This window comes from Scytonema sp. UIC 10036 (assembly GCF_009725235.1).
The window spans coordinates 1-57,671 of sequence record NZ_WJFC01000061.1; the positions used below are offsets into that span (position 1 = coordinate 1).

Consider the following 57,671-nt stretch of genomic DNA (forward strand, 5'->3'; position numbering starts at 1 on the left):
GTAATAATTCTAAGTATCATATTTCTATTTTCTTATCAACTTTATATGAATTGGTTTATCAAAATCAGACAAAGGGAGAATTTGTTGGATGAAAATTCAATCGTGAGCGTGAAGCGCAAGCTGTACCCAACTTATCGCCTTTGGCGCAAGCCGTACCTGGCTTATTACACCGCTATGTAAAACTCACTTTTATTAGTTATGAGTAATAAGGGGCTTGATGGAAATAAATATAACAAATAAAGTTTTTGAAATCCGAAATCTTGACAATGAATTATAGGATGTTCTGAGGGTTTTAAAACGCCTAAATCAGTTATTCATTACCTCAACTAATTAATTAGCAATATCTTCACTGATTGAGCAAAAGACAAAGTATAAATTTTCTGTAGAAGGTATGATGTAAAAAGTAGGTTGAGCAATACCTACTACCAAAAGGTATATGTGGTGAGCTTTAGCCCTAGCTATATGTAGTTTATAAATCAAATAGAATTGCTATAGAATTCAAAGATTAATACAAAAATATGATTAGTAGAGAACAACGTGCTGTTATAGCTCAAGAAACAATGGAAATTATCAAAAAGGGATTTTATGAAAATCGCTTGGGTGAAAATATTAACATTCGAGAAGCTTGTTTGGCTGCAAAAACTGCCTCAATCCATTACTCAGAAAGAATGTTTAAGAATGTATTTGCCCAAAGAGACAATATCTTAAATACAAAAAAGCTCTTTAATCAAACCAGTTTTACAGTCAGTAATGAAACAACTCTTCATGCTGCCAGTAGGTTAGTTAATGATGAAGGGATAGAAAAAGTATTGTGCTTAAATTTTGCTTCAGCCAAAAATCCGGGGGGTGGATTTCTCAATGGTAGTCAAGCGCAGGAGGAAAGCTTAGCTAGGGCTACCGGGCTTTATCCTTGTATTGCTCAAATGACTCAGATGTACGATACTAACAGAAATTTGGGTTCATCTCTCTATACAGATGACATGATTTATTCACCAGGAGTACCAGTTATTAGAGATGATAATGACGAGTTATTAAATCAACTCTTTCTCGTATCAATTCTAACTGTACCAGCAGTCAATGCAGGAGCAGTTAGACAAAAAGGAAAACGCTCTGAGATAAATTCTATTGAAAGCACAATGCTTGCGCGGACAGAAAAATTGTTGTCAGTTGCTGCAATTCATGATTATAAGGTGCTTGTATTGGGAGCATGGGGATGTGGTGTCTTTAAAAATAACCCTCAAGATGTTGCTGAATATTTTTATCATCATTTGGTAGAAAACACCCACCTTAATGGCTTCTTTGAAAAAGTTGTTTTCGCGGTGTTAGATAAATCAAAAGATGAATCTATTATTACACCATTTCGCACAACTTTTGAAACACGCTCTAGTCAAAAACAGATCGAGCTACTATAATGTAATGTATGTAATAAATCTAATTCTCCAAGGATTTGCCTTTGTTGCCTGTCATTGAGTAAAAGCCTGGTTTTAGGCTGATAGACTTCCATCAACCTAGTTCGCTATGGGTTCGTACTGCACTTCTTGTACGAGCATAGTTTGCATTTCATTCTTAATGACATATCAACAAAGGAATTTTCAATGGAATTTAAGCCACTTTTCACAGGTCAGTTGGTTCGCCTTGCTGCACCCAAACCTGATGACAACGTACATTTTGCGAAATGGTCTGAAAACGATGAGTACTTGCGATTTGCAGATAACGATCCAGCAAGACCAATAACTCCTGAAGACTGGACGCAGTTTGAAGCAAGTATTCTTAACTCACCCAATAGCTTTCACTTCCGCCTGCGAACTTTGGCTGATGATACTTTAATTGGAGGTGTTGGTTTATTTCAGGTACAGTGGACGCACGGAGTTGGTTCATTGGGTATTGCTATTGGTGATTCAACCTACTGGGGGAAAGGTTACGGTACTGATGCTCTCAAGCTTATTCTTGGGTATGCTTTCCGTGAGTTAAACCTTTACCGAGTTAGCTCGAGTACAATTAGCTATAACGTCCGTTCTGTTAAAGCTCACGAAAAGGTGGGGTTTTGCCAAGAAGGTAGACAGCGCAACGCGATTCAGCGTGAGGCTCAACGTTTTGATGTGATTCATTTTGGTATTTTGCGCCCGGAATGGGAGGCTCTACAAAGTCAATAAATTAACTTGAAAAACCCAGTTTTTTCAAAAAACTGGGTTTTTCACAACCGCTCGTGCGGCTAGTAGTGTGAGGCTCTGCCGAGCTATACAGGAGGCAGAGCCTCCGGGTAAGGCATTCCCAGCCTGAGGCTGGGAACGAGGTGACTGCCCATCGCACTAGTTACTGCTTAGCACCATACTCGAATACGACGCTGCGAGTAAAATCAATGCGCTGTTCAAAATCCAAACCTTGGATATTGTTTGTGAAATCTTGGGTGTTGGAGGGTAGTTTATAATCTGAAGGTACTTGAATCACAGTACCGTCTTCCATAGCTCTTCCCAATCTGAGCCACAAATCTAACTTAGCGCTAGAGCTTAAAGCTGTGTAAGAACGGCTGATATCGCTGTTAGCTCCTGCAACGATATCTCTCTGTGCTTGAAGTTGCTGTTCTTTAGGCAGCGCACGGATGGTATCGTAGAAAGCAGCAGCGGTATCTTGTGCAGAAGTCTGGTTTGCTGGTGTTAATTTATCTTTGATATCCAAGTAGCCAAACCATAGGAGAGCTAGCTGAGTATCTGCGTCAAAGCTGCGAAACTGCTCTACAAGCTGCTTGGTTTTTGGATCGGCGGTGAAAGTCATAGTAATCTCCAATTGCTCTACTAAATGAGTTCGTCTCAGTGTTTTTCAGGTGATTTAGTATCGCCTTCTTTACAATATTTAATGAATTCACCACCTGAGATTAACCCTGCTTGCGACAGAAATGGTATTTGTAGCGATCGCAGCCCAAGACAGATGTAGAGAATACTTTATCTGAGTAAGTCGTCACACATAAATTTTTCAGCCATTTTTGGGAATTATAAGTATGTCCTTAGCAGAATCTATGTTCGGGGTGCATCTGCTTTTTTCTAGTCATCAGCGATCGAGTTGCCAATTTTACTTTTTGGCACACAGGAGGCGGAGCCTCTAAAAAGGCATTCCCAGCCTCAGGCTGGGAACGACGTGAGGGAGCCAATCCACTATTACACCTAATCTCGTTATGCAGCAATACCTACAAGCTGAATATCAAAGACTAGGTCTTTTCCAGCTAATGGATGATTGGCGTCTAATGTTACGTCTTCGTTTGAGAGATCGGTAACGATCGCAGGAATAAATTGTCCGGGGGCTTGCTGAATTTGCAACTGCTGACCTACTTCGAGGTCGAAGTCTGGAGGTAACTGATTGCGATCGACCTTGACGACTAATTCTGGTTGATGCGGACCGTAAGCTTGATCGGAAGAAATTTCTGCAGTTCTTGTTTCGCCTACACTCATGCCAACAACTGCTTCTTCAAATCCAGGAATGATTTCTCCATCACCGATTGTGAACTGTAAAGGGTCACTATTGCTAGAAGTATCAAAGATTGTACCATCAGATAATTTGCCCTCGTAGTGAACCACTACAGTATCACCATATTTTGCTTGTGTCATTATAATTCTCCTGACATTTTTATTATATAGCAAGCGTTGAGCGAATCGGTCAGATACCATCTTAGCGACCGATTGTTCATTTGGCACAATCAAAAATACAGTGACCAGCGATCGGTGATAGGTCACTGGTTTTTAATGACTTGAACGATCGCATCCACTAATATTTCTGGGTCAATTGGTTTGGGGATATGCAATTGAAATCCTGCAGCCAATGCCTTCTGGCGATCGATCTCCCCTGCGTAAGCCGTCAGTGCGATCGCCGGAACTTGTCCTCCTTGTTCTGGTGGCAATGCTCTTACCTGACGTAATAAAGTATATCCGTCCATTCGAGGCATTCCAACATCAGCAATTAGGATATTGGGATAAGTTTGATAGAGCAACTGCAGTGCTTCTTCAGCAGAAGACACAGAAGTTACAACAGCACCAGCTTGTTCCAGAATAAAAGTAATCAACTCCAAATTGTCTGCATCATCATCCACAACAAGCACCTGGATACCTTGCAGAGCCAGTACGTCTTGCATAAACGCTCCCCACTGATTTCATTGAAATTGGAGGCGGCATAACAAGGAAGCATCACAGTAAAAGTTGCTCCCTGTAGCTCTCCTAAGCTTTCTGCTTTGATGGTTCTCCCAAGCATTTCAACAATGTGGCATACGACCGCCAGTTCTAGCCCCATACCCCCAAAGGTTCTTGTTGTGATACTATCATCACCTTGGCTGAAGTAATCGAAGACGTATGGCAAAAATTCAGGCTTGATACTAATGCCTGTGTCTTGAATTTCTATTTAAGATTGAGACCTAACAGACTTAAGTCAAATATTGACTCAAAATCTTTTAGGGTAAGTGTACTGCCTAACAGTGAATCAGTAAATAGGTTTCCTATTTGATTTTTGAGATATACGCGAGATAAGTCAAAACCCTACCTCATGCTTGTAATCTTGTATAAAAAGTATCATCTAGTACGGCGTAGCGGAAATAAGCACATCATGATTCTTTGAGCTCAAAGCTTCAGGAATCAGCGTTTGCACATAGCTGCCTTTTGCCTTCTGTCTTTATGGACTAGTTTTATTCCGAAGAAATCCGATGCCAGCTTTTCTTTCAATGTAATCTGCTAAGTTGATAAAATCATCACGCGGATAAGATTTGCCTCCAATTAAGTCAAATGCCAATCGGCTAGAAGGGCTATCCGGATGTTCAAGAATATGTATTCCCCAGTAGTAGAGTTGGTCGCTAGCGCGGATACAAGCATCTTCTGGATCTATACAGTGAAACTTATCATCCGTTTGGCTAATTTCTTTATAAGAATTAAAATAAACGTCTTTTAAAAGATTAAGTTGCTTCGATGTTGGTTTTCTAAAGTTATTAACAACTACAAATAAATGCCCTTTTTTGTTAATTTGACGTATTTCTACAACAGTATCCCGAATAACTTTACCATGCTTATTTAAGCCAAGTGGATTTAAGGTAGTTGGAATAATGCAATAGTGAAACTTTTCCACTAACTCCTTGGGATTTCGTTCCAATGCAGGAGAGCAATCACAAATAACTATTCTGCTATCACGGGCAGCATCTTCATGCCAATCTCTGGCATCAAAGACTTCGATTGTATTCCCAAACCCTCTTGGATTCGGAACAAAAACTCCATCACCCACTAATTTTTGCAAATTTTGTTCTGGATCTAAATCAACAAGCGCAACATTAAACCCTTGTAGAGCAAAGGCTCCTGCTAAATGCCCTGCTATAGTGGTCTTACCAACCCCACCCTTACAAGTAAAGATACCAAAGTAAACTTTACTCGGTTGACCATCGCCTTCTTCCTCATCATCTTCCTTCTCTGGTACAATTCCATCAATGCCAACAATTCTAGTTTCCCGAGCAACGCCACAACGGATTTTACTATCCTTGCCCCAGGATCTAATTAATGCCATTGCAGGACTGCTGTAACCTTTTGTGGTGATAAACAAACCAAAATTAAACTTTTTGCCTTCGTTAGAATCCAGGAATTCCGAAAATTTTAATAGCTGTGGTGCTGCTACATGATTTCTCAACCATTTTACTTGTACAGCAACAACTAAATTTCCTTTCTTGACAATTAAATCATAAACTGTTTGGTTTTTTTTGGCAGGTTCCACGACCCAACCTGCCCTATGGAGAAGTTTTGCAACATGCTGTTCAAAATTCGTAGTACTTGGGTGTAAGCTAGCTCCATAGGTAATTCATGTAACTGAAAGGGGTTAGGGTAGGGGGTAGGAGTAGGGGAGTGAGGGAGTGAAGAGCAGAAGGTGTTAACTAATACTCAATGCCTTTTGCCCGATCGCCAATGCCCCATACCCAATGCCCCATGCCCAATGCTGTTATTGTCTGCGTCGTCGATTGAGAATTTCCCAAGTTCCTCCTCCAACAATACCATCAGCTTCTATACCGTAGCGTTTTTGTACAGAGATAACTGCTGCCTCTGTTGCAGGACCAAAGTCACCATCAATAGCACTTTCTTCAAGGTAACCAAGTCTTTGCAGTCGTCGTTGCAACCGAGCGACTTCAGAACCGCGCATACCCGGACGTAAAATTGGCATTCCGTCTGAAGTGTACTGAAAAGAAGCAATTTGCTGAGTTCTTCTAGATGAGCCAGAACCAGTAGTTTGTTGAGTTCGAGTTGTTTGTCGAGCCGACGAGCGCGCACGGGCGGATTGTTGGCTTCGAGTTGCTTGTCGAGACGTGTTCGATGTGTTAGATCGAGTTGATGGTGTCTGTTTTTGAGTGGGTTTGTTGGAACTACTCGTAGCGACTCGTGTTCCTGCTGGTCTTGGTTCGGGTTTTAAATTCCTAGCTGTATTGGTAGTGGTTGTCGCTCTTGGTTCGGGTTTTAAATTCTCAGTGCGATTCGTGGTGGGTATTGCTCTTGGCTCGCTACTGGGAACAACAACTTCACCGTTATTATCTCTTGAAGCTTGGGCCGGAACTGGGAAGTTATCGGAATTAGAAGACACAGGAGCAAAGGCTCTCGCATCACTGGGAAAAAGTCTTTGCCAAGTGTTGGTATCAACAACACCATTTGGACTTAAGCCTGCAGCTTCCTGAAATCGAGAAACAGCGATCGCAGTACTTTCGTTATAAACCCCATCTACCGTACCCGCATAAAAGCCCAAAAGTTTTAAAGCTGCTTGCAATTCTGAAACAGGGTCTCCTTGGCTACCAACTTTGAGGTTGGGACGGTTCACTCCCACTCTTGGTGATGCTTGAGCAATTGTTTGTGTTTGGGAAGCAAATGATACTGTCGGAGAAAAACCAAAGAGTAGGGGTGCAGAAAGACCCAGAAGTATTTCTATCCCCCATCCAGGTTTTGACCTTTGCTTTTGCTGGGTTCTACAACCATTCACGAGAAGACTGGGGAATCCTAAGTCGGTTAAGATACTTATCTTGATGCCGTTTTTCATGAACATTGCCCCTGGGATATCTCATTGGTTACACACGTATAATGCAACTGATTAAGTCATTTTATACCATTTTAGATTTTTAGATTGGGAATCTACAAAGCCCTACGCAATTGCACGATAAACCGCTTCTTCTTGACCGACAAGAGATACAAAAGGTTCCCGTAAATATCGACGAGCCGTTTCCATCGCATCTAGAGCACAGACAGACGCAATTGCTTGCTGAAATTCCCAGTCGAAATCCACTCCCAGCCCTAAAATTTCATACCATCCGTAAATTTGAGCAATTTGGGCGTTAGTTTGTTTACCCAACGCGTACTGTCCCAGTATCTTGTTCTTAGCTGACTGAAGTGATTCTTCCTCTAACCGATCTGTAGAAAGTAAATCAACTTCTTTTCGCAAACCAGTTAGGGCTATTGTCGTGTTTTCTGGTGCCGTTCCCATGTACGCTACAAATGATGCAGGAAAAATCCTGGTAGGGTAAAACGCTGACACCTCGTAAGCTAAACCTCGCTTTTCTCGCAATTCAACAAACAAGCGACTGGAAAGACCATTTCCCAAGTAAGTACACAGCAATTTCAAGACTGCATAGTCCATAGAACTAACCGATGGTCCCAAGTAACCCAACATCACAATCGATTGTTGTGTTTGCTGGGGTGTAATTGTAATCTGGGGCGTCACTTCAAGTTGTGGTAAATGAAGCACTGGTAGTGGCTGGTGAGTGGGAACCAGCCAATCCCCAAAAACTTTTTCTACAAGAGCCACTGCGTCACTTGCATTGATATGCCCAGCAATGCTAATTACGATGTTATCTGGACGAAAATGAGTTTGATAGTACTGTTCTAAATCCCTACGAGTCAAGCGGCTCATAGTTGTTTCATCTCCCAATGCCGATCTCGCATAAGGATGCTCTGCGTACATCACACTTCTCAACCGATCGAAAGCAATTGTAAATGGCTGCTCTTGTTGCGAACGAATATCCTGTAAAGCAATACGCCGTTCTAGTTCCACTTCCATTTCTGGAAATGTCGGTTGGCGAAGAATTTGTCCTGCTAATGCCAAAATCTCTGCAAAATCTGATGTAACTGTTTTTAAAGATACCAGAAAGTAATCAGCAGTAGTATCTGCACTCAAGTTTGCTCCTACAGATTCTACTTTTTCTGCGATTTCCAAACTGGAGAGTCCATCACATCCTTTAGTCAGAACAGAAGCAAGCAGATGCGTCAATCCTGCTTGCTCTTTTGTTTCGTAGCAACTACCAGCACGAATAAAAATCCGTGCTGCTACAATATCTGCAACTGGATTTTCTGCTACCAAAACCACAATGCCATTACGTAACACAGTGCGATGGATAGACGTTTTTTGCAGCGAAGTTGTCATTTAGTATTTGTCCTTTGTCATTTGTCGTTTGTCATTTATCGTTTGTCATTTGTCATTTGTCATTTGTCGTTTGTCGTTTGTCATTTGTCTTTACTAATGACCAATGACTAATGACCAATGACTAATAACCAATGACCAATGACTAATGACCAATGACTAACAAGGTTTCAGCACAGTAACTGCGTAATGGTTAGGAGAAAGATATTCTCGTGCTAATTTTTGCAGTTCTTGGGTGCTATAGGATTTTATCTGTTGGGGATACCTCACAGCTAATTCAGCTTGGGCGATGGTGTTATAATAACCATAAAGCCCAGCTAGTTGATTGGGGGCTTCTGTAGAAAAAGCATAGTCGTTACACAACAACCTCTGACCTCGGATGAGTTCTTGCTCGCTCATTCCGCTTGTTTGAAGATCGTTTAAGTGCAAGCGAATTAAGGATTCCACTCTTTCTAAATTTTCTGGCTCCAACCAAGCCGTAATAGTGAATAAACTGGCATCCCTTTGTAAAGAAAATTGACTGCAAATACCTTGTACCAACTGCTGCTCTTCCCGCAAGTCGCGAACAAGTCGTGAAGTTCTACCTTCTGCTAAGAGTACTGAGAGTAAATCTAAACCATAGGAGGTTCGGAGCCGCTCGACTCCAGGTCCCGTCCACCCCATTAATAATCGTGCTTGCTCTAATCGTGGCAGATGCAATTCTTCACGGCGAATTCCAGCTATGATTGGTTCTACAACTTCTTTTGGGCTTTCGGGACACTCACAACAGCGATCGGCAAAATCAGAAAAAGTATCGTTAACTATTTCTATGGCTTGTTCGGTAGCTATTCCTCCCACAATAACCACCGTCATATTTTCTGGTTGGTAGTGATTGCGGTGAAAACAGCGCACAATCTCTGGTGAGGTTTGCATTAATTCTTCCTTGCCGCCCAATACTGAACGTCCGTAAGGATGTTTTTGGTATATGCTTGAAATGAGAGACTGGAACCCTATCCAATCGGGATCGTCGTAAGATTGACGGATTTCTTCAAAAACAACATCCCGTTCGCGAACAAATTCATCCTCTGGTATTGCTGCATTCAGCAGCAACTCTCCTAAATAAGGTAATGTCTCTTTGAGGTACGTAGACGCTGTGGTGAGGGAGTAATGAGCGTAATCATGACTTGTTGCTGCATTAGTCACCCCACCTTGGTTTTCAATTTTCTGGTCGAATACTCCTGGGGGTAGCGTAGCGGTTCCCTTAAAAATCATGTGTTCCAAAAAGTGAGCCATACCAAATAATGGTTCTGGCTCAACGTTAGCACCAGCACGTACCCAAATATCTGCCACTACTACAGGGGTAGTAGGAATTTCTTGATGAATCAAAGTTAAACCATTTTCTAGTTTCAAGACTGAAGCTGAAAACACGGTGTCTATAATTTTTAACAATTTCTTACAGCTTTAACCTTAATTTAACCCAGTTCTTGCGATTTTAACAAAGTTGTTGGTGGTTAGTCGTTGGTTGTTGGTTGTTGGTTGTTGGTCGGTAATTTATTTTACTAGCAACTAGCCATTATGTACGGGCGCAAGGCATTTCGCCCCCAATACTACGTAGGTTTTGCATAAAAATACGAAATTACGTAGGTTGGGGAACCAGCCCTGAACCGTGTGCGTGGCGCGAATGCGCCATAGGAGGGTTTCCCTCCGCACCTTTACTGGCGTTTGAGGAACGAAACCCAACATTTATCAGCATTTGTTGGGTAACGCTCGTGCTCTACCCAACCTACAATTTCCTTATCCGAGCAGTATTGATTTCGCCCCTACTAACCACCAACCACTAACCACTAACACTTATATAATTAAAAGCTCCTAAGTCTCATGTGACTTTAGGAGCTTGTAATTTTGTGTCACCGCAACGCCGTTTTACCTAAGTTTATGACCTGGATAAACCAGGTGGGCATCGAGTCCGTTCGTTTAAAGTTTCCGGGTACTTCGCCCGGTCTACTGCCACGACGATTTCTTGATTCCCTTATTTTTTAAGGCATAGATCAAAAAACTTTATGGCATTCACCAACGTCGCAGTGCAACAAAACCATTATAGCTTTTAAAAAAATATTGTGTATTCTTCTGTGGAAAATTTCTGAGCCTTCTTAGTTGGAATACCAAATGGATTCTATATTACGGGCGATCGCCATTGTACGATCGCAATTTGGCGAATCTAGCAAAACGGTGACGTGTCCGAGTTTGCGTCCCGGACGAGATTCTTTCTTACCATACCAGTGAACGTATGCTTGAGGAATTTGCTCTATTTGCTGCCTTTTGTCTGTATAGTCGCTCTGAGAATTTTCATATCCCAAGAGATTAACCATAACAGCACTCGGACAAATCATTGCCGTATTGCCTAGAGGTAAACCACAAACTGCTCTTAAATGCTGCTCGAACTGAGAGGTTTTACAAGCATCCAGAGAAAAATGCCCGGAATTATGGGTACGAGGAGCTAATTCATTAACTAGTACTTTGTCATCCCTCGTAAGAAATAATTCAATTCCAAAAATTCCTACTACTTGCAAGCTGTTAAGTAAAGTACGGGTAATATTTTCTATTTTCAAAGCAACGTGTTCTGGAATTTCAGCAGGTGCAATGACTCGACGACAAACCTGTTCTTCTTGTTGGGTTTCCACAACAGGATAAGTCACAACCTCTCCATTGATAGAACGTGCGGCGATGACTGCTAGTTCTCGTTCAAAAGGAACGTATTCTTCCAATAAAAAACCCGAAATCTTTTTTGAATCTGAATCTAGTTTGTGGTCTAGATGAGATTGTTCTTTGACAATGAAAGTTCCCTGACCATCATACCCGTGACGGCGAGCTTTCAAAACAACTGGAAAACCTAGCCCTGAAGCGGAGATTACCTCTGCACCTTTCTCCCCTTGGGAAATATCGACAAACTTTGGAACGGGTAAACCTAAGTCGCGTAGATAGCAGCGTTGGTGGTATTTATCCAAAAGAGGGCTTAACGCCTCCAATCTGGGGCGAAAACAAACTCCTTGCTGAGCTAGCTTTGATAAAGCATCTAGATTCACAAACTCATTTTCAAAAGTAATGACATCACACCTTTGAGCGAGTTTTGCTGTAGCGTTAGCATCATCAACTGGAGCAAAAATAATCTCTTGAGCTATGGACACTGCAGGATCGTTTGTGCCAGGAGTCTGAATGACTAAATCCACTCCTAACACTTTTGCGGCACTTCCCATCATCCATGCCAATTGCCCGCCACCGATTATACCAACACGTTTTACCGCCATCCTACAAAATTACTGATGTTACATCATGACTATTCAGCCACTATCAAGTTTACATTACCTATTCCATGAAATGGATGCATTGCTCCAAAGGTCTGCAATGGTCAAAGTCTGAACGCTCGCCTGTTTCATACCTATTTGTAGCATTAAGAGATGTTGATATGCGCTCCATGAATCCCCATTGCCAAATCGCTCCCTCATCAGTGCTGGTAAGCATGACGAGTTTCTTGTACCGCACCCGATCTAGTGTAACGACATCACTTCAGGCAAGTTCGTGAGATTCATAGTATCAAGGTGAATCAAAATGTGAGTGCTTACTTATTATTGCGATCGCTCAGATATTCAAGCAAAGTACGGGGATAGAGGATAATGACGAAATTCTTGACGGGATTGGGTTTGCACTAACTTTCAAGATAATCTGACAATTTTTACAAACAGATTACAACTCTTGTCACATTTAGATGTAAAATATAAGATATCAGCGATTCACCCCAAAGCCGAATTAAGCCATAGTATAATGCACAATCTGCTGCATTTACATTAGGGGGAGCTTTGCGTTGTTACTTCAAAAAAAAGAAAATCGAAGCACTTTACACAGAAGAAAAAGATGCTCACAAGTACCCAGGTGTGGTTGATGACTTTTTTGAAGTCATGGCAATTATTGATGCTGCAGTAGATGAGCGAGAATTATATGCTCTAAAAGGGTTGAGATTTGAGAAACTCAAAGGAAAACGAGGAAAACAAGGACAACGTTCCTTACGTTTAAATGACCAGTGGCGTCTAATCGTAACACTGGATGAGGATGAACAGGGAAAATACCTCACGATAATTGATACCACTAAACCAGAGCAGTAGGAGAGACAGCAATATGAGCCAGAAGCTAACACCAGCGAGAGTCCCAACACCAGGAAAAATTTTATCTAGAGAATTAGAAGCGCGTGGCTGGACACAGAAAGATTTAGCAGAAATTATGAGCCGTCCAGTTCAAACCATCAACGAAATTATCCGGGGAAGTAAGCAAATTACACCAGAAACAGCCATCGAACTCTCTCAGGCTTTGGGGACTTCTCCTGAGTTCTGGACAAACCTTGAGGCAAAATATCGCCTTCATTTAGCGGGAAAAGAAAAAAAGGAGCAAGATATAGCTCGTAAAAGTCGATTGTATACAATAGCCCCTATCTCCGAACTCGTCAAAAATAAATGGATTCAGGCAACAGATTCTATAGATGAATTAGAACAAGAAGTCTGCAATTATCTTGGCATCTCATCCTTAGATGAAATACCTCAATTAGCCGTTAACTTTCGCTGTTCCGAATATAGAGAACCAGAAGAAATCTCTCAGATAGCTTGGGTAAAACGAGTTGAGTATCTAGCTAAACAACAAACAATTGCTAGTTTTGACCGCAAGCAACTAGAAGCTACTATTCCTGAAATTCTTGCTTGTACTGAACAAGTAGAAAGTATTGTAAAAATTCCTAAATTACTAGCAGATTTAGGGGTACATTTTGTAATTGTGCCTCATCTAAAAAAAACTTATCTTGATGGTGCGGCTCATTACTTGAATGATAAACCAATTATTGCCTTGACATTGAGATATGACCGTATTGACTCATTTTGGTTTACTCTTATGCATGAATTAGCTCATATTGTTTTAGAGCATCAAGGGATTTATTTAGATAATTTAGATAGTTTGGAAAACAATGACAAAGAGAAAGAAGCCGATAAAGAAGCTGCTAATTGGTTGATAGAACCTCAAGCTTTTCAGGTTTTTGTTTCCAGGTTTAAAAAATACTTCTCCCGTCAAGCGATTGAAGAATTTGCTTGTACTCATCGTAGAAATCCAGGGATTATTCTTGGTCGTTTGCATCATGACAAATTAGTTGACCATAAAAACTTAAGAGCGTTACTTGTGAAAGTTAGCCCTTTTTTGGAAAATTGGATTGATAATTAGGTTGACCTAGCTGGTTAACGCAATCATATTTTTAATTCAAGCAAAGCTTTCTCAATCCAAAAACCAAAATTTTAAATCCAAGATGGTATTAGCTACTGCGATCGCTTGCTCCATTTATTTTTTACAAACCTTTACATGGAAAATAGCTAAGTAAGTCAGCACAATAAAAGTTAACTAGTGAAGATCGTCTTTAGTCATTCGTCATTCGTCATTGGTAAGGATTTTAGCTCTATTTACATTTTGTAATATAGTTCGGTTTATTTATGCCTAGCTACTTATGGGTAGCAATGTCAATTAATGGGGAATTTTGGGTAGACTTTATCGAGCGGTATTGGGATCTTGACAAAATTGAGATCCCCCCTGATTTTTCAAAGGAAGATCGCAGTACTTTTGATAAATGTCATGAATTAATGACATAAAACTAGCTATCTGATACCAAAAATGCTCCCCAATCGCCTAAATGTCATAGAAATTTGACATAACGATCCCCAAATAGGTAATAAATCCGTAGAAAAGGTAAAAGAGTATTACCTACCCCCTTGATCCCAACTGGGGGTTATTGGTTAATATTCATTTAACAAAGGTTCCTCTACTCCCAAAGAAAAATGTGTCAGTTTTGGCACAGTAGGGAATAGAAGAGGAGTCTTTAGACCCTGGTCGAGAAACTCACGACTAAGGTCGGGGGCTAGGTAAAATTCTGAATCTGGCAAGCTTATCTTTTTGCAAGAGCGTCTTTGGAAAGTATAGAAATATACTGTAGCGTATCTATGCATTTTAAGTTTGTAGGCTTAGGCTATTAATTCAGGTTTAGACCAGCGTTAGAGTGGGAAGTCACGCCCTAGAGTTTTGGCATATCGCATTTAATTCTATAAAAAAGAAGAAGCAATAGTCTCAACACTAGGGAAAAGAAGCATAAATCTTCTCCGTCGTGCTTTCCTGTCCACATACCGAATGTGGATTATCTAGGAAGAATTTTTGACCTGCAATTTAAAAAAACACTAAGTAAAGTTAGAAAACTCGGCAAAACCAGGAGTCAGGAATTAAAAATTTCGTCTGGGTTTTGATGGCACGATATAGCCGCAGTATTAACCAGGGGATATTAAGAACCTTTCAAAACTGGAGGCCAAAATCATGGCAAAAGAACGCCCACCGCTAGAAGAGATGACGTTGCGGCAGCTACGCAGAGTAGCCAGCGAGTATGCCATCTCTCGATATAGCAGAATGCGGAAATCGCAATTGCTGGCAGCTATTCAAGAAGTCCAGCGCAGTAAAGTTTCTCTCAGCCAATCTCGTTCACTGGAGGCACAGGAAACCGTGGAAGCAGCTAAATTTGAGTTAGGTCAGGTAGATCGTACTGGTGGAACTCTTTCTGATGTTGATGAAGGACTCGCAGATCTGCCTTTAGGTTATGGAGAAAGTCGTATTGTCCTCATGCCTCGCGATCCGCAGTGGGCTTACACTTACTGGGATGTTCCTAACGATCATAAGGAAGAATTGCGTCGCCAAGGCGGACAACAATTAGCTCTCCGAATCTACGATGTTACCGATATCAGCTTGGATTATCAAAGCCCTCACAGCATCCAAGAATATCCTTGTGATGAACTGGCAAGGGAATGGTATCTTCCCGTTCCAGTTAGCGATCGCGACTACGTGATTGACATCGGTTATCGTTGTGCTGATGGTCGTTGGTTAGTCCTAGCTCGTTCTGCACCTGTCCACGTTCCTCCTGTCTATCCTTCTGACTGGATTGAAGATGTCTTCATCAGTGTCAATTTTGAGGAAGATTTGCGCGGCAAAACCTTCTACGAACTCGTTCCTCCTGCCAAGAAAGTTGCTGCGGCTGGTACCACCACCAATGGCAACGCAATTTACGACCAAATCTTTGGCTTGGCAGAGTCCGCCGAAGCTTTACGGGTTGCAGGTTCTGTGTTTGGTTCCATGCAGCACGTTCCCGGATCTATGGTTCCACAGCAAGCCATCAGTTCCTACGTCTTCCCATCTGGCGTCGGTATGTGGGCAGTTCCCACTGTGTCTGGCTTGACAGAATCCGGTATCGGTATGTTTGCATCTGGTGCTGGCTTCTCTGGCGATGTACCCATGCGCCCACGCAAATTCTGGTTAATTGCTGATGCTGAGTTGATTGTTTACGGTGCAACCGAACCCGATGCTACTGTAACCATTGGCGGTCGTCCAATTAAACTGAATCCAGATGGTACCTTCCGCTTCCAGATGTCCTTCCAAGATGGTTTGATTGACTATCCAATCATGGCTGTCGCTGCTGATGGCGAGCAAACACGCTCAATTCACATGAAGTTTAATCGTGAAACTCCATCTCGCAATACCAATACTAAGGAAGAAGCTGTTTTAGAATGGCTCTCTTAATTTTGGATTTTGGATTTTGGATTTTGGATTGACCAAAATCTTTTGAAAAATTTACTCTCCGCTACAAATGTGCTGTGGCGGAGTTTTTATAATTTACCCCCACCTCACCACCTCGTTCCCAGGCTCCGCCTGGGAATGCCTTCAGATGAGGCTCCGCCTCCTTTTAACATCCTAATAAGTTTTACTGTGAAATACTTTAATTATATTAATGCGATCTGCAAGGTGTTCTAGCAAGCTACAGGATAAATCACTCCTACTATACTTGACAGATAAGCTCAAGACCTCTAATCTGATAATTTTAATTTATTACAGTAAGTATATGCCGGAAGTCATTAAACAAATGAAAGAACGCCGCAAAGTTGAATTTGAGAAAAATAATATCAAGTATCAGCTTTGGAGATTAGATGATTTTGAGTACAGAACGCTCAGACAAAGTAGCCTTCCTATTAAAGAAGATTACGACTTTTACTGGAACATTCATTATTCAGAACGCTATTGCGAGGATCGATTTAATTTAGCAAAATTATTTATAACACTAACATGGTTGTTTGGAGATAGTAGTGATTTCATTGATGATTGGAAAGGTTCGTTCTTTTTTCCTATTTTACTAGTCTTGGAAAAAAAACAAGGGAAATTTTTTTATGTACTATCAATCTATGACCATCGCGGTTCAATTACCTTCATGTTCTATAAAGTATTAGAGACTGATGTAGATAGCTATGATAAAAATGTACTACACGAGCCATTGGAATTAGAGTTCTCCCGAAAAGAAATTAATTATTTTCTCAACTATTTTTATGGTTTTATGGAAGGGTACTTTGAAAGTTTAAAAAAAATTCATGTGCCTCAGCCTTTTTTAAAGAAAATTGATTCAAATTTAATTCTATATGGTTATAAAGATAATGAATATTTTGAGGAGCACTACGAATCTGAAGAAACTTATAAAACAGCGATTCAAAGCTTTGAATTAGAAGGAGTGAGCGAGCTAAAACCTCAAAAGAAAGATAATGATGTAAAGAGTTTTTTACAAACTATCACGGGTGAAGCAGTCGAAAAGACAATTCTTTCAGGGGATTTTTGAAAAGTCATGATTGATGTATCAAATATTTTTTACCCCACCCTAACCCTCTTCGATGGATTGGGGAGGGAACCGGATTTTTCTTATTTCCCCCCTTTATAAGGGGGGATTAAGGGGGGTAATAATGTGTGAAAATTACAGCCGAGCGCTTTTCAAACAACCTCTCACTGTATTTAGAAAAAGCAGAATTGATTTTAACAACACTGTGAGTTGAAATAGTGTTTATTTTATGATGTCATATACCAAAAAACTCCAAAAAATCTTGATATTTTCCGTACTGATTATTATTTTGTACGGCTGTAAAATTTTAAATCAATCTTCCTCAAGAGCAGCAACAACCTGTATCGGTCAGGATAAAAGTTTTAGTATAAGTTTTTTCAAAACGAATAATCAAGGCAAGAAATATGAGAAAGGAATAAATCATGTTATTATTTTTAATCCTCAAGCCAAAGAGCTAGATTTTAAAGTCAATGTCGGTCTATCTAATAAACTATATGCAAGAGATAGTAAAGGCAATATAAGTCGAGACTACGTACCAAAAGTTTTTCGTGAAATCATTGCTGATGAAAACTCAAAGTTAAATGGACAAAAACCAATTGCAGCAATTAATGCTGACTACATAGATACTGATGATAAACCTCAAGGTTTAAATATTTCTCGTGGAGTTGAGTATTCAGGAGCGTTTAAAAACAAACGTTCTTCCTTTGGAATTTCAGGAGGGAACCCAAGTCAACGTCAGGCTACGATCGCCGTAGGAAGGAGAACGAATAATATTCTGAATTACAACTTGGTAGGAGGTAATGGTAGATTTTATCGGAACGGTAAATTTAAAGATATCTGTAAAGATTTGGGAGAACTGGCTTGCAAACAAGCTACAAATCGCTCTATGGTAGCTGTTAGCGATCGCGGTTATGTAATTTTGTTAGTGAATGATGCAAAAGCCAATTCAGACATTGAGTTATCCCAGAGCAATCAAGAACTTCTACCAGATATGTTTGACGATGTGCTAGGGGGAATTGCTCAAAATAATTGCTTGGGGAAAATTCAAGAAGGAATGTTATTTGACGGTGGTATGTCTCCAGGTTTATACTACAACAACAAAATATATGTGGAGAACTTAGGCCCAATTGGCTCAGTATTTTTGATATACAGAAATTCTCAGAAGTAGAAGCTTTATGTGGTAGGCTTTAGATCTATTTATGTAGATGATCGGCTAAAATAAGTAAAAAAAGGGTTTATGAAATGACAGAGCAACGAATATCAGATTTGACAGCTGACGAGCTAAAAGCCTTGGTAACTTCAACCATTAACGAACGGCTAAGTGCCATGAAAACTAGCTTGTTACAGGAAATATCCGATCTAATGGAGAGCAAGGTGAAAAGCTTAGCAGCTATCAATGGGCAAAGTAACTCATATATACTGCCTAAACTTACTGAGGTTCAAAGACAACAGAAATTAAAAGATTTGCAAGAAATGTTTCGCAGGTGGGACGAAGAGTATGATGAAGAGGAACAAAGAGAAACTTTTGAATATCTACAACAGGTTTTAGATGAAGACCGCCTTTCCAATCGACCCCTGTTCCCACAAACATGATAGTTGTATTAGATTCCGGGCCGCTAGGAATTTTAACAAACCCTAAAGCTTCTTCTCTCAACTTGGAGTGTCAGAGTTGGTTATTGTCTTTACAGTCAAAGGGTTATGAAATTATTGTACCAGAGATAGCTGACTATGAAGTTCGTCGGGAGTTAATACGAGTTAATAAGCTGTCTGGTATCAAGAGGCTGAATGATTTGAAAATGCAACTTAAATATTTGTCGATAGATACAGCAACGATGCTTCAAGCAGCTGAGTTTTGGGCTGAAGCAAGACGCCGGGGAATTCCTACAGCAGATCCAAAGGCATTAGACGGTGATGTCATTTTGGCAGCACAAGCTAAACTCATAGAAGCAATTGACGATCTAGTAATCATTGCTACAACAAATGTCAAACACTTATCTCAATTTGTAAGTGCTCGTATATGGCAAGAAATTGAGTGAAATGGGTAAAACGAGTTGAGTATCTAGCCAAACAACAAACAATTGCTAGTTTTGATCGTAAGTAACTAGAAGCTGCTATCCCTGAAATTCTTGCTTGTGCATCTTAAGTCATTTCTTAAAAACTTACAAGCACTCTTGATAAGTATAATTGGCAACCACACAAACAAAGTCAGGTACATAAGCTTTCTTAAAATGACCTGCAACCGTCAAGTTTCATTTGTGTAGCCATGATTTCTAATCGCTATGACTAAATTCAATTTTACATTAAATTTGGACAATAAGATTACTTGTTTTCTCACAATTCAATTAGGATTGCTATAAAATCCGGGAGAATGAGTACAAAAAAGGACTTATTAAATGACAGAGCAACGAATATCAGATTTGACAGTGGAAGAACTAAAAGCCTTGGTGACTTCAACGATCAACGAACGGCTAAGTGCCATGAAAGCTAGCTTGTTACAGGAAATAGCCAAATTAATTGAAGATAATGGGAAGCAGAGGGAGGAAGCTTTGGTCTATCAACCTGCTTATGTACTACCTAAAAGAACTAAAGAAGAACAACTCCAGATTAATCAAGCTTTAATTGAATGGCATCGCAAGTGGGTAGAAGAAGGAGATGAAGAAGAGCAGCGAGAGACTTTTGAGTATCTGCAAAAAGCATTAGATGAAGACCGTCTTTCAAATCGACCACTTTTTCCACAAAAATGATAGTTGTATTAGATTCTGGAACGTTAGGGATGTTAACTAATCCCAAGCCATCAGAGCTAACAATAGAATGCGGAGCTTGGGTAGAATCCTTATAGTCTAAAGGCTATAGGTTAATTATGCCTGAAATAGTAGATTATGAAGTGAGGCGTGAATTACTAAGAGCGAATAAGCTTGCTGGAATCAAAAGGCTTAATGAATTTAAAATGCGACTTGAATACGTGCAAATAAATACAGCAACAATGCTTCAAGCTGCTCAATTTTGGGCTGAAGCAAGACGCCGGGGAATTCCTACAGCAGATCCGAAGGCATTAGATGGTGATGTCATTCTAGCGGCGCAAGCCAAACTGATAGAAGCAAATGATGATATAGTAGTAATTGCTACAACTAACGTAAATCATCTGTCTCAATTTGTAGATGCTCGTCTGTGGCAAGAAATTGAGTGACATGGAGGCAAGCGATCGCAGTCCTCAACACGATTGCATTCTCATAGAGAATAATTACAGAGCATTATTTGTCGTCTAAAGCAGTCGTAATCGAACTTTGTAGAATTACTAGGTTATTATTGAGGAAAAGCTTTCTCTACCGTAGAAGGCACATGGCAAATCATGAAGATAGACACAATCCAAGGAATTTTACAGAAATTTGCGAGCAATACCATAGGTTTTCAGGGTGTAGCGGTGGTAAATGTCCAAGGTCAACCGATCGCATCAATTGGCATGGATGAGAACGCTACACTGACTATGGCTAGCATGATGATTTATTTGACTGAGCGCACTCGTAAAGAATTGGGATGGGAGGTGGTCGAGCAGATTGATGTTAAAAGTGCGGATGGTTATGTAATTTTAACCACCTGTAGCTCTGATGTTTTGTTGCTGGTAAAAGCCAGTAAGGTTCCAGAAGGGATGCTGGTTGTAGACATCAATCGAACTGTGGAAAAGCTGAAAATTGCGCTTGAGGATGATGAAGATAACATAGACTCAAATCATAAAGAATTGCAACCCCCTGTACCAATTAACCAAGAGTTTTCCGATACGAAATCTACTAGCAATGATAATCACCGTCCCCATCCTCAGATGTATAGAGGAAGCCAAGTACCTGCGTAAATAGTAAAGGTACACTGTGGAAAAATGCCCAAGATATACCAAACATTGGGAGAAAGATTATTTCGCTACACTTTTTTCCTGTCAAACCCGTGATAAGCATCCATGTCATGCTCGCTAAAATCTAAACCATTCATTTCTGCTTCGGGTGAAACTCGCAAACCCACTGTAACTTTAATTGCTGACCAAACAAGCCAGCTAAACACGACTGTGAATAGACCTACAGAGAAAATACCAAATAGCTGAATCAACAATTGGTTCAGACTATCTAGACCACCACCAACTAACAAGCCCTTTGCTGGACCTGGTGGTAAACCTGTTGATAGAAATAGTTCCTTACCATACCAAGGGTAAGCACCAGGTCCAACACTAAACAATCCTACAGCTAGTGTTCCCCAGATACCGTTGACAAGATGGACAGAGATAGCACCGACTGGATCGTCGATTTTTAAGTTTTTATCTATAAAAAGCACCGAGAAGAAAACAAGGATTCCTGCAATTATACCGATTAAAAAGGCGCTTCTAAAGTTTACAAAGGCAGAAGACGCTGTAATCGATACTAAACCTGCCAAAACACCATTGAGGATCATAGTCAGTTCTGGCTTACCAAAGCGCCACCAAGAAATAATGGTTGCTGCAATACCACCTCCTGCTGCTGCCATGTTAGTTGTGAAAAGAATGTGACTGATGGCATTGGGATCGGCTTTCAGTGTTGAGCCTGCATTAAAGCCAAACCAGCCCAACCAAAGAATTAAACTTCCTAAAGTAGCAATGCTCATGTTATGACCGGGCATAGCAATCGGTCCACTGTTGTCTTGATAGCGGTTAATTAATCTACCTTCTGATGCAAGTTTGTGGAGACGTGGTCCCAACAGCAAAGCTCCCACTAAGCCAGCCCAGCCCCCAACAGAATGAACTACAGTTGAACCAGCAAAATCATAAAAGCCTAAATCGGATAACCAACCACCTCCCCAAATCCAGTGACCAGTGATAGGGTAGGAAATACCAATGAGTAAAAAGCTAAAGATAAAAAATGCAATGAACTTAATACGTTCAGCAACGGCTCCAGTAAAAATAGTTGCGGCGGTGTCTGCAAAGACAAGTTGAAAAAAAAATAGCGCTTCCTGAGGTACATTTGATTTGAGGGACTTAAACATCTGTGGGTTTGTACCGTTAAAAAACCAACCATTTGTTCCAAAGAACAGATTTGTGTCGTCGCCAAACATAAGAGCACAGCCAATTCCCCAAAAAGCTACTGTAGCTAGAGCAAATACAATGAAGTTTTGAGCTAAGACATTTACAGCATTTTTGTGGCGACATAAGCCAGTTTCCAGCATTGCAAAGCCAGCATTCATAAAAAACACTACACAGCCAGTGAACACTACCCACATAGTGTTTACAGTTTTTTGCAATTCGTCTACAGTCTCTTGCAAGTTTTGAGAGTTTGTTGGTGTGGCTGTGGCATTTTGGGCTACTGCGGTGTAACTCCAAATCAGTAGAATTATCGCTGCCAAAACTAAGCTGACTTGCCAAGTCAGTAATAATCGGCTTTTCTGGCACTTTCGCTTTAATTTTTTGAGCTTTAACTTAGATATCAATTTCATATATCTTCCTTATCATCGTCATACATACGTGGTAAGCCATAGCGATCGTGTAGTTCTCGATCTATTTCTTGTAGTTTGTCTACTACCTTGTTCGGTCCTCCCTTCAATGCTTCTTTAAATTCTGGTTCCCGACGCTTTTTTTCCTCGGCAAAAGTCTGCTGGGCTTGTTCGATAGTGGTGTCTTGTTCGATAAAGTAACGAATCGTCGCTTCACCAATTGCAAATGTTATGGACAGAGCTGACTTTGTATCAGTTTGTTCAACGCCCAATTGTTTCAAAAATTTTTCGGCTTCACTGCTTTGGTCTGCGTTAGTAGCAATTTGGGCAATCATATTGACCAAGCGATTTTGGATGAACAACACTCGTTTTGAACCACCAAAAAGAATCCAACCAGCAAGAAATGCTAAACACGCTGCGACATATGTATAGTACTTAGCTACAGCTTTCTTGAGTGTGGTGACTGCGGTTGCTCTTCCAAAACCCTGTCTTGCAGCTTCATCAGGAATAGATCTGTATATCTGTAATGCAAGTTCTTCTATGTTATGTCGGTTATCGTCATACTCATCCCACAAAGTACAAACTGGAACATAAATTGAACTTAGACTTTTATACTCAGCAATTCTCTCCTTAACGCAATCACGGATATTAGCTTCTTTTGCTTGCTGTCTTGCTGTTTTTGGTTTTATATCACTAGTCTGAGAATCAAAACTCAGGTTATAGGGCGGATTCCATTCTGAAGTGGGTGGAATCCGGTCAATCTTATTTACAACCAAAATGACTGGTAGTTCTGCTCCATGTTTTCGTTGGTGTGCTAATTTCAAATCACCCAGAAAAGCAACATCGTTAGCCACATATGCTCGCTCATCAGCAGGAATGACAAATAACAAGATGTCTACTTTGTTTTGAACAATATCATTAATGGCTTGTTGAAAAGCTGCATTATTTCGTGAGTCACCTACGCCGCGTGAATCTACAAATCTTGCTTTCCATCCATTCCGCTCATATTCATCGTATGCTTGACGGGCTGGTGTTGTTGCTTTCGCTAATCCAACCCCGGCAACACGCTGTCCCAGAATAGCATTGATCAAAGATGACTTGCCAGAGCCAGAACGTCCATAAAGAGCTATTTTGGGAATCCTACTTTGTTTTGTCAATAGCTGAAGTTTATTTTTAAGAATTTGTTCCGCTAAAAACTTTAGTGGTTGGGGCAGTTGTGATAAACTTGAACGAATTGATGACTCCACAGCTTGCATCAATTCGTCAGTTTCATAACTAATCTTCTTCAGTCTTTGCAAAATCACCTGCGTACTCTGCGGTCTATGTTTTGGAGACGGAGCCATCAGATTATCAATTAAATCTGCCAATAGCTCAGAAATATATGGAACAAAATCTCGCCAAATCAACTGGCCTGTTGTGACGTCTTCTAAAAATGAACTCGGAGGCTTACCTGTTAGTAAGTGAACAAATGTCCTCCCTAGCGCAAAAAAATCAGATTGTATGACAGCTTTTCCTTGGATTTGTTCTAAAGGCGTATAGCCATATGACAGCACCCTCGTACCTTCGATACCCTTGGCTATACTTAAGAGATAAGTCGTTGTAGCATATTTAACAGCACCAAAATCAATTAACACGAGTTGACCATCGGGTTTGAGCATGATATTTGATGGCTTGATATCCCGATGAAAAAACCTGTTTTCATGCAACACATCCAGAATCTCTACAAGTTGTTGTAACCAGACCAATGCTAAGTTTTGAGTAAGGGATTGATTTTGCTGTAACCACTGCTCCAAGTTTTGCCCCTCTATTTTCTCCATAACCAAGCAGTGCAATATCTTGCGTTTGTTGGGGAGCGATAAGGTTAAAGTAAAGTATCCATCTGGCTCAACTCTAGGAATTCCTGAGTGCTGCAAATTACTTAAAACGGTGGCTTCACGTTCCAGCATTTCCACCCACCTAGGTCCATCTTCTTTAAGAACCTTTAGAACTCTTGGTGTTCCTCCATCATCTACCTCAAAGATTTCAGTATAGTTTTCTTGGCGTGGTTTGTGCAGTGCTCGAACTAGTCGATACCGCTCATTAACCAGCAGCCTATTCCCACAGGTTTGACAACGCTCTACATGGTCAAGATTTTGGCGCTGTTCGCACCAGGGATTGATGCAGTAACTCACAAAATTCTCTCTGTGTAAAAAAAATAACTAACATCTTATTGATTATCATAACTTAGTATTGCTTTGATTTTCGCTTCTATCTAAAGTAAGAATTGGCTTGCATTTGTAACATATTTTTTCTAACTCCACTAGGTTTACATGAAGTAATGTACTCAGCACTTTTAAAGTCTTTTCTCTACAGACCTAATCATGGGATAACCAAGTTTTTAATGCTCTTTTATTACTCTCAAAAGAGAATAATTGAGGCGACTGGAAGTCGCACCTATCTAAAAAAAGTCCGCCTGCGCGGACTAACATAACATAGAAATGGGATTTCAATTTTTTCGCGAAAGTGGTGGAAGAGCGTTAGTTCACTAATTGCGCTTGTGGCAACTTAGTAGTATACGCCATAACCACAGATTGGAGAGTGAAACAGGTTTCATCTTGTACTGGAATTTTTTCTATCAGCGATCGCCGCAACAAGGAGTCCACAGCATCTGTAACTCCTGACACTGTTAACTCCTTTCGTAAATTTCTCAGTGCAACTGGTTGACATTGACGTGCTAATATATACATAATACTCTTCTCTAAATCTGACAATCTCTCAAAATGAGCGTCTAATAAATTACGAATTTCGCGAAATACTAATGTAGAGTCGAGAAATTCAGAAATTTTCCCATCAAATACGTCTCTAATCCTTGTGGAAACGAGATTTAAGCACAATGCATTACCACCATAAAATTCAATAAGCGTTTGCCATCTGGATTCTTCGAGCAGTCCTTTTTCCCTAAATATTTCCTTGGCTGCTTCTCCCAAACTACCTAACTGCATCGATCTCACGGGTTGTGTTTTTCCTGCCATTAATGAGATTTCTAGGGATGAATCTAAACTCGTAATCAATAAGCAACTTTGATGCTGCTCTTCTCCAACCCGTTTTAATAGATTCCGATAATCTTCGTATCCCTGTCTGTATTGTCCGGCTGTATCGCTACTGACTAAAATATTTTCCCAATCATCCAATACCAGCAAACAGCGATGCTGCTCCAAATACTTAATTAAATATGTTATTCTGCTGTTTACAGTTTCGGGTAAGTTTGTTTGCTGACCGTTAGATAAGAATTCGATCAACTCTGCTAGAAGTTCTAGAATTGATGGGGTATGGTGTAGCGATCGCCAAATCACATACTCAAACTTATCCTGAATTTTCCTTGCCAACTTTACAGCTAAGGAGGTTTTGCCAATTCCACCCATACCTGAAAGCGCAACAATTCGGCATTTCTCCTTGACAATCCATTGTTCTAACCTAGCCAGTTCTTCAGTTCTACCATAAAAAATAGAGATATCCGGTGCATTTCCCCAATCTCGTTGGAGGTTACCGCTTTCACTGGCAAAATCCTCAAAGGTCGAGATTGATTTCCAATCTAACCCCAACTTTTGACAAATCTCCACAAAATTAAGATAATCAACGGGCTTACCAGTCATAAAGTTGTTAACAGTAGAGCGGCTCAGCCCTAACTCTGTCGCTAAAGCATTTTGGCTGGGAAAGCTAGAACGCTTGAGAGCCGATTTGACTTTTGCGTTGAACTTTGGATCGATTTTAAGCGAACGGGACATAATTAGGAATCCGGGTTGAGTCTTGCTAGGTATACAAAAGCTCTAAATTTGTCTCGGACAAGGGCTTTGAGTGCTACTTATCAAAAATTAAGGTAGTCAGTTGAATGAATCACACTACAGCAAATACAAAATATATTTCTCACTGACAGCTTTTGAAGTTAAGTTGTTCCATTTAATTTGCGTAATTTGGGCGAGCAGGATGCCTCAACTACAAGATTTAGGACAATTGCAAGTCAACGTCCTTTAGCTTGGTAAATGCATTATTCCCAAAATACTTTTTTTCTCAGACTGCTACTTTCTTTCAATAATAGACAAGATTTTACGTATACAGCTTTTGTCCGACATTACTCAATCAATGCCTAGGTAAAGTCAGGCAAGTGGCTTAGCTGAATCTCCGTCACCTCTGGACTTTAATAAAAGTGTACAAGCAAGTAGAGCAAACCGTCATACTCTACTTAAAACAGAAAATTTTCATCAAGACAATAATATGCAAGACACACAAGAGTCTCAAAATAAAGGTTCCAAACGTAAAGTTTCGTGGCTAGATTTGCTTGTAGTAGTGTTTACTATCATTAGCACTATAGCCCAACTTATTGGATTGGGTTTTCAAACCTTAGAGTACCTTAATAAAGTACAGCCATCTTCTGTGAAGATAGTTCAACAGGAAACTCAAAATAATTCTAACAAAGGAAAGCTTCAATCTCAAAATTAATGTTAATTTGCAAAGTACTCTCAACCTAATAGTAGAGCGATCGCCAAATTAAATACTCAAAGTCACCGTGAATCTGCTTTGCTAGCTTGACGGTGACGACTACGCCAATACGATTCATGGTCAAAAACATTACAATATCTACATTTGCCCTATAGTGCATAACCAAAAGTATAGTATGAGCAGAATATCAGCAGAAAAAATTGAGAAGTTGATTGCAGAAGCTGAGCAAGCTGGTATCCCTGATGAGGAATTACAAGAGCTTAGGGACTACCTTGCCGAAATTAAGTCAGCAAAAATGATTACTGAAGTGAAGACAGAACCAATGTATCAAGAATTTATAAGGGCAGGAAAAAGGGTTGTTCGTATATCAACTGGCCCAATGTTTTCAAATGATAATGATTTTGACAGCTTAACCTTCAAACCTGCCAAACGTCTTTAGAGGATGTTTGAAAAGTCACAATTGGTGTATCAAATATTTTTTACCCCTCCCTAGCCCTCCCCTTGTAAAGGGGAGGGAACTAATTTCCAGTTTCCCCCCTTTATAAGGGGGGATTAAGGGGGGTAATAATGTGATGAAAATTACAACTAACCTCTTTTCAAACAACCTCTAATACAAGTCTGATTAATTACACTACAAACACGATGGCTTCTCTACCCCCGGTCGCAATACCACCTGAAAGCGCTACTCTAAGAACTGAAGATAAAAAAACAAATATGATACCTTCAGAAATCGCGGATACACTCACGGAATTATTTGGTACTGAAACTGTCGGCGCTATTGCACCCGGTTCCTGGCAAGTCGAAACAGCAACTTTTCGACTCCTTGTGATGCTTTCAGACGATGAAAGTTGGTTGCGAGTATTATTACCTATTATGCCCGCGTCAGAAGCCCAACCTTTTTTAGAACAATTTTTGGAAGCAAATTTCGATGATACCCAAGAAGTCCGCTATGCCTTACAGCAAGGTGTCGTTTGGGGAGTCTTTCAGCACAATTCTAGTAGCTTAATTGCGGAAGATCTTCGGGATGCGATCGCCCGACTCATTTCTTTACATCAAAATGGTTTGGACAACGTCTTCAATCGACTGATAGAAAGGCGCATAAGACAAATTATCCAAGCCGCAAAACAGCAAGGACAATCTTTAGAAGCCACCATGCAAAACCTCGACCGTTTTTACGCCGAGGGACTGATGGGAGAGATCGACCAAACCGCCCAAGCGCGAGAGGAAGTTCTCGGCGTGTGGCGGTATCAGTTAGAGAGACTGTGGAACGAGATACAGTGACCACCTGACCACTAACGACTAACAACTAACCACTAACAACTAACAACTAACCACTAACAACTAACCATTAACCAAATGGAAATTATTCAAATTCTTCAACAGGACTATCAAAGATTTCCTGTGAATCAAACATACGACATTTACGCTCAGGACGTTTATTTTCAAGACCCCCTCAATAAATTTCACGGTATTGAGCGATACAAACAAATGATTAAATTCATGGAGACTTGGTTTTTAAACATAAAAATGGACTTGCACGCCATTTACCCTGTAGGAGACACTATCAAAACGGAGTGGACACTTAGCTGGAACACTCCCCTTCCCTGGAAACCTCGGATTGCTATTTCTGGCTGGAGTGAGTTGCGTCTCAATTCTCAAGGTTTGATTGCTTCCCACATTGATTATTGGAACTGTTCCCGTCTTGATGTGTTAAAGCAACATTTTGCCAGTGACCAGTGACCGATGAATGGTTACCGGTCACTGGTCATCGGTCACTGTTAAGGAGCATAATGTAAATAAGTGTAAACATTTCTCAGCTAGGACAAAACTATCAATGCGCGTAATTTTAATGACAGGTAAAGGAGGAGTGGGAAAAACCTCAGTAGCCGCCGCCACTGGACTCCGTTGTGCAGAACTAGGTTATCGCACATTAGTTTTGAGTACAGATCCCGCACACTCACTAGCAGACAGTTTTGACCTAGAACTGGGACACGCACCAAAACAAATCCGTCCTAATTTGTGGGGTGCAGAACTGGATGCGCTACTGGAGTTGGAGGCAAATTGGGGTTCTGTGAAACGCTACATCACCCAAGTCCTGCAAGCACGGGGTCTAGATGGTGTACAGGCAGAAGAATTAGCTGTTTTACCAGGGATGGATGAGATTTTTGGTTTGGTGAGGATGAAGCGTCATTATGATGAAGGTGAGTTTGACGTCTTGATTATTGACTCCGCTCCCACTGGCACTGCATTGCGCTTGTTAAGCTTACCAGAAGTGAGTGGCTGGTATATGCGTCGCTTTTACAAACCGTTTCAAAATATTTCAGTCGCACTTCGACCTCTGGTTGAACCAATTTTTAAACCCATTGCTGGTTTCTCATTACCGGATAAAGAGGTGATGGACGCACCTTACGAGTTTTATCAACAAATTGAAGCGCTGGAAAAAGTTTTAACTGATAACACTCAAACGTCAGTACGTCTTGTCACCAATCCGGAAAAGATGGTGATTAAAGAGTCTCTTCGCGCTCATGCTTATCTCAGCTTGTACAATGTTGCTACTGACTTAGTTGTCGCCAACCGCATCATTCCGGAAGAAGTGCAAGATCCCTTTTTCCAACGTTGGAAAGATAATCAAAAACAGTACCGTCAGGAAATTCATGACAATTTCCATCCACTCCCTGTCAAGGAAGTTCCTCTTTTCTCTGAGGAGATGTGTGGTTTAGATGCTTTGGAACGTCTAAAAAATACGCTTTACACGGACGAAGATCCTACTCAAGTGTATTATCAAGAAACCACCATTAAAGTTGTCCAAGAAAACAATCAGTACAGTTTGGAATTGTATTTACCCGGTATTCCTAAGAATCAAATTCAATTGAATAAATCTGGTGATGAACTCAACATTACAATTGGTAATCATCGTCGCAATTTAGTGTTACCCCAATCTTTGGCTGCACTCCAACCTGCAGGAGCAAAAATGGAAGAAGATTATCTCAAAATTCGTTTTGCGGCTTGATTATCATATAAAACATTCTGCTTTAGAAACCTGATTTCCTGATTTCATAGAGAAAGCAGGTTTCTAAATTTTAGTATTAGATCTCCCGTCATCAGATGAGCCAGTGTCCACTACATACTGCGTAGGTTTTGCATAAAAATACGAAATTACGTAGGTTGGGGGAATAGTATTGACTACGAACCGACTGTTTTAAAACCCCTAGCTGTGAGAATAACTTTAGAACCTTGACGGACTGTTAAGATAGTTGATGAGGCAGATGAGGGGCGATCCGGATTACCCATAGCTTGCTGTATATTATATTTATAATCTTTATTATTCCAAGTCATAGTACATATTCCCTGGCGACAAGTCATTTTTCCACCAGTCAAGTTGATACATTTGCCTTGAGAGTCACAGCCACGATAAGTTAAGTTTCCTGTCCCGTTCACTCCTGACCAAGAATTGATATTACCAATTGTAACTGTCCATTGACCATTAGTGATGGTACGTGTATTAGCTGAATTCTTAGCTTGACTTGAACCAACAATCTCCATCTTTGTCACGATGGTTTCTATTCTCGTTTTTCCACAAGGTTCTATACTTTGGCAGTCATTTATTCGAGCATTTCCATAAGTTAAACGAACCTTTTTATTTAAGAAAGTTTTTTCCTTTGCACAAATCTCAAAGCTAGCCCCAACTCGACGCTCAAGATTTTTTTCATCTAACAATGTGACATAGCACATTAAATCACCAGTGACTAGTTCTTTAATTGTGCCAACTGTTGGTTGAGCGGAACTTTTTTGCTGATTTTTATTCAACACAGAAACTTCTGATATATTTGTTTGTAGTTGCTTAACCGTTTTTGTTTCAGTCGCATGAGCAAATGAATAGCTGCCGCTATAAACTGCGATTGCACTACCTACTACAGCTAAAGTTTTAAGGTTACTGATTATCATAATTTTTTTCTTAGATTTGGCTCGCTATCTTAAAAACCACATCATTAAAAGCAGATTCCGGAAATTATAACCATTGATTCCTTATCCCTTTCTAAGAAACACACTCAAGTTTATCAGGGGAGTGTTGGGGTGAGGTAAAACTAACATTAAAGCCTGGGTCAATTAGACTCCAAAAATTACATATGCATGACATATAACCCTTGTAAATACGCTTTAAATAGCGCGTTTCTACATTCTTTTTCAGAGATATCTTTTAGATATGTTAGGCTAGTATATATACTGTAAACTAAAAAAAAAGAAAATTCTCAAATTCACCCTTAAAAAGTTAAAAAGTGAGATTTAGAGGCAAAGTAATGCTTTTCTTTAATCAAGATAATTAGTATGGCTTAAATATGTCTAAAACTGGGGTAGGCAATGCCAACTCTCCTTCTGGATTCTACTTAAAGTATAGAAAACTATAAAATTATTTTGCCAAATTTTGCCAGTATTTTTACTGAAGACAAACAGCACAATCAAAATTCACAATATTATTAGATAAATAATTATCCTTTGAAATTTATTTCTCTTTATTTCATCCAACCTTATTTGAGAAAAAGCTATGACTCTCAGCATTGAACAAGATTTACAATTGCGTTTAGAACAAGAAAATTTGCTACGACGCATTATAAACAGCATTCATCAAACTTTAGATCTAAACGATATTCTGAGAGCAACAGCAGAGGAAATCCGTTCTTTACTGAGAACAGATCGAGTTATGCTCTATAAATTCCATGGTGATGGTAGCGGTCAAGTGATTGCAGAATCTATAGATAACAATCGTTTACCATCGCTACTGGGATTAAATTTTCCAGCTGATGACATTCCGCTTCATGCTCGGAAAATGTTTATGAAAGCACGATCGCGTTCTGTTGTGAATGTTGACACGCGACAGATAGGTCAAAGCCCTTTGCGTAATTTAGTAACGGGAGAAGCGACATCAGGAGACATCACATACCGCCCTGTCGATCCTTGCCATGTCGAGTATTTAACGGCAATGGGGGTGAAGTCTTCTCTGATCATGCCAATTTTTCATCAAGAAGAACTTTGGGGACTGTTAGCTTCCCATCACTCAGAACCGCGTTTGGTACCTGAGTCGGAAATTGATGCAGTGCAGATGGTGGTCGATCAGTTATCCGTTGCGATCGCACAAAGCGATATTCTAACCAAAGCCCAAGCAAGAGCGCAAAGAGAAGCAGTACTCGATCGCATCACAGCCCTACTGCATTCAATGCCCCGTATTGAATTCCAGTCAGCGTTAAAAGAAACTGTTGAGGCGTTTTCTGGAACTGGTGGTCGGTTGTGCATCAGACATCAAGCCTTTAGCTTGCAAAATGACACAGTGAAAAGTTTGGCAGACTGTCTGAATGCGGAAAACCCATCCATTGAGCTTTATACCTGTGGTTGGCAACCCGTGATGCCAGAGGTGGCAAAATATCAATATATGGAGCAATACAGTGTCTGGCAAGAACGTTACAAATCTGGTAACTGTGATGTTTGGGGAATTACAGACATATATCAAACACCCGAATTGCGAAATCTGCAAATTGCTTTCCAAGCCACTAAAATTCGCAGCATTATGATGATACCACTGCAATATCGTCAGCAGTTGCTCGGTTATTTAAGTGTTTTCCGCAACGAAATTGATACCGAAACTCTATGGGCTGGTCAGTTTGACCCCGATCAACGGCAATTGTATCCCAGGTTGTCCTTTGAAGTGTGGCGAGAATCTAAAAAGGCGCAAGCTTGTGAATGGACTGTTGAAGAAATTGAATTAGCCCAAGCCATAGGAAAGCAATTTGCCCTCTTCATTCAACAATATGAAATTTACCAACAGGTGCAAGCCTTTAATGCCAACTTATTTCAGAATTTATTTGGCTAAACGCAATGTCCCCTAGTGCCAAACACGATCTGCAGATTCGTTTAGAACAAGAAAATTTGTTACGCCGGATTGTTAACAATATTCGGCGAACACTTTCTTTAGAAGAGATTTTGACAACAACAGTTGCCGAAGTACGTTCTTTGCTGGGCATTGACCGGGTACTGATTTACAAATTTCATCCCGATAGTAGCGGTCAAGTGATTGCTGAAGCGATCGATCAATATCGTCTCCCGTCGTTGCTGGGGCTGAATTTTCCTGCGGATGATATTCCTCTCCATACCCGAGAACTTTTTATGAAGGCGCGGGTGCGTTCTGTAGCTCATGTTGAAAGTCGGCAAATAGGTCACAGCCCGTTACGTAATTTGGAAACGGTCGAGAGTGGATCGGAAAATATACGCTACAGACCTATCGATCCATGCCATTTGGAATACTTGACTGCAATGGGTATTACGTCCTCTTTAGTCACTCCCATTTTCCATCAAGACCAACTTTGGGGACTGTTGGTGTCTCATGATGCAAATTCACGATTGTTTGGTGAAGATGATGTTGAAGCAGTACAGAGAGTTGTCGATCAATTATCTGTTGCGATCGCCCAAAGTAACGTACTTACTCAAGCGCATGAAAAATCACAACGTGAAGCCATTGTTAACCGTGTTGCCATCTTATTACACTCAATGCCCTCTGTTGAATTGCAACCAGCTTTAGAAGAAGCAGTGAGGGCATTTGGAGGAGCTGGTGGCAGGCTTTGCATCAGGAATCAAGCCTTTGATGTTAAGAACAATACAGTGAGAAGTTTGGCAGAATGCTTGGAATTAGGGCAGCCTTTTATCAAGATATATACTTTTGGGCAACAACCTAATATCCCGGAAATTGCCAGATATCAATTGATGGAGCAATATAGCGTTTGGCAGGAACACTATAATAAACAAGGAGACTGTGACATATGGGCTATTCCAGATATCTACAAAACACCACTGTTGCGAAATCTACAAGTCGCTTTCCGATCCACCAAGATTCGCAGTATCTTGATGCTACCACTCCAGTACCGTCAGCAATTAATGGGTTATTTAAGTATCTTTCGAGATGAAATTGATACAGAAACTCTCTGGGCTGGACGGTTCGATCCCGACGATCGGCAATTGTATCCTCGGTTATCATTTGAAGTTTGGCGCGAATACAAAAAAGCACAACCTCGTGAATGGACTGTAGAAGAAATTGAATTAGCCCAAGCATTAGGAAAGCAGTTTACCTTGGCAATTCAGCAGCGTGAGATTTACCAACAAGTGAATGCTCTGAATGCCAACTTAGAAAATCAAGTTAAAGAGCGTACAGCCAAATTACAACAAGCAACCGAACAACAACAAGCTTTGTTTAGTGTTGTCACCAAGATCCGCGAATCTCTTGACCTTGATACCATTTTCAACACCACAACAAAGGAAGTCTGTCAACTTCTACAAACAGATCGGGTTGCTGTTTACCGTTTTAATTCCGATTGGGGTGGCGAATTTGTCGGCAATTTTGAGGCATTTAATCAAGACTGGTCTAATGTATCTCAACTGGGCATCAATACAGTTTGGAACGATACCTATTTACAAGAAACTCAGGGAGGGAGGTATCACAACAATGAAACTTCTGCTGTAGACGATATTTATCAAGCAGGTTTCGACCGCTGCCACATTGATATACTAGAACAGTTTTCTATCAAAGCTTATATTCTTGCTCCCATTTTTGTTGGTTCTCACCTTTGGGGTTTGCTAGCAACATATCAACACTCTCAACCCCGCCAATGGGAAGCGACTGAAATTCAATTTATGAGTCAAGTTGCTGCCCAACTTGGGGTAGCACTTCAACAAGCTGAATTGCTCACTCAAACACGACAGCAAGCACTTGACTTGCAACAAGCAGCTACGCAACAACATCTGTTGTTTGAAGTTGTCACTAAGATGCGGGAGTCTCTTGACCTAAATACAATTTTTAGCACAACAACAAGAGAGATTCGACGATTTCTGAATGCCGATAGAGTGGGGATGTATCGATTCGATCCTACTTCCAAAGCAGAGGAGGGGGAATATATAGTTGAAGACGTGGTACCTGGTTTTTCTTCGGCATTGGGAATTAAAATCCAAGACCATTGTTTTCATAAAGTTTACGCAGAGCGATACCGCCAGGGACAACTGCAATCAGTGGCTGATATTCACAAGGCTGGGTTGCATAAATGTTATGTGGCAATGTTGGAGCAATTTCAGATTAAGGCAGCCTTAATTGTTCCAGTGATGAAAGGTGATGAGCTTTGGGGATTGTTGTGTATTAACCAGTGTGCCCAACCCCGGTGCTGGCAACCTTGGGAAATCCAGTTTGCCACTCAGGTTGCTGCTCAACTTTCGGTAGCGATTGAGCAATCTAGTTTACTGGTTCAAACTCAACAGCAAGCAGCACAGTTGACTAATGCACTGCACGAACTACAGCAAGCGCAGACTCAACTAATTCAAACTGAGAAAATGTCATCACTGGGTCAGTTGGTTGCAGGTGTTGCTCACGAGATTAACAATCCAGTCAATTTCATTTATGGCAACATTACCCATGTGAATGAATATACTCAAGATTTGCTGGCAATGTTGGAACTTTACCAGCGACATTATCCCAATCCCAACCCTGAAATTATCGCGCAAGCAGAAGATCTGGAGTTTGATTTTATTTTAGAGGACTTGCCCAAGATACTTGCTTCTATTAGGATAGGAACCGATCGCATCCGTCAAATTGTTCTCTCGTTAAGAAATTTCTCCAGACTTGACCAAGCTGAAATGAAAGCTGTGGATATTCACGAGGGTATTGACAGTACGCTGCTGATTTTACACTATCGGATAAAGCCCAGACCTGACAGCCCTGGGATTGACATTATTAAAGAGTATGGCGATTTACCTTTGGTTGAGTGCTATGCAGGACAACTTAATCAGGTGTTTATGAATGTTGTCAGCAATGCTATTGATGCTTTGGATCAACATAGGGCGTCTGTAGCAGATGCGCCAAAGGGTAGAATTGCGATCGCAACATCTGTAGGTCAAATAGACGGTTATATTCCCAGTATTGTGATTCGCATTTCTGACAATGGTTCGGGAATACCCCAAAATTTGCTCCAACGAGTCTTTGACCCATTTTTCACAACTAAGCCAATCGGTAAAGGAACTGGTTTAGGGTTGTCAATTAGTTACCAAATTATTGTGGATAAACACCATGGAGTTTTTAAATGCAACTCTCAAGTAGGATTGGGAACTGAGTTTTGGATTGAAATTCCAATAATTACCCCCCTTAATCCCCCCTTGTAAAGGGGGGAAACAAGAGAAATCCAGTTCCCTCCCTTTATAAGGGGAGGGTTAGGGTGGGGTAAAAAATATTTAAGTCCCTCCCCTTTATAAGGGGAGGTTAGGAGGGGTAAAAATAATGTGCGGCTTCATAGAAAATTGGTATTAACAGGGGATTCCCTGTTAGTAGTTTCCTGTTTCCTTTTTTGTAAAAATTGAGTTATAATTATTGTCGGATATTTTTATAAATTTAACAACGATTGTTACAAATCAAAATTTTTTTATAATGAAAATTTGACTTTGAAACCTATGGAAACTCAAGAAATTTTGCAATTTTTACCAAATCTGAGTATAAGCGACTGCTTAAAAATTGCAGAAGTAGCACTAGAAATAATTCATAAAGAACAACATTCTCTCACAAAAGACGAGCGAAAACGTGTTTTAGCAGCCGCCGTCAAAACAGCTATAGAGGATTATGCTGCTGGTAGTGAATAGCCCTACTTACGTGTTTAAGTAATCTTTTGGTAGTTCGGGAGTAGTGTTTATACTTCAAAAGGATTCAACAACTGTAAGCCCTCAATCCATTGAAAATCTTTAATGTTACGCGTAACCAGCTTTAGATTATGCGATAGTGCAGTTCCCGCAATAATGGCATCCCCTAAGCTCATGCGTCGTGTTTGTCGCAATGCGACTGCCTGCTCCAGTACGGTTTGAGAAATAGGGATAACTAGCGATACCGAGAAAAATTCTTCAAGAAACTGTTGTTCTATTTCGGTCAGGCGATGATAACCTAATGTTTCTACGTAGCTCAAAGCTGAAACTTTAGGCTCATGTTCTGCAACAAACTCACGCAGCCTGCCATTCTCAGGTTGAGCAGCATAAATGATAATATTGCTATCCAACAGCATTACTCATTCCGACCTGGAAGCTCTCGATCTTGTCGCACATCTCGCTGCCAAGCTACCGGGTCGATTCCTGCAAAAGCTTGTGCTTGTGCTAGCTTCTCCAACACTGCTGCCATACGTTGACCGCGCCCATTCTTCTCTTGCGTTGGCTCTTCTTCCAGAATTGTAACCAACACTTGTACCGGACGATCGTCTCTAAACAAGCGCTGCACTTCCTCCCCCCACTCCAACGAGTCTCCCCTTAGGGTTGCTCTAAACGTTTGTAACATAACTATCTTGCCTGCGTACCGGAATGTAAATCTTATCTATTATATTTGAGGGATTAAAGCCGCTTTGATACGGGCTTTTTTCCCTTGCATTTCAATAGTGTTGCTTTATGGTTTAGTTTTGTCAATTGAGGAGATTAAAAATTTACTAATCGCAAAACAGTTTCTACTCCTGATTGATGGGTTAAATGAATTACCAAATGACGATGCTAGGCTCGAATTAAATCAATTTCGACAGACATATCGCCTTACTATTTTAGGAAAGCTCAGGTGGTCTAAGGTTGGTAAAGTTAGTAGCGCCGTAGTGGTTGTCAATCATTTTGGCTGAGGTTCCAGTCCATCTGCCAATAGCAGTGCTATTAACATGTGCTTCCACACATAAACTAATAAAGGTATGCCGTGTCTGGTAGCTTTTACGATAAGGGACGTTACACTGAGTTAAGATTGACTTCCACGCACGGTTAGCGAAGTTGTGATGGTCGATAAATTTTCCTTTCGGACTTTTAAACACTAGAGCTTCAGGATTATCTCCCTCATCTCTAATTTCATCTAAAATTGCTTTTACCTCTGCATTAATCGGAAAATCGCGTTTTCTTTGGGTTTTCAGTCCCTCTTTGAGGACTAACCCATCTTCAGAAACAACAACAGATTCCCGAAACTGAATCACGCTATTAATAATGTGCTTCCATTTCAAGGCAACTGCTTCCGATGGTCTACACCCAGTAAAGAAAAGGAAGCGCACATAGTGGGTGTAATGACTATAGTAGCGATCGCTAGCAAAAGTGCGAATAATTAAATCTCTTTCTTCCTTAGTGAAAGGATTAACATCCTGTTCCTCAGCCACACCCTTTGGTAACTTGATTTTCATTGCAGCAAAAGGGTTGTTATCGATTAATCGTTCGTCCATTGCCCAATTGCAGCAAGCTTTGAGTTGGGTTAAGCAGCGCTTTGCAGCATCTGGAGTTAGATTCGATAACAGATGATCTCGAATAGCAGATGCCTCATCTAGCGATCGCGTAGGGAACTTAGCAATGTGGTTTCGATGTTTAGTAAAGTCTTTAGCGAAAGTACTAGGGCTGACTTGAGGCTTTTTGAAATCGCTATATTTTTCCCACAAGTCATCCAACTCTGGTTTTGGTTTCTGAATTGGTGTAACTGGTGTAACCGTACTTAGAGATGATGCAGGTTTGTACTTCGCTAAAGTTTCGTCCAAGCGCTCATATAAGATATCTTTCTCAATCTCCGCTGCTTTAAGTTCTGCCAGTTTCCGACTCGCAGGAGTATCAAGCCATCCTGTAGAAAAGTAATGGCGCTTACCACCATAGTGAAATCTCAACTGTAATCGACCATTAGAGTTAATGATTGATACAGATCCTTTATATCCTCGTCCCCTAGAAGACATTTAGTACATATGTATTAATGGTGTATTTCTCCTCCACTCTACACCATTTACACCATTTTTACACCACTTTTGTATCTGAAGGTATCCAAAACAGTCCAATAATTGGCATGAACAGTAGAACATTTGTCCTCTGTTTTTCAAGTTTGAGAAAGCGAAAATCCTTGAAACCGTTGCCTTTCATGACTTGTATGAAAATGCCAGGAACCAGATTTGAACTGGTGACACGAGGATTTTCAGTCCTCTGCTCTACCAACTGAGCTATCCCGGCTAATTTGCTTTGTGTTTTTGTTTATTTCCACGATTATTAAGTGTAGCGAAGTCCAAATGATTTGGCAAGTACTTTTGGAAAAAATTATGCGGGAGATTTTTTCCGGAACTGAACCAAGCTAAAAACCGCTAAGAACAACACAAACTGCACGAGCACAATACTGGGTCCGGAAGCAAAGTTGAACAGTCCGGATACAATAATGCCTGCAAAGCTACTGGTGGAACCAACAATCACGGACAAAATGATAAACCACCTAAAGTGGTGACTCATTAATTTAGCTGTTGAGGCAGGAATAACTAAGAAAGCGTTCACGAGTAAAACTCCAACCGCTTTAATTGCCACAGCAACAGCCAGTGATAGCAGTACCACAAAACAGTAACGATACAATTGTACTGGAACCCCTTGAACCTTTGCCACAGCAGGATTAAGAGTTAACAGAATTTGCTGCTGTAAGGTTAATAAGAGAAATGCACTACCTCCCACAAGGACAAGTAGCGTCAAAACTAAGTCTGTCGTGTCAATCGCTAAAATATCACCAAACAGTACGCTCATCAAGTTGCCACGATACCCTTTAATTAGGCTAGTCAAAAGCACTCCAAGGGCTAACGCACCGGACAGGACAATACTGAGGACACTATCGCTAGCTAAATCTGTTTGATCTATGAAGTAGAGAACAACCAACCCAAAAAGTAAAGTAAAGGGGAGTAACATCCAGGTAGGATTTAAGTGTAGCAGTACACCTAACGCTACGCCCACTAAAGCAGCATGACCTACCGCATGGCTAAAGAAGGATAATTGGCGCAAGGTGACAAAACTACCAAGTAAACCGCCTAGTATTCCCATCAACACAGCTCCTGCGATCGCACGTTGCATGAAGGGGAACTGTAGTAAAGCAACTAAGTCGTTTAAATTGGTCATTTGTTATTTGTCATTGGTCAAGTGTCATTGGTCAAGTGTCATTTGTAAGTCTTTAAGATATGTGCTTTTCTCTTCAATTACCTACATAGTAGGTTATATGTAGGTATAAAAACCTCAATTCATCATTCATAATTCATAATTCATAATTCAATCATGGTTGTGTCGGTAGCGGCTAAAACCGGGACCGTAAGTTGCTAAAAGGTTTTGTGGTGAAAGAGCGACTTCTGGAACTCCAGTGCAAACAATGGTTTGGTTCAGACAAATCACGCGATCGCAGTAATGACTTACCATGTCAATATCATGGGAGACTTGCAACACCGTCCAACCTTCTTCTTGTTTCAATTCATTAAGCAACGTATAAAAATCTGCTGCACCCTGCACATCCACTCCAGCAAAAGCCTCATCAAGAACCAATAGTTTGCGGGGTACAACCAAACAATATGCCAACAATACCCGTTTAAATTGACCTCCGCTCAGAGTTCCAATGGCTTGATGACGCAAGTGGTAAGCATCAGTTCGGTGCAAAGCTTCCGCGACTGCTGCAAGTTTTTCCTGATTTCGGCGACCTAAACCACCCATATTGAAGAGATTGGACGAAGAACTAGAAACCCATCCCAACTCTACGAGTTCACCCACAGAAATAGGAAAGCTGCGGTCAAAAATAAAATTTTGCGGCATATAAGCCAACTGGTGGCGCAAATTTCCCAAACGGGTTATTGGACGACCAAATATTTCAATACTACCTGCACTTCTGGGAATTAAATCTAAAATACCTTGCACTAGCGTACTTTTACCAGCACCATTGGGACCCACTATAGCTGTATTCGTTCCCTGGTGTATTTCCAAAGAAACATCTCGAACAGCCAGATAGCTACCCTGGTAAACCGTCAATCCCTCTACCTTTAAAATAGGAAAATTATTATTCATTAGTCATTATCATTAACCGGGAACAATCATAGATTTTCATTATGAGTTATAAATTATGAAATTATGATGAAATATTTTTTGTAGCACGCATAATTTATAACTCACCTTTTGTAACATCTACTGACAGGCAGACTTTAAAGTTTCTAAATTAGCTCGCATTGCTCTGAAATAGTACTGCGGTTCTGTTTCACCCGTTTCCAATGAATCCAAAGGACGCAAAGTCAAATTCAAATCTTTAGAAAGACTCGTTAACAATTTGTTATCCGATCCAGGTTCGCCAAACAACGCTTTCACTTTATACTGCTTGACTGCTTTCACTGCATTTTGCACGTCTGTTGGTGACAGTTGGTCTTCTGGAATTTCCACAACGGCAACCTGTTTGAGATTGTAGCGTTTCGCTAAGTACGGGTAAGCGTCATGAAAAGTGACAAAGGTACAATTAGGAGTCTTTTGTAAAGTTTGCTGAAATTCACTATTTAAACTATCTAATTGCTTGATATATGCTGCTGCATTTGCCTCATAAGTTGCTTTATTAGCAGAGTCAGCAGCAATGAGACCATCTCGAATATTTTCAACTTGCTGTTTTGCCAAAACCGGATCTAACCAAACATGAGGGTTTCCTTCTGAGTGTTCGTGGTTGTGTTCCTCGTGGGCGCTATGAGTTTTCACGATAGGTGAAATTTCATCTAAAGTTTGAATTCCCTTGGCTGCATCAACTTGAAGGAGCTTAGAGTTTTGAGCATTCTTAATTGTGCCCTCTAGAAATCCCTCTAGACCCAAGCCATTTTTTACCAATACATTAGCCGTAGCAATTTCCTTGACATTCTCTGGTGTTGCCTGGTAGTCATGTACTTCTGTGCCAGGTGGCACTAATATCTTGACATCTGCTGCATCCCCTGCGACTGCCTTGGTAAACCAATACATCGGTAAAAAAGTTGACACGACTGTGATTTTGTTTGATTGTGGTGACGGAGCCGATGCAGCTTCCTGTGCTTGTGGTGATTGCTCGGAATTGGTTACTTGCTCTGTACTGGAGCCATTACATCCAGTACTTAAAGATACTATCAAGAAAGCGATCGTGCTAAAAAAGCTTTTTTTCCGACTATTCAGAGCTAAATGCACTATTTTCCTCCTTCACAGAGAGCTATTTACAAGATTTCTCTTATCTCTTGACAATAAAAATCCTTATGTTCAAGTATAATAATATTCATTATCGAAAAAGAGACTAAATATGATGATAGCAATAAAAGAAAACAGAATTTGTAATAAATTATTTAAGAGACTTTTTGAAAGAATCTTATCTGATTTTTGAAATATACGTAGGTAGGGCTAAAGCCCATCACAAACCTTTGGTGGGCATTGCCCTACTCAAAATTCACAACTGTGTCAATGTTTCAAGCTTGGTGTGGGTTGTAACTAAAAATGTGTGTGAGGAAAAGATGACAAAATTATGGAAATCCTTGCTAGCTAGCCCAGTGGTTTTGACCATGATGCTAGTCATGAATGCGTCTGTAGTTGCAGGGGAAACACCGGACAATGGGAACATTAACGAAACTGAGAAACACCCTAAAGACAAATTAATGGCACAGGTGACTTCAGTTTCTCAGCTATCAGACGTACAGCCTACAGACTGGGCATTCCAAGCTCTGCAATCTTTGATAGAAAGATACGGTTGTATTGCAGGATATCCAAATGGGACATATAGAGGTAATCGGGCGCTAACGAGATATGAATTTGCGGCTGGTTTAAATGCTTGTCTCGATCGCGTTAACGAACTCATCGCCACTGCGACTGCTGAGTTAGTCAATAAACAAGATTTAGCCACATTACAAAAACTGCAAGAGGAATTTGCAGCTGAACTGGCGACTCTTCGGGGACGTGTGGATGCACTCGAAGCAAAAGCTGCTGAGTTGGAAGCCAATCAATTTTCCACCACCACTAAATTGCAAGGGGAAGTTGTTGCAGCCATCACTGATGTCTTTGGAGGCAATACAGTCAATGATGTAGATGTTGAGGATAACAACACAACCTTTGGGGCGCGGGTACGTGTGGAGTTTGTGACTAGCTTCACCGGAAACGATACTTTGTTTACCAGACTTCAAGCCAATAACATTGTCAACCCCGAACTTGGAACACCAGAAGGCAGCTTATTTTTTGCAGGTGAAGACGGTAACAGCGATGTCTTGCTGGATGCTTTGTGGTACCAATTCCCCCTGACTAAAAGCACAGAAGTTATTGCAATTGCAAACGCAGGTGCAGCTGATGACTTAACCGACACAATAAACATTTTTGATGGAGATGGTTCTCTAGGTGCTTTATCAACCTTTGGTACACGCAACGCAATTTATTACCAGGTTGAAGGCGCAGGTTTGGGCATCACTCAGCAGTTTGGGGATGCTGTATCTGTTTCTTTAGGATATTTGGGAAGCTCTCCAAACAATCCATCCCTTGGGAATGGTGTGTTTAATGGTCCTTACGGCGCTCTAGCACAACTGACTATTAAACCAAGCGATCGCCTTAGCTTCGGGTTCACCTACATTAATGCTTACAATCAAGAATTAAATGCAGGGAGTACCCGCGCAAATCCAAGATCGTTCTTCAATTCCAACTTCGACTTTGACTTAGATGGAGAATCAGACGAGTTAAACGTACCCTTTTCCAGTAATTCATACGGTTTCCAAGCATCCATCGGCTTAAGCGAGAAATTCGTCATAGGCGGTTGGGTTGGATATACAAATGCTCGTAACTTATCCACTCAGGGAGGAAGAATTGACCGAGGAGATTTAGATATTTGGACTTGGGCGGTGACTTTAGGATTTCCCGATCTTGGCAAGAAAGGCAGCTTAGCTGGTATCGTATTTGGTATGGAACCAAAAGTCACAGGTTCCAGCATCAACGAAATCTCCAGAGATAGAGACACTTCCTATCACATAGAAGCGTTCTATCAGTATCAGGTCACCGAAAATATAGCCATTACTCCAGGAGTTATTTGGTTGACAGCACCAGACCATAACAGTAATAACGATGATGTTCTGATTGGTGCTCTTAGAACAACCTTTAGTTTTTAATCGGCATAAAAAGACCAGCCTACCACAGCTGGTCTATAAAAATCTCTTGTGTTGTCTTGTCTGAGTTAAACCCAAATTATGCTTTCTCAAAGCGCACCGGGAAACTTTATCATCACAACATTGTAACAGCCAACACAGATTTTTGAAGGAAATTTATCAAAAGAAAACACATTTATAAAAAAATAGCCTCTATCTTAAAGAAGAATTAAAGCATCTCAATGTAAAGATAAATCAAATTTCATTGGGCATTGGTCACCGATCGCTGTTCACTGGTCACTGTTCACTGACTGCGGTTGTCCCCAAATAACACGTTCCTGCTTGTAGATAGCAATTCCAGGTTTTGCTCCCTTGGGCTTATACACGTACTTTGGTTGAGTATAAACTATTGGAACTTGGTCGCTTTGACGACTGCGACTGTAGTATGCTGCTAGGTTGGCAACGTATTGTAAATCACTGTCATCTGGAACTGCACCCGCTTCCAAACGCAAAAGCAGGTGACTTCCCGGAATTTCTTGTGCGTGAAACCATAAATCGTAATCATTCGCAATACGAAAGGTTAACTGGTCATTTTGACGGTTGTTGCGACCAATTAAAACTTCAAAACCGCTAGGAGTGCGGAAACGGTGAAAGTTAATATTAGCCGATTCTGTAGAACTGCGACGGCGATACCCTGAGTCTTCTAAATATTGTTGCTGAATCAGTTCCTCACGAATTTCCTCTAAAGCTTGTAAATCTTCTGGTGTTTGGTAACTGTCTATTTGAGAAATAGCTGCTTCTACTTGCTCCAAATACTCAATTTCTGTCTTAACTTCCATCAAGAGCGGTTCCACAGCAGTACGGGCGCGTTTGAGTTTTTGGTGCTGTTTGTAAAGATTTTGAGCATTTTGCACCGCATTTTTATCTGGTTCTAAGGCAATCTTTATAGGTTTGCCAGTTTCAAAGTCAGGTAGGGTAATCTCCTTCATTCCCACCTGCCATTCATGCAGATGCGCCATTAACAAATCAGCTTTTTGCCTGTACTCATCTGCTTGCTCGGATTGCTGTAAGCGTTGCTCAAAGGTAGCCGCCTTGACTCGCAATTTTTCTAAAATATTGTTGAGTTTTTGATTCAACTGATGCCGCAGTTGAGAAAATGTCTGTAAATTAAACTGGTCACTGTAATAGCGATTGAGTAGGTCTTGAATATCTTCCTCTGGCTTCACCGCACCCCAACCCAAGACATTGTATCCTCCTGTTGTCCAAACAGGTTCATACTTCTCGCTCTCCAATCTTTGTAACCATTGGCACCAGTAATGAAACAGTCGCTGCCAATCCTCAGAGTTCAGGCTATCTGTCGTAGTGTCTGGATCTATACCGGATACCTGTAACATTGACTGTATGAGCGACGGAGAAACGCCACGGTAGTTTTTGAGTAGCTGCTTTTTTATGGCTCCTGGTATTAAACTGACTCGTTCTTGCCAGCGTTCCTGAGATTCTGTCAAACTGGGTACGGTAGCAGTGAGTCGGGGTGGTTTTTCATATGGCTGTCCTGTAAGAATGGGGCGGACACTGGATTGTTGTTGATTAACTTGGTGGGCAACAGTAATGATTGTGTTATTTGCATCGGTAAGAATGACATTACTGTACTTACCCATGATTTCAACATACACGTGATACAAAGCACTTTCGCCCGGACGGCGGGCAAACTGTAAATCAACTGCACGTTCCCAAGGATCTATTATCTCTATAGAAACTAGTGCCAATCCACCTAACTGATGCACTAGTTGTTGGCTGAAGGTAAAAGTATCTGGGATTCTTGGTGGTGGATCTCCAATGTGGAGGCGGGCGGCTTGAGCATGCCAAGAAATTTCCAGCCAACTCCGTTGTTTTATCGTGCGGAGTGCGATCGCAATGGTGTAGCTATTGCGCTGATAAACTTGCTCTATACGAGATGGTAGCCAGTTAGCGCGGATATCGCTACAAACAGCGGTAAGAGTCGTAAAGTCAAAAGTTTGCACAACGATTCCCCGTTTCACCAATTTTCAGCTACCAAAAATCGCTTGCTAGCGATCTGTTTGCTGATGAAGTCGTAAAATGTCCGTGTAAAGACACCTCTTCTACAATAGCAAAAACTCTAGTCGCCGATAAAAAAAAAGTTCATCACCGATCGTGAAAAACCCTCTTTCCTACTCCCTACTCTCCACTCCCTACTTCCTTTTTCAAGCTAGCTTGCAATTCCTGTATTGGATCTGTGGTTGGTTCTTGTCGAAAAACGTATTTGTTTAATTCTCCAAAGTTCATTATGAAAGGAGCGGCATATGGTGCCCAAGCCAATCTTTTTTTATGATTTATGCTTTGATCTCGCATAAATTTAAATAAGGGAACTTGAGAAAAATCTTGCTTCTTCTCTTCAATTAGTTGAATTATAGAGTTCATAAAGATCCCAAAATTTTAGAAAACCTATTCTTTCCTCGATCAACTTGTTATGGCAAATCTATCGGATGAGCTTAAAAGGCTTTATTCAAACTCAGTCTATTTTTTATTTTTCTGATAAAATTTTATAGAACAATTATGTTTTTTTATTTGAAGAATAGCAATAGAAGATTTACATAAGAATATATTTGATGTTTTTCAAGAGGATGTTAAATCTACTTAAAAAAAAAATTGTTAATTATAAAAAGTGGTAAAGTTACTGATTAATAACAGCTTATTTTGGCGATCGCATGGTTAGCATCAGTTTGGCAACTGTAAATATACGGTTATAGCTAACCGTGTATTTACGGGACTTTATTAAAGTTTTTACAGATGCTTATGCTCATAGTGTCAATTTGGCTATTAATTTGTGAGATTATTTATAGTTTTGGGAATACTAGGTGATATTAATCTTGGAAGTCTTGGCTCAAATGTCTGTACATCTAAACAAAATTTTTACGATTCCTGGCTATCGCATCTTGGAAAAAATTTATGCAGACAGCAAAACTCTAGTTTGCCGGGGTATTAGAGAAAGTGACCAAAAATTAGTGATTATTAAACTGATGCATAGCAAATATCCAAGTTTTACTCAAATTGCTCAGTTTCGCAATCAGTATGCGATCGCAATGAATCTTCAGATTTCAGGCATTGTTCAAACCTATAGCTTAGAAAATTGTGATAACAGCTATGCTTTAGTCATGGAAGATTTTGGTGGTGTTTCTCTACGGGATTACTTAGATCGTGTCAAGAAATCAACTACCATACCTCTACAAGAGTTTTTCCAAATTGCTGTTCAAATAGCTTCTACTCTCGATGAACTGCATCGACACTACGTGATTCATAAAGATATTAAACCTGCAAACATCCTAATTAATCCCACCACCTTTGAGGTTAAGTTAGCAGATTTTAGTATTGCCTCCCTACTTCCAAAAGAAATTCAATACCTTACCAATCCCAATTTTTTAGAAGGCACATTAGCTTATATTTCTCCCGAACAAACCGGAAGAATGAACCGAGGGATCGACTACCGTAGCGATTTTTATTCTCTCGGAGTTACATTTTTTGAACTTCTAACCGGACAGTTACCCTTCACGACTAAAGATCCTATAGAGTTAATCTATTCTCATATTGCCAAGCAACAGCAAAATCCCAGCGAAATTAACTGCCAACTTCCAAAAGTTGTATCTGATATTATTGGTAAACTAATGGCAAAAAATAGTGAAGATCGCTATCAAAGTGGTTTTGGATTAAAGTGCGATTTAGAAATCTGTTGGCAACAATGGCAAACTATTGGAAATATAATACCCTTCCAGTTAGGACAACATGATATTTCCGATCGTTTTATCATCCCTGAAAAACTCTATGATCGTCAACAGGAAGTAAAGACTCTACTTGCTGCTTTCGAGCGAGTCTCAGCTGGAACAACAGAAATGGTATTGATTACTGGTGCTTCTGGTATCGGCAAAACTGCTGTTGTTAACGAAGTTCACAAACCAATTTTGCGACAAAGAGGTTATTTTATTAAAGGAAAATTCGATCGGTTCAAAAGAGATATTCCCTTGTCCGCTTTGGTGCAGGCTTTTGAAGACTTAATCAGACAAATCCTGAGTGAAGCTGATAGTGTTCTTCAACAGTGGAAAACAGGCATTTTAGCAGGATTAGGTACGCAAGCTCGAGTTCTTACCAATGTTATTCCTAGCTTAGAATTGATTATTGGTCCTCAACCACCAGTCGCTGAACTATCTGGTATTGCATCTCAAAATCGTTTTAATTTATTATTTCAAAGATTTATCAAATTATTCGGTACTGAAGAGCATCCTTTAGTTATTTTTCTGGACGATTTACAATGGGCAGATACAGCTTCACTGAAACTTATTGAATTATTAATGAGTTCAAAGACTACGGTTACAACATATCCTTCTGTAATAGAAAGACATGACAAGGAATCATCTATAGCAGAAGATGTAAATATTTATCATAATTATTACAATAATTTATTATTAATGGGTGCTTATCGCGATAATGAAGTTTCACCAACACATCCACTGTTTTTAACAATCAAAGCTATTGAAAAGTCTCAAGCAACTCTTAGTTGTATCCAACTTCAATCTTTAAGTTTATTCGACTTAAATTCTTTGATATCTGATACTCTTCACTGTGAAAAATCAGTTTCTCTTAATCTTACAGAAATAGTATTTGCTAAAACTCAAGGCAATCCATTTTTTTGTTATCAATTTCTCAAGAATCTGCATACAGAAGGTGCTATTGAATTTAATTTTAATGCGAGATATTGGCAATACGATATTGCGAAAGTAAAGGCGCTTACTTTCACAGAGAATGTTGTAGAATTTATGGCGCTTCAAATCGAAAAGTTGCCAAGAAAAACTCAAGATGTTTTAAAATTGGCTGCGTGTATAGGAAATCAGTTTGATTTAAAGACTCTTGCGATCGTACATCAAAAATCTGAAGCAGATACAGCAGATAATTTATGGACAGCTTTACTTGAAGGGCTGATTATACAGGACAGCGAAAAATCTAAGTTATCTAAATATAAATTTATACACGATCGCGTACAGCAGGCTGCTTATTCTCTAATATCCAAAAGTCAAAAAAAGAAAATTCATTTAAAAATTGGACAATTGCTGTTGAGTCGTATTCCAATTGAAGAACGAAAAGAAAAAATATTTGAGTTAGTCAATCAATTGAATATAGCAGCAGAATTAATTGGCGATCGCAAGACTCGCTATGAATTGATAGATATGAATTTAATTGCTGGTACAAAAGCTATGTTAGCAACTGCTTACACAGCAGCCGTGAAATATTTTAAGACTGGGATAGATTTACTAACTGCTGATTGTTGGGAGGCAGACTATAATCTTAGCCTAACTTTGTATGAAAAAGCAGTAGAGGCGGCATACTTAGATGGTCATTTTGAACAGATGCAAGAAATAGCAGATGTGGTGTTAAAAAAAGCAAAAACGCTATTAGATACAGTAAAAGTTTATGAAGTTATAATTCAAGCTCGTGGTTCGCAAAATAAACTTATAGAAGCAATTAGCATTGCACTATCATTTCTAAAATTGTTAGGAACGGAATTTCCAGAAAATCCCAATCAAACTGATGTTCAGAATGAACTAGAGAGGACAGCTTCAAATCTAGCAAGTTTCAGTATTGATACCTTAAGCCATTTGCCGAAAATGAAAGAAGTTTTACCTTTGGCTGTAATGTGTATTTTGTCTAGTGTTACATCTCTAGTGTATCCAGTCAATCCTCAACTATTTCTGTTAATAATTCTCAAACAGGTTAATTTATCTATTAAATATGGAAATGCTCCTTCATCCGCTTTTGCTTATGCTACCTATGGATTAACGCTTTGTGGAGTTGTAGAAGACATTGAATCTGGATATCAATTTGGCAAACTAGGAAAACTTTTGTTATCTGGAGAAAAAACTAGTTCTGTAACTGCAAAAGTTTTAGAAGTCTTTAATCATTTAATTAAACCTTGGAAAGAGCATATTAGTGAAACACTACAACCTCTGCTCGATACTTACTCTATAGCTTTGGAAACGGGGGATTTAGAATTTGCAGCATACGCTCTTTACGGTTATTCTTATAGTGCATATTTCACGGGTCAAGATCTAACAGAACTAGAACAACAAATAGCAATATATAGTAGTAACCTACAAAAAATTAAACAGCATCGAGTCTTTTACTGGAATGAAATTTATCGACAAACTGTTCTCAATCTTTGTCAAGCACATAAAGAACATCATTGTTTAATTGGGGAAGCTTATGATGAAGAAAAAATGCTACCAATCCATTTAGAAACAAATGATGGAGTTGGACTTTTATTTTTATATTTATGTAAACTTCAACTTTGCTATTTATTTGGTGATTACTCTCGTAGTATTGAATATGCAGCTAAAGCAGAAGAGTATTTATATGCTGGAACAGCAATGATAATTCTTCCGATTTTTAATTTTTACCATTCGCTCTCTCTTTTAGCAAGGTATCCTAGCGTTCAATTATCAGAACAAGAACAAATTTGGGGAATGGTAATAGCTAATCAAGAAAAAATGCAAAAATGGGCTTGTCACGCTCCCATGAATTTTTTGCATAAATTTTATTTGGTGAAAGCAGAGCAGCATCGGATTAGACAGGAATATGCTGAGGCTGTGGACTCTTACGAGTATGCTATTACATATGCTCAACAAAACCAGTATATAAATGAAGAAGCTCTGGCTAACGAACTAGCTGCTAAGTTTTATTTAGAATGGAACAAATTAAAAATTGCCAAAATTTACCTAACAGATGCTTATTTTGGCTACGTTCGCTGGGGTGCTAAAGCTAAAGCTGACAATTTGACAAACCTCTATCCTCAGTTCTTTACATCTGTTCTTCAACAAGAAGAAATTCAAATAGAATTCAGTAAAAATACTTCCAACAGTTTTATATCTGTATCTACTAGTAGCACAAATCAAACTTTCTCTGGAGCGAATACAAGTATTTCTAACTCTCTAGATTTGATAGCGGTTATCAAAGCCTCTATTGCACTCTCTAAGGAAATCGAACTAGAACAATTGCTATCTACTTTAATCCAGGTCGTGATGGAAAATGCAGGAGCTTCTAAATGTGCTTTGATTTTGAATGAAGGAGAAAATTTATGCTTAGCCGTTACTGCTGTCACTTCCAACTCCGCTTGTGTCCCTCCTTATACAAAGTTCCCATCCATCCGCCTAACATCTAGCCAGTATGTTCCTATTACTGTGATTAATTACGTAAAGCGCACGCAGGAAATTTTAGTCATTGATGATATTAACGAACAACCCTTATTCGCAGCAGATAGTTACATTATACACGAACAGCCCAAGAGTCTTTTGTGTATACCTATTATTAATCAAAATAAATTGCTTGGTATTCTTTATTTGGAAAATAATCTGATAATTGCGGCGTTTTCCCAAAATCGTTTGGAACTACTCAAGCTCATTACGACTCAAGCAGCTATCTCCTTAGAAAATGCTATTCTCTACCAAAATTTAGAACAAGCTAGCGATCGCCTGGAGCAGTACAATCATACCTTAGAAGAAAAAGTTGCTGAGAGAACACAAGCACTTCATGACAAAAATCAACAATTGCAACAAGCAATACAGGAATTAAAGCAGACTCAAGCTCAATTGATTCAAAGTGAAAAAATGTCAAGTTTGGGACAAATGGTAGCAGGAATTGCTCATGAAATCAATAACCCTGTCAATTTTATTCATGGCAATATTATTCATGCTAATACTTATATGCATCAATTGTTAGACTTGATAGAAGTTTATCAACTCGAATTCTCTAATTCTTCTGCTTCACTACAAAATAAACTTCAAGAAATAGACTTAGATTTTTTGAAAGAAGACTTACCCAAAATTCTTCATTCCATGAAAATAGGAACCACACGCATCCAGAATATTGTGTTGGAACTGCGTAATTTTTCTCGCTTAGACGAAGCAGAAATGAAGCCAGTTGATATTCATGAGGGAATTAACAGTACTTTAATGATCTTACACCATAGACTGAAAGCAAAAGTAGAGCGACCTGAAATTAAAGTTATAAAAGAATACGGAAATCTCCCCCAAGTTGAATGTTACGTCAATCAACTGAACCAAGTTTTTATGAATATACTGGTAAATGCGATTGATGCGTTGGAACTAGGAACTGGAGAATCGAAACTAGGGTATGGAAAGATAACCGCCCCAACTCTTAATTTTCAATCTTTAATCCCCACAATTCTTATTCGTACATTGCTTGTAGAAAACCATAGTGTAGAGATTGTGATTGCTGACAATGGTTCTGGAATGGCTCAGGAAGTTATACAAAAAATCTTCGATCCGTTTTTTACCACTAAGCCAATAGGAAGTGGGACGGGTTTGGGTTTATCAATTAGTTACCACATTGTAGTAGAAAAACATCAGGGTAGTTTAACTTGCAATTCCGTTTTAGGTCAGGGAACCGAATTTCTTATTAAAATACCAGTCAAGCAGGATAAAGCTCGTGACAGAATAATTCGTAATTCGTAATGAAAAGTACGAATTACGAATTGGAGCGCAGCGACTTTACCACTCGTTAAGCTGCTTGCTTTTTGCGGCTGTAACCTAAACCTGCAACTGCTATCAATGCGATCGCACCAATTGTACCTGGTTCGGGTACGCTTGTCTTAGACGAACCCCCTACTTTAAATTGGTATGCCAGTTGAGAGTTTCTTGGTGGAGTTGTACCTGACCAAAACAATTTTGTCTGACCTGTCAGCACAAAGGGAGTGCTAATGTCACTAACTCTAAGATAATCTACATCTGAAGCAATACCCAAAGAAGAAGAGTCTAACGCTCCAATACTTGTACCATTCAACACTAAGTTACTCAAACTAACAGTGCTATTTCGTGAAGCAAAGGTACGGATGAAAATATCGCTCACCAAACCATTAAAAGCATTGCTGGACAAAGTCTGACCGCCAACAACATATTTAACACTGTTACCCGTGTATTCCAGACTGAAGTCTACTGGCTGATTGTTAACCCAAGTATACTGTTGTTGCTCAACAGGCAGACCACCTTGCTGAATATCATTATTAATACTCAGTTCATAAGTAGCAAGACCCCCAAGATCGCCAATTCGACCTTCAGCAACAAACTTTTCGGAAAATTGCCCTTGCTTGATGAGATTTTCAAAGTCCATATCTGTGAAATTAGGGTTCTGACTGAGTGTTAGGGCTTTTGCTGGGTTTGGCGCTGCACACAGTCCAAGGGTCACTAGACCAAAAATCAGAAGCAGTGTCCGTTGAATCATTTGCTTGTCTCAATAAAAATAGGGTTTCCTAGAAATTACTGATGACTACAGCTTTCCTCACCGCTTTTACATGAAACTTTAACAGAACTTCTTAATACTGGTACAAATTCTGCAGCCTTTTTACTAAAAACTTCATTCTTTCATGAAATTATTAAAATTATTCTATTTCAAAAACACGGCTTCTTGAACAAACCGTGTTGGTAAATTTAAAATTTATTGTAGTTAAGCGGCTCACCTAAAAGTAATTAAGCGCTTTTACGTCGTTTGTAACCTACACCCGCAAATGTTGCTAATGCAATGGCAGCAAGTGTACTGGGTTCAGGGACACTTGTAGTTTTTGGAGAATTTCCAACTTTGATTTGATAGGCGAGATTTGACTGACTAAGCCTTTCATCTTCCCAACTCATGGCTACTTTACCAGTCAATTTAAAACCAGCAGATATTTTACTGAGTTGGATATAATCTGTGTCACTGCTAGTGGCTGTACCAAAAGAGGATAAATTTGCAATTGCCTTTCCTTGACTATTTGCCGATTCATAAAACAAAAGGTCAGTCAGCTTAACTGCATTCTTTATTCGTAACAGCTATTTAACGAGTAAAAATACGTGAGTTCGATGAAGTCAAAACGAACCTCACCCCAAACCCGTCTCCCTGTAAGGAGAGGAGCTTCAAAGCCCCAGCGAAACGTTGTTCCTCCCCTTCCTGTTAGTCTATGCATTGGTTAGATCTTTCTTTACAATCTTGAAACCCTTGTCTCACCGTCCACCGCACTGCTGACAAAATTAGGCTGATTCTTCTCGCAAAAAACTCTATTTCTATTGAGAATTAACGCCAAAAGTCTATAGTCGAGAGGCACATATTTGTGAATAACTCTCGACTATAGACTTTTGGTTCTTTAATGCACACAACCAGCGATACGCCTTTAGGTGTATCGCTTCGCTTATCGCTAACTTACTAAAATTGCTTCTTGTGGTAATTTCTCAGAACTTTCTTTCCGGGCTTTTTCAAAACTTGCCGATGAAATTTGAGAGTAAAGCTGACTCAATTGAGATGCTACTCCATCCCAACTAAATTTAGTTTCAACTCGCTGTCTACCTCCTTGACCCCATTTATCCCGCAACTGTGGATGGCTGAGAATTTGGTCAATTGCAGCAGAGAAAGCTGTTGGATCTTGTGGTGTTGCTAATAAACCAGTTTCTTCTGGTACAACGGTAAATTGAAGTCCACCAACGTCACTAGCGACTACTGGTGTACCACTCGCCATAGCTTCAATCGCTACGAGTCCGAAAGGTTCATAGTGACTGGGGACAACGCAAACATCAGCAGCAGCGTAATAGTATGGCAGAATTTCTTGACTGAGGCGACCTGGAAAGGTTGTGAAATCGCTCATACCTAACTCAGCAACAATGCTCTCAATGCGATCGCGTTCTATCCCATCACTATGACCGGGACGGCTTCCACCACCTATAATCAGTTGAAGCTTGTCAGATGCGCGAAACTGAGATTGACCAACCGCACGCACCAACGTTTCTATACCTTTGCGTGGATCGAAACGACCTACATAAAGCACAAGTTTAGCTTCAGGGTCAATACCCAATGCTGCTCTTGCGGCTTGTCGGTCAACACAACCAAACCGCCGAATGTCAGTACCGCAGGGAATAATATCAATAGTGCCTTTTGTAGAAACAAGAGTTCGCATATGTTCTTTTTCTTGCGGACTCGTGGCTACAATGCGCTCTGCAGTCTCCAAAACTTGCTTCTCCACTGCTAACCGAGTGCTGGCGATCGGAGGAATCGTGTCTATTGTGTTGTACTTAACGACTCCTAGAGAGTGGTAGGTATGAACCTGTTTGCTCCCTTGGATCTCCTTCAACTGCATTCCAACCCAGCTAGAGAGCCAATAGTTTGTATGAACCAGAGGATACACGTAATTGTTCTCCTGCTGAAATTTGAGGAAGTTGTCCACAAATTCTGGCAAGTAACCAAATAGATTATCTCGTGGCACAAATTCAACAGCACCAGCTTCTAGCCGAATTGTTCGACAATTGAGGCTGTGTTGAACTATTGTTTCTTGCTCTGTACTAATTTTGCGGGTAAACATATCAACCTGCCACCCCAATCTAGCCAGTGCTTCTCCCACTTGGCACACGTAAACGTTCTGTCCTCCAGCCTCTTCTTTCCCAATTTCAATCGCCGGGTCGCCGTGGACTGAAATTAAGGCGATGCGTTGCTCAGTTCTAGAGTTCATAGTTTGTTGGTGTTTTTCTTACGAAAGGTCTTCGGCACATCTGAGTTTGCTCTTAGCCTTCAACCTCGTTTATAGAATTTTTATTATTCTTCATTTTAATTTAATATGCAATACATTTTTATACATCTACTCACAGAAGTAGAATTTTTTTTACGTACTTTCATTTAAATTCTTTATACTTTAAGCTCTATATTTTTAGCTAATACACCCAATAAGTAATCTAAATATTTGTAATTTCAATTACACTTATTAGTTTTTCTATCTACTTCGTGCCATCACCACAAAGCTTATTGTCAAGCAAAAATTTCCAAACATAGTATTTTTTAATACATAATCTGATGATAGTTTCACTACAGCTTATAGAAGAAATGTCAATATAGCTTTGTAAAATAACCTTCGACTCTTCCTTTAGAATTTTTCCGAACAACTTTTGGCCGTGCGCCAGTTGTTTAAATTTATACTATTTTCTTCGTCTGCCAAAAACTTATTTTCTTTATTTAGACAGTATAATAAGACACTTTATTTTTTTCAAAAATAGTTTACAGCCATTTTCAGGTAAATAGACCACACCCGTAGGGAGTCATTGTTAGATGACTTTAAAGCGACAAATGGCAGGGGTGCGAATGAAATGTCTGAACAGTTTGCTAGTAGATATAAACCTGTGCAGTTACAGTTAACCAATCTTTTTGGAAGAATATCTTAAAATATCAGTCTTTTAGCCGCGTCAGACGTAAAATATATTGTACCTCTAGCATTGCACTTTTAGAAAGAATGCTTTCTTGCTTGATGTACCAGCAGTCAGGCAAAAAAAGAAACAGATGCCAAAATTGACCTGAACTAGTGCGAGATGCACTTCGCTTTACTCGCTTCGCTATCGCGACTGCTGAAAGAATTTGCTCAACCCCCTACTGTGTTTCTAGCAAGGATAAGGTCATTCGTTGTGAATTTTACCCACACAGTACACACAATAGCCCTGCATTTAAAACTGAGTTGTTTTTTTAACTGCAAAACAAGCTGCGCCTGATTAGCTACTTTGGTTGGGTGCTAGGTTCAGAACGCAAGCCTATTCGCAAGAGAAAAAAGTACAGCCAGTAATTGCTGTTTTTCCAACAGTTGCGACAGCGAAGCGAGTAAGCCGAAGCGCATCTCGCACATAATTTGGTTAAAAGATTCCCAAAGCTAAATAGCTAAGGGACTTCATAACGATACGGTCAAAATAACCCCAGCATCTCTTAGCAATTTCAAATCAAAATCTGATTTTTAATTGACCTGGAGGGAGAACTAACTTGTAGTCTGTGCAGCCAGCATTTGCTTGAGTTTTTCCAACTGATTAGCCCAGCGAGGATCTGGACGAATAGTGTCATCCGTGTTTCCAGATGCCGTTGGAACATTCTCTCTAGTACCGCCGCCACGACGGGACTTCTTAGAGCTTTTTTCTTTACGGTTACCACCCTCTTTTTGTACGGGGGCTGCATGAGTGCTTCCACCTTGACTTGGTGCTTTAGCCGCACTTGGTTGCTCCTCTGCTCCTTCTTCTCCACCTTTAGTACGAGGTAGAGCTTTCTCAAGTTTGATAGCAGATTCTTTGAACAAGAAACCATTGTATTTTTCAATAATTTGGTCTGCTTGCTCGTCATTATTGACCGTCAGAAAACCAAAACCCCGGCATTTGCCAGTTTTGCGGTCTTTAATCAGCTTAGTTGTGACAGCATCACCTTCAGCTGAAAAGACGGCTTGTAATTCTTGACGATCTATTTCTTCTTTTGGCAAATTGCCTATGTATAGGCGAACGGACATGAAACATACCTCCAGATTTGACATTTGAATGAACGCGACCGGGCAAAAAACAGGGGCTGGTGTGCGAATGGGTAATAGATACTATCCACTAACATTGCCACAAACCAACCTTTTTACTCCAAACTATTAACCAATACAATACAGTTTTTCACCAAGATCAAGCTTCTTTAATACGAGAGCGCACACAACGCCAATAACACCTTTAGTCTAAAAATTTTGAATTTTACAGAGTATAGCTGCCACTGGACTTCTTCGTTCCCTTTTTATTCCGAAGAATGCAACACCATTCCCTACATTATCACGGTATTTTACACGTAGCTAGTTCAAGATAGACATTTCCAGCGATTGCATAATCGCATAGTAACATAAAATACACTTTGTCTTCTACCATTTTGTGTTTTTGAAACAAAAACCA

Annotated in this window: 49 protein-coding genes, 1 tRNA gene and 1 other RNA gene; 24 read left to right on the forward strand and 27 right to left on the reverse strand. The window is 40.0% G+C overall.

All coding sequences use genetic code 11. The annotated features are described in order from the left end of the window. The 3 genes from F7734_RS62235 to F7734_RS26365 form a co-directional block, all read left to right on the forward strand. A partial coding sequence (locus F7734_RS62235) for a hypothetical protein (protein WP_207714217.1) occupies nucleotides 1-180 on the forward strand: 180 nt, incomplete at its 5' end. A 338-nt stretch (nucleotides 181-518) separates the two neighbouring features. Next, a complete protein-coding gene (locus tag F7734_RS26360) occupies nucleotides 519-1,412 on the forward strand; it encodes a TIGR02452 family protein (protein WP_155747590.1) in 894 nt (297 codons plus the stop codon). Nucleotides 1,413-1,595: 183 nt separating this feature from the next. After that, entirely contained in the window at nucleotides 1,596-2,153 is a 558-nt protein-coding gene (locus tag F7734_RS26365) for a GNAT family protein (protein WP_155747591.1), read from the forward strand. Between the two features lie 160 nt (nucleotides 2,154-2,313). Here F7734_RS26365 and F7734_RS26370 read toward each other — a convergent pair whose 3' ends face one another. The 10 genes from F7734_RS26370 to F7734_RS26410 form a co-directional block, all read right to left on the reverse strand. Further along, a complete protein-coding gene (locus F7734_RS26370; RefSeq protein ID WP_155747592.1) occupies nucleotides 2,314-2,772 on the reverse strand; it encodes an orange carotenoid protein N-terminal domain-containing protein in 459 nt (152 codons plus the stop codon). A gap of 395 nt (nucleotides 2,773-3,167) precedes the next feature. Next, entirely contained in the window at nucleotides 3,168-3,599 is a 432-nt protein-coding gene (locus F7734_RS26375; protein WP_155747593.1) for a peptidylprolyl isomerase, read from the reverse strand. Between the two features lie 122 nt (nucleotides 3,600-3,721). Beyond that, entirely contained in the window at nucleotides 3,722-4,120 is a 399-nt protein-coding gene (locus tag F7734_RS63885) for a response regulator (RefSeq protein ID WP_243147096.1), read from the reverse strand. After that, the gene (locus F7734_RS63890; protein ID WP_243147097.1) at nucleotides 4,048-4,341 is read right to left on the reverse strand and encodes a hypothetical protein; all 294 of its coding nucleotides are present in this window, start codon (nucleotides 4,339-4,341) and stop codon (nucleotides 4,048-4,050) included. The genes F7734_RS63885 and F7734_RS63890 overlap by 73 nt, the downstream gene beginning before the upstream one ends. Nucleotides 4,342-4,650: 309 nt before the next feature. Beyond that, nucleotides 4,651-5,814 carry an AAA family ATPase gene (locus tag F7734_RS26385; protein ID WP_166482164.1) on the reverse strand — a complete coding sequence of 388 codons (1,164 nt, stop codon included), beginning with the start codon at nucleotides 5,812-5,814 and terminating at the stop codon, nucleotides 4,651-4,653. Between the two features lie 138 nt (nucleotides 5,815-5,952). Next, a complete protein-coding gene (locus F7734_RS26390) occupies nucleotides 5,953-7,032 on the reverse strand; it encodes a peptidoglycan-binding domain-containing protein (protein WP_155747594.1) in 1,080 nt (359 codons plus the stop codon). Nucleotides 7,033-7,134: 102 nt separating this feature from the next. Continuing rightward, nucleotides 7,135-8,409, reverse strand: coding sequence for a pitrilysin family protein (locus F7734_RS26395; RefSeq protein WP_155747595.1), 1,275 nt, complete (start codon nucleotides 8,407-8,409; stop codon nucleotides 7,135-7,137). Nucleotides 8,410-8,565: 156 nt separating this feature from the next. Continuing rightward, nucleotides 8,566-9,813 (reverse strand): pitrilysin family protein, encoded by a 1,248-nt coding sequence (locus F7734_RS26400; RefSeq protein WP_166482163.1) that lies wholly within the window; start codon nucleotides 9,811-9,813, stop codon nucleotides 8,566-8,568. Between the two features lie 475 nt (nucleotides 9,814-10,288). Next, a non-coding RNA gene (gene ssrS / locus F7734_RS26405) (6S RNA) lies at nucleotides 10,289-10,473 on the reverse strand. A 62-nt stretch (nucleotides 10,474-10,535) separates the two neighbouring features. Beyond that, nucleotides 10,536-11,690, reverse strand: coding sequence for a 5-(carboxyamino)imidazole ribonucleotide synthase (locus F7734_RS26410; protein WP_155747597.1), 1,155 nt, complete (start codon nucleotides 11,688-11,690; stop codon nucleotides 10,536-10,538). A gap of 549 nt (nucleotides 11,691-12,239) precedes the next feature. Between F7734_RS26410 and F7734_RS26415 the strand changes: the two genes are divergently transcribed. The 11 genes from F7734_RS26415 (at nucleotide 12,240) to F7734_RS26465 (ending at nucleotide 20,945) form a co-directional block, all read left to right on the forward strand. Continuing rightward, nucleotides 12,240-12,542, forward strand: coding sequence for a type II toxin-antitoxin system RelE/ParE family toxin (locus tag F7734_RS26415; protein ID WP_155747598.1), 303 nt, complete (start codon nucleotides 12,240-12,242; stop codon nucleotides 12,540-12,542). A 13-nt stretch (nucleotides 12,543-12,555) separates the two neighbouring features. Then, a complete protein-coding gene (locus F7734_RS26420) occupies nucleotides 12,556-13,638 on the forward strand; it encodes a HigA family addiction module antitoxin (RefSeq protein ID WP_155747599.1) in 1,083 nt (360 codons plus the stop codon). A 263-nt stretch (nucleotides 13,639-13,901) separates the two neighbouring features. Beyond that, complete coding sequence (locus F7734_RS26425) at nucleotides 13,902-14,057, forward strand: hypothetical protein (protein ID WP_155747600.1); 156 nt, start codon at nucleotides 13,902-13,904, stop codon at nucleotides 14,055-14,057. 712 nt (nucleotides 14,058-14,769) lie between these two features. Continuing rightward, a complete protein-coding gene (locus F7734_RS26430) occupies nucleotides 14,770-16,020 on the forward strand; it encodes a DUF4912 domain-containing protein (RefSeq protein ID WP_155747601.1) in 1,251 nt (416 codons plus the stop codon). 319 nt (nucleotides 16,021-16,339) lie between these two features. Beyond that, the gene (locus tag F7734_RS26435) at nucleotides 16,340-17,101 is read left to right on the forward strand and encodes a hypothetical protein (RefSeq protein ID WP_155747602.1); all 762 of its coding nucleotides are present in this window, start codon (nucleotides 16,340-16,342) and stop codon (nucleotides 17,099-17,101) included. 229 nt (nucleotides 17,102-17,330) lie between these two features. Further along, nucleotides 17,331-18,266 (forward strand): phosphodiester glycosidase family protein, encoded by a 936-nt coding sequence (locus tag F7734_RS26440; RefSeq protein ID WP_155747632.1) that lies wholly within the window; start codon nucleotides 17,331-17,333, stop codon nucleotides 18,264-18,266. Between the two features lie 74 nt (nucleotides 18,267-18,340). After that, nucleotides 18,341-18,691, forward strand: coding sequence for a hypothetical protein (locus tag F7734_RS26445; protein WP_155747603.1), 351 nt, complete (start codon nucleotides 18,341-18,343; stop codon nucleotides 18,689-18,691). Continuing rightward, nucleotides 18,688-19,134 (forward strand): nucleic acid-binding protein, encoded by a 447-nt coding sequence (locus F7734_RS26450; protein WP_155747604.1) that lies wholly within the window; start codon nucleotides 18,688-18,690, stop codon nucleotides 19,132-19,134. The genes F7734_RS26445 and F7734_RS26450 overlap by 4 nt, the downstream gene beginning before the upstream one ends. 357 nt (nucleotides 19,135-19,491) lie before the next feature. Then, on the forward strand, nucleotides 19,492-19,842 hold the full coding sequence (locus F7734_RS26455; protein WP_207714218.1) for a hypothetical protein: 351 nt from the start codon (nucleotides 19,492-19,494) through the stop codon (nucleotides 19,840-19,842). Nucleotides 19,843-19,958: 116 nt separating this feature from the next. Beyond that, nucleotides 19,959-20,285 carry a nucleic acid-binding protein gene (locus tag F7734_RS26460; RefSeq protein ID WP_243147098.1) on the forward strand — a complete coding sequence of 109 codons (327 nt, stop codon included), beginning with the start codon at nucleotides 19,959-19,961 and terminating at the stop codon, nucleotides 20,283-20,285. A 162-nt stretch (nucleotides 20,286-20,447) separates the two neighbouring features. Then, the gene (locus tag F7734_RS26465) at nucleotides 20,448-20,945 is read left to right on the forward strand and encodes a roadblock/LC7 domain-containing protein (RefSeq protein WP_155747605.1); all 498 of its coding nucleotides are present in this window, start codon (nucleotides 20,448-20,450) and stop codon (nucleotides 20,943-20,945) included. 65 nt (nucleotides 20,946-21,010) lie between these two features. On the opposite strand, the gene F7734_RS26470 is transcribed toward F7734_RS26465, so the two are convergent. The 3 genes from F7734_RS26470 to F7734_RS26480 all read right to left on the reverse strand — a co-directional run bounded on the left by F7734_RS26470 (nucleotide 21,011) and on the right by F7734_RS26480 (nucleotide 26,307). Then, the gene (locus F7734_RS26470; RefSeq protein ID WP_155747606.1) at nucleotides 21,011-22,546 is read right to left on the reverse strand and encodes an ammonium transporter; all 1,536 of its coding nucleotides are present in this window, start codon (nucleotides 22,544-22,546) and stop codon (nucleotides 21,011-21,013) included. After that, nucleotides 22,543-24,714, reverse strand: a complete 2,172-nt coding sequence (locus F7734_RS26475; RefSeq protein WP_155747607.1) for a protein kinase — start codon at nucleotides 24,712-24,714, stop codon at nucleotides 22,543-22,545. Before F7734_RS26475 ends, F7734_RS26470 begins: the two co-directional genes overlap by 4 nt. Nucleotides 24,715-25,059: 345 nt before the next feature. Next, entirely contained in the window at nucleotides 25,060-26,307 is a 1,248-nt protein-coding gene (locus tag F7734_RS26480; RefSeq protein ID WP_155747608.1) for an NB-ARC domain-containing protein, read from the reverse strand. Between the two features lie 487 nt (nucleotides 26,308-26,794). On the opposite strand from F7734_RS26480, the gene F7734_RS26485 reads away from it, so the two are divergent. From F7734_RS26485 to F7734_RS26505, 5 genes are all read left to right on the forward strand, one after another. Next, nucleotides 26,795-27,019, forward strand: coding sequence for a hypothetical protein (locus tag F7734_RS26485; protein WP_155747609.1), 225 nt, complete (start codon nucleotides 26,795-26,797; stop codon nucleotides 27,017-27,019). 175 nt (nucleotides 27,020-27,194) lie between these two features. Beyond that, nucleotides 27,195-27,458, forward strand: a complete 264-nt coding sequence (locus F7734_RS26490; RefSeq protein ID WP_155747610.1) for a hypothetical protein — start codon at nucleotides 27,195-27,197, stop codon at nucleotides 27,456-27,458. Nucleotides 27,459-27,733: 275 nt separating this feature from the next. Beyond that, a complete protein-coding gene (locus F7734_RS26495; RefSeq protein ID WP_155747634.1) occupies nucleotides 27,734-28,300 on the forward strand; it encodes a leucine zipper domain-containing protein in 567 nt (188 codons plus the stop codon). A 75-nt stretch (nucleotides 28,301-28,375) separates the two neighbouring features. Beyond that, a complete protein-coding gene (locus F7734_RS26500) occupies nucleotides 28,376-28,759 on the forward strand; it encodes a DUF2358 domain-containing protein (protein WP_155747611.1) in 384 nt (127 codons plus the stop codon). Nucleotides 28,760-28,853: 94 nt separating this feature from the next. Continuing rightward, the gene (locus F7734_RS26505; RefSeq protein ID WP_155747612.1) at nucleotides 28,854-30,029 is read left to right on the forward strand and encodes a TRC40/GET3/ArsA family transport-energizing ATPase; all 1,176 of its coding nucleotides are present in this window, start codon (nucleotides 28,854-28,856) and stop codon (nucleotides 30,027-30,029) included. A gap of 173 nt (nucleotides 30,030-30,202) precedes the next feature. Here F7734_RS26505 and F7734_RS26510 read toward each other — a convergent pair whose 3' ends face one another. Further along, the gene (locus F7734_RS26510; RefSeq protein ID WP_155747613.1) at nucleotides 30,203-30,964 is read right to left on the reverse strand and encodes a hypothetical protein; all 762 of its coding nucleotides are present in this window, start codon (nucleotides 30,962-30,964) and stop codon (nucleotides 30,203-30,205) included. Nucleotides 30,965-31,562: 598 nt separating this feature from the next. On the opposite strand from F7734_RS26510, the gene F7734_RS26515 reads away from it, so the two are divergent. The 3 genes from F7734_RS26515 to F7734_RS26525 all read left to right on the forward strand — a co-directional run bounded on the left by F7734_RS26515 (nucleotide 31,563) and on the right by F7734_RS26525 (nucleotide 36,676). Further along, complete coding sequence (locus tag F7734_RS26515; protein ID WP_155747614.1) at nucleotides 31,563-32,882, forward strand: GAF domain-containing protein; 1,320 nt, start codon at nucleotides 31,563-31,565, stop codon at nucleotides 32,880-32,882. 5 nt (nucleotides 32,883-32,887) lie between these two features. Then, entirely contained in the window at nucleotides 32,888-36,205 is a 3,318-nt protein-coding gene (locus F7734_RS26520; RefSeq protein ID WP_155747615.1) for a GAF domain-containing protein, read from the forward strand. 285 nt (nucleotides 36,206-36,490) lie between these two features. Beyond that, complete coding sequence (locus tag F7734_RS26525) at nucleotides 36,491-36,676, forward strand: hypothetical protein (protein ID WP_155747616.1); 186 nt, start codon at nucleotides 36,491-36,493, stop codon at nucleotides 36,674-36,676. Between the two features lie 47 nt (nucleotides 36,677-36,723). On the opposite strand, the gene F7734_RS26530 is transcribed toward F7734_RS26525, so the two are convergent. The 7 genes from F7734_RS26530 to F7734_RS26560 all read right to left on the reverse strand — a co-directional run bounded on the left by F7734_RS26530 (nucleotide 36,724) and on the right by F7734_RS26560 (nucleotide 41,977). Further along, nucleotides 36,724-37,089: a type II toxin-antitoxin system VapC family toxin gene (locus tag F7734_RS26530; RefSeq protein ID WP_155747617.1), complete on the reverse strand. Its 366-nt coding sequence runs from the start codon at nucleotides 37,087-37,089 to the stop codon at nucleotides 36,724-36,726. Beyond that, nucleotides 37,089-37,355, reverse strand: coding sequence for a hypothetical protein (locus F7734_RS26535; RefSeq protein ID WP_155747618.1), 267 nt, complete (start codon nucleotides 37,353-37,355; stop codon nucleotides 37,089-37,091). The genes F7734_RS26530 and F7734_RS26535 overlap by 1 nt, the downstream gene beginning before the upstream one ends. Nucleotides 37,356-37,608: 253 nt before the next feature. After that, nucleotides 37,609-38,754, reverse strand: a complete 1,146-nt coding sequence (locus F7734_RS26540; RefSeq protein WP_155747619.1) for a site-specific integrase — start codon at nucleotides 38,752-38,754, stop codon at nucleotides 37,609-37,611. A 195-nt stretch (nucleotides 38,755-38,949) separates the two neighbouring features. Then, nucleotides 38,950-39,022: transfer RNA gene (locus F7734_RS26545), tRNA-Phe, on the reverse strand. Between the two features lie 84 nt (nucleotides 39,023-39,106). Next, the gene (locus F7734_RS26550; protein ID WP_155747620.1) at nucleotides 39,107-39,940 is read right to left on the reverse strand and encodes a metal ABC transporter permease; all 834 of its coding nucleotides are present in this window, start codon (nucleotides 39,938-39,940) and stop codon (nucleotides 39,107-39,109) included. Between the two features lie 147 nt (nucleotides 39,941-40,087). Continuing rightward, complete coding sequence (locus F7734_RS26555; protein ID WP_155747621.1) at nucleotides 40,088-40,867, reverse strand: metal ABC transporter ATP-binding protein; 780 nt, start codon at nucleotides 40,865-40,867, stop codon at nucleotides 40,088-40,090. A gap of 117 nt (nucleotides 40,868-40,984) precedes the next feature. After that, nucleotides 40,985-41,977 (reverse strand): metal ABC transporter substrate-binding protein, encoded by a 993-nt coding sequence (locus F7734_RS26560; RefSeq protein ID WP_155747635.1) that lies wholly within the window; start codon nucleotides 41,975-41,977, stop codon nucleotides 40,985-40,987. Nucleotides 41,978-42,306: 329 nt separating this feature from the next. Between F7734_RS26560 and F7734_RS26565 the strand changes: the two genes are divergently transcribed. Then, on the forward strand, nucleotides 42,307-43,935 hold the full coding sequence (locus F7734_RS26565) for an iron uptake porin (RefSeq protein ID WP_155747636.1): 1,629 nt from the start codon (nucleotides 42,307-42,309) through the stop codon (nucleotides 43,933-43,935). A gap of 266 nt (nucleotides 43,936-44,201) precedes the next feature. Here F7734_RS26565 and F7734_RS26570 read toward each other — a convergent pair whose 3' ends face one another. Both F7734_RS26570 and F7734_RS26575 read right to left on the reverse strand, forming a co-directional pair. Beyond that, a complete protein-coding gene (locus F7734_RS26570) occupies nucleotides 44,202-45,932 on the reverse strand; it encodes an NFACT family protein (RefSeq protein WP_166482166.1) in 1,731 nt (576 codons plus the stop codon). Nucleotides 45,933-46,107: 175 nt separating this feature from the next. Beyond that, nucleotides 46,108-46,350, reverse strand: a complete 243-nt coding sequence (locus F7734_RS26575) for a hypothetical protein (RefSeq protein WP_243147099.1) — start codon at nucleotides 46,348-46,350, stop codon at nucleotides 46,108-46,110. A 467-nt stretch (nucleotides 46,351-46,817) separates the two neighbouring features. Here F7734_RS26575 and F7734_RS26580 point away from each other — a divergent pair, with 467 nt between their 5' ends. Beyond that, the gene (locus F7734_RS26580; RefSeq protein WP_155747623.1) at nucleotides 46,818-52,445 is read left to right on the forward strand and encodes an ATP-binding sensor histidine kinase; all 5,628 of its coding nucleotides are present in this window, start codon (nucleotides 46,818-46,820) and stop codon (nucleotides 52,443-52,445) included. A gap of 46 nt (nucleotides 52,446-52,491) precedes the next feature. On the opposite strand, the gene F7734_RS26585 is transcribed toward F7734_RS26580, so the two are convergent. The 4 genes from F7734_RS26585 to F7734_RS26600 all read right to left on the reverse strand — a co-directional run bounded on the left by F7734_RS26585 (nucleotide 52,492) and on the right by F7734_RS26600 (nucleotide 57,256). Next, on the reverse strand, nucleotides 52,492-53,211 hold the full coding sequence (locus tag F7734_RS26585; RefSeq protein WP_155747624.1) for a choice-of-anchor W domain-containing protein: 720 nt from the start codon (nucleotides 53,209-53,211) through the stop codon (nucleotides 52,492-52,494). Between the two features lie 245 nt (nucleotides 53,212-53,456). Beyond that, the gene (locus F7734_RS26590; RefSeq protein ID WP_155747625.1) at nucleotides 53,457-53,795 is read right to left on the reverse strand and encodes a PEP-CTERM sorting domain-containing protein; all 339 of its coding nucleotides are present in this window, start codon (nucleotides 53,793-53,795) and stop codon (nucleotides 53,457-53,459) included. Between the two features lie 362 nt (nucleotides 53,796-54,157). Then, nucleotides 54,158-55,459 carry a glycosyltransferase family 1 protein gene (locus tag F7734_RS26595; protein ID WP_155747626.1) on the reverse strand — a complete coding sequence of 434 codons (1,302 nt, stop codon included), beginning with the start codon at nucleotides 55,457-55,459 and terminating at the stop codon, nucleotides 54,158-54,160. 1,281 nt (nucleotides 55,460-56,740) lie between these two features. Then, the gene (locus tag F7734_RS26600) at nucleotides 56,741-57,256 is read right to left on the reverse strand and encodes an RNA-binding protein (protein ID WP_155747627.1); all 516 of its coding nucleotides are present in this window, start codon (nucleotides 57,254-57,256) and stop codon (nucleotides 56,741-56,743) included. Nucleotides 57,257-57,671 lie beyond the last annotated feature (415 nt).

Coding starts and splice junctions, on each gene's coding strand:
- F7734_RS26410 (WP_155747597.1), bottom strand. CDS start 11,690: ATGGCGGTAAAACGTGTTGGTATAATCGGTGGCGGGCAATTGGCATGG.
- F7734_RS26575 (WP_243147099.1), bottom strand. CDS start 46,350: ATGAACTCTATAATTCAACTAATTGAAGAGAAGAAGCAAGATTTTTCT.
- F7734_RS26455 (WP_207714218.1), top strand. CDS start 19,492: ATGACAGAGCAACGAATATCAGATTTGACAGTGGAAGAACTAAAAGCC.
- F7734_RS26485 (WP_155747609.1), top strand. CDS start 26,795: ATGCAAGACACACAAGAGTCTCAAAATAAAGGTTCCAAACGTAAAGTT.
- F7734_RS26495 (WP_155747634.1), top strand. CDS start 27,734: ATGATACCTTCAGAAATCGCGGATACACTCACGGAATTATTTGGTACT.
- F7734_RS26460 (WP_243147098.1), top strand. CDS start 19,959: ATGCCTGAAATAGTAGATTATGAAGTGAGGCGTGAATTACTAAGAGCG.
- F7734_RS26465 (WP_155747605.1), top strand. CDS start 20,448: ATGAAGATAGACACAATCCAAGGAATTTTACAGAAATTTGCGAGCAAT.
- F7734_RS26530 (WP_155747617.1), bottom strand. CDS start 37,089: ATGCTGTTGGATAGCAATATTATCATTTATGCTGCTCAACCTGAGAAT.
- F7734_RS26500 (WP_155747611.1), top strand. CDS start 28,376: ATGGAAATTATTCAAATTCTTCAACAGGACTATCAAAGATTTCCTGTG.
- F7734_RS26520 (WP_155747615.1), top strand. CDS start 32,888: ATGTCCCCTAGTGCCAAACACGATCTGCAGATTCGTTTAGAACAAGAA.
- F7734_RS26565 (WP_155747636.1), top strand. CDS start 42,307: ATGACAAAATTATGGAAATCCTTGCTAGCTAGCCCAGTGGTTTTGACC.
- F7734_RS26425 (WP_155747600.1), top strand. CDS start 13,902: ATGCCTAGCTACTTATGGGTAGCAATGTCAATTAATGGGGAATTTTGG.
- F7734_RS26420 (WP_155747599.1), top strand. CDS start 12,556: ATGAGCCAGAAGCTAACACCAGCGAGAGTCCCAACACCAGGAAAAATT.
- F7734_RS26480 (WP_155747608.1), bottom strand. CDS start 26,307: ATGTCCCGTTCGCTTAAAATCGATCCAAAGTTCAACGCAAAAGTCAAA.
- F7734_RS26540 (WP_155747619.1), bottom strand. CDS start 38,754: ATGTCTTCTAGGGGACGAGGATATAAAGGATCTGTATCAATCATTAAC.
- F7734_RS26490 (WP_155747610.1), top strand. CDS start 27,195: ATGAGCAGAATATCAGCAGAAAAAATTGAGAAGTTGATTGCAGAAGCT.
- F7734_RS26375 (WP_155747593.1), bottom strand. CDS start 3,599: ATGACACAAGCAAAATATGGTGATACTGTAGTGGTTCACTACGAGGGC.
- F7734_RS26505 (WP_155747612.1), top strand. CDS start 28,854: ATGCGCGTAATTTTAATGACAGGTAAAGGAGGAGTGGGAAAAACCTCA.
- F7734_RS26390 (WP_155747594.1), bottom strand. CDS start 7,032: ATGAAAAACGGCATCAAGATAAGTATCTTAACCGACTTAGGATTCCCC.
- F7734_RS26510 (WP_155747613.1), bottom strand. CDS start 30,964: ATGATAATCAGTAACCTTAAAACTTTAGCTGTAGTAGGTAGTGCAATC.
- F7734_RS26535 (WP_155747618.1), bottom strand. CDS start 37,355: ATGTTACAAACGTTTAGAGCAACCCTAAGGGGAGACTCGTTGGAGTGG.
- F7734_RS26395 (WP_155747595.1), bottom strand. CDS start 8,409: ATGACAACTTCGCTGCAAAAAACGTCTATCCATCGCACTGTGTTACGT.
- F7734_RS26600 (WP_155747627.1), bottom strand. CDS start 57,256: ATGTCCGTTCGCCTATACATAGGCAATTTGCCAAAAGAAGAAATAGAT.
- F7734_RS26555 (WP_155747621.1), bottom strand. CDS start 40,867: ATGAATAATAATTTTCCTATTTTAAAGGTAGAGGGATTGACGGTTTAC.
- F7734_RS26430 (WP_155747601.1), top strand. CDS start 14,770: ATGGCAAAAGAACGCCCACCGCTAGAAGAGATGACGTTGCGGCAGCTA.
- F7734_RS26440 (WP_155747632.1), top strand. CDS start 17,331: ATGTCATATACCAAAAAACTCCAAAAAATCTTGATATTTTCCGTACTG.
- F7734_RS26445 (WP_155747603.1), top strand. CDS start 18,341: ATGACAGAGCAACGAATATCAGATTTGACAGCTGACGAGCTAAAAGCC.
- F7734_RS26580 (WP_155747623.1), top strand. CDS start 46,818: ATGTCTGTACATCTAAACAAAATTTTTACGATTCCTGGCTATCGCATC.
- F7734_RS26365 (WP_155747591.1), top strand. CDS start 1,596: ATGGAATTTAAGCCACTTTTCACAGGTCAGTTGGTTCGCCTTGCTGCA.
- F7734_RS26515 (WP_155747614.1), top strand. CDS start 31,563: ATGACTCTCAGCATTGAACAAGATTTACAATTGCGTTTAGAACAAGAA.
- F7734_RS26370 (WP_155747592.1), bottom strand. CDS start 2,772: ATGACTTTCACCGCCGATCCAAAAACCAAGCAGCTTGTAGAGCAGTTT.
- F7734_RS26360 (WP_155747590.1), top strand. CDS start 519: ATGATTAGTAGAGAACAACGTGCTGTTATAGCTCAAGAAACAATGGAA.
- F7734_RS26470 (WP_155747606.1), bottom strand. CDS start 22,546: ATGAAATTGATATCTAAGTTAAAGCTCAAAAAATTAAAGCGAAAGTGC.
- F7734_RS63885 (WP_243147096.1), bottom strand. CDS start 4,120: ATGCAAGACGTACTGGCTCTGCAAGGTATCCAGGTGCTTGTTGTGGAT.
- F7734_RS26450 (WP_155747604.1), top strand. CDS start 18,688: ATGATAGTTGTATTAGATTCCGGGCCGCTAGGAATTTTAACAAACCCT.
- F7734_RS26435 (WP_155747602.1), top strand. CDS start 16,340: ATGCCGGAAGTCATTAAACAAATGAAAGAACGCCGCAAAGTTGAATTT.
- F7734_RS26585 (WP_155747624.1), bottom strand. CDS start 53,211: ATGATTCAACGGACACTGCTTCTGATTTTTGGTCTAGTGACCCTTGGA.
- F7734_RS26525 (WP_155747616.1), top strand. CDS start 36,491: ATGGAAACTCAAGAAATTTTGCAATTTTTACCAAATCTGAGTATAAGC.
- F7734_RS26595 (WP_155747626.1), bottom strand. CDS start 55,459: ATGAACTCTAGAACTGAGCAACGCATCGCCTTAATTTCAGTCCACGGC.
- F7734_RS26550 (WP_155747620.1), bottom strand. CDS start 39,940: ATGACCAATTTAAACGACTTAGTTGCTTTACTACAGTTCCCCTTCATG.